Below are 42445 nucleotides of genomic sequence, written 5' to 3' on the forward strand. Positions count from 1 at the left end.
GGGGAAAGCGCGTTAAATTCTGTAGTGACATGGGTTCTCCGGTAACTCAGACAAAATGTAATATTTTTCATTATGCACGCAGACGCGTAAGAAATAAAAAAGGCGCTTTTAAAAGCGCCTTTTTTTAACGTCAAAGACTTATTTGGTGACGTCTGCCCCAAACCACTTCTCAGAAAGCGCTTTCAGGCTGCCGTCTTTTTGCATATCCGCAATGGCGGAGTCGATCGCCTTGACTAGGTCTTCGTTACCTTTACGGACAGCAACCCCGGATTCCTGACGAGAGAACGCATCACCGGCGACCGCCAGGGTGTTGTTGGTTTTCTTCACCAGATCCAGCGCCGCCAGACGGTCAACCAGGATGGCATCGATACGGCCAACGCGGAGATCCTGGTATTTTGTCGGGTCATCATCATAGGTGCGGATATCCACACCCTGAACGTTCTGGCGCAGCCACTCTTCGTAGTTGGTTCCCAGACCGACACCGACTTTTTTACCTTTCAGATCCGCGGCCGTTTTGATTGAGCCTTCGTTGCCTTTCTTCACCAGCGCCTGGATACCGGACACGGTGTACGGCGTGGAGAAGTCATACTTCTTCTTACGCTCGTCAGAAATGGTCACCTGGTTAATCACCACATCAATACGTTTGGAATCCAGCGACGCCAGCATACCGTCCCATTTGGTCGGTTTCAGGGACGCTTTCACCCCAAGGTGTTTCGCCAGTTCTTCTGCAAATTCCACTTCGAAACCGGTCAGTTTACCATCATCACCCTGGAAGCTGAACGGAGGATAGGTTCCTTCCAGCCCGACCAACAGCGTACCGCGCTCTTTCACTTTGTTAAGCAGGTTCTCTGCGGCGAAGGTGTTCACGCTCATTCCCGCGACCAGCGCAACGGCCATAACGCCCATCAGCGCCTGACGACCCAGAAGTGCTAATTTCATAAGTACCCCGATATAGTGGAATTTTTGTGTAGTGTAGAGAAATCGCCTGCAAGGTCAAAGGCGACTGCGCTACATCTTATTCTTTTTTAATATATATCAGAAGTTGTCCCGGCGTGGGCTTTCTGCTTTACCGCCGCCGGCATTTGGACCTTATATTGTGCGTACTTGCGCAGCGCAATACGGTAGTTATTGGTACTGGTCGCAGGCAGCCACGGCTCCAGGTTTTCATCCAGATAGCCGGTCTTGAGCAGATCGCGGGAAATGTTATTCACGGTGAGATGCTGTCCCAGGCGACGCAGGCGAACCACGTATTCGCGAACGGTCCCGTGACTCATCTCGGTCTGTTCAAACAGGAACTGTTTGAAACCGATAATATCGAAGAAGTCGCTTTGCTCTTTGCAGTGGAGATCGCCACAGAAACGGCAAAGCGCCACCCACTCTTTCTGCTCTTCGAGCCACGCGGCTTCGTCCATCAACGTGTCGAGACGAGAAATCGCAATTTTATTGACGATTTCGCCACGACGAACCAGCGTGATACGATCGAGTAACTTGTTACAGTGGGCGCAATGCGTCTGGCTGTGTTTAAAGTCTTTCAGGTAGCGGCTTAAAGGCCGTCTTTTAGATTGCTGCACCGTCATGATAACTCCTGGTTGTCAATACGTTGTGCGGCATTTTTCAGGTGAATCAATCACCTATAACTTACCCAGCTTGGTTCGTAAGCGTTTGATGGCCTGGCTGTGCAGCTGGCTTACCCGCGACTCCCCCACTTCCAGAACAGCGCCAATCTCTTTGAGATTAAGCTCTTCCTGATAATAGAGGGTTAACACCAGCTGTTCGCGCTCTGGCAAAGCTTCAATGGCTTCCATCACGCGCTGGCGTAAATTACCTTCCATTAAATGGTGTAACGGGTTTTCTTGCTGATGCTCATCCGTCACCAGCTCGATGCTATCGCCATGCTCTTCGCGCCACTCGTCATAAGAGAAGAGTTGGCTATTATTGGTATCGAGCAACATCTGACGATACTCTTCAACAGGAATACCAAGCCGTTCCGCCACTTCCGTTTCCGTCGCGTTGCGTCCCAGTTCCTGTTCCAGCTGCCCCATCGCATGCGCCACTTCGCGCGCGTTGCGGCGAACACTGCGCGGCACCCAGTCCCGGCTGCGCAGCTCGTCCAGCATCGCACCACGAATACGCTGAACTGCGTAAGTGGTAAATGCCGTTCCTTGCAGAGCGTCGTATCGGTCAACTGCATTCAATAACCCGATACCGCCCGCCTGTAGCAGATCGTCCAGTTCCACGCTCGCCGGCAAACGCACCTGGAGGCGCAATGCTTCGTGACGCACCAGCGGGACATAACGCTGCCACAGCGAGTGTTTATCCATTACACCTTCAGCGGTATAGAGTGAATTCACGATAAACAGCCCTGCGTTAGTTGAGTTATCGGCATGATTATCCGATTCTGCAGGGCGTTCAATTGGATGAATAGTGGGTAAAATAAGGGGTTATTTGGGGGTTACCGATGCATGTCGGGATAACATGCATCCTGCAGCAGGAATAACGTCAGCCTTTTTTACACAGCAAGAATATGCTTGAACATAAATCAGGGTATTGATGGCCTAACTCGTAGCAGCCCTCAAGATATTGCGTCGAGATGATATCCGTCTGTAAAAGTTTATCCCACTGGAAATTAGCCAGCGCTTTGAAAAAAATACCTGTGCGATAAACCACATTCAGTCCGGCAAGACGGGCATCTCTCTCAAGCGTATCCAGAGAATAAGTGCAACGATGGCCATGGAGAAACTCGGCCTCCGTCACCGCACTATTATGCGAGATTAATCCCATTTTGACCGCAATCTGTCGGGAAGCGGCATGCGCATTGGGACACACCAGAAAAAGGTGTCCGTCATCCGTTAGCCATTCATCATTAATGCGTTTTAAGAGGTTAACGGGATCGTCAATATGCTCCAGCACATGGGTGAGAACAATATTGTCATAACGCTCAGGAAGTTGAACATCCTCAAAGCGGGAATGGACAAACGAGACATTTTTTCCCAGGCGCTTACGGGCGATGGCCATCGCCTCTTCGGAAGCTTCCACGCAGGTGATGGCGTTAAATTTTTCAGCCAGGCGTGCGGTGAAATCACCTTTAAAACTACCCAGTTCAAGTAAATTACCCGGCTTAAAGAACGGTGTGAACGCACGAATCATAAAAGGGTGCATCACATCAAAATCAAAGTTATAGGCGTACTGATGATCGGCAGTATCCTTGATTTCCAGATTGTAATCACGAAGGGTCATGTTGTTTTCTCTCTCTGTAAAGTCATGGTTATCTTTGAACCGTTTGCTATTCCAAAGGTAAAACCATGCTTTAGATATAAACGTTGTGCCGACACGTTATTCTTATCGACTTCAAGATTAATTTCAGTCACACCCTGGGAGTGTAAATGTGCAATGCTTTGAATTAACAGCTGACTACCCATGCCGCAATGCTGAGCGTCCGGCAAAACGGAAACATTGGTAATAAATCCCTGCTGACGCTGCGCGTTATAATAGGCAGCCACCAGTCCGCTGAGGGTGTTGTTTTGCCAGGCTTCGCTTCGCCATGCCCGCGCCACTATTTTTTGGGCATAGTCCTGTAACGCTATTCTTTCGCTGATTGACGCAATAAATAGCGGGTCACACCGGTTAAAATGTTCGACTATATCCTCCCGAGAGGCGCGGTTTTGACAAAACACCCAGCGATTCATAACACCAGTTCCGCAAGGCCGAAGCCCGCTTTGCCAAACGCATTACCGTTATAAAGCAAATAGACTTTTTCATCGCAGCGGAAAAGATGGGGATAGCACTGCATTTCGCTGTCCCAGTCATCCGCGGACGCGAGCGACGCCATCTGGCTATCATCACGATGCCAGTGGTGTAAATCATCAGACCAGGCATAGCCCAGACGATAACCGCGCCCCTGCCCAGTACGGAAATCGAAACACTCCCGGAAGCAAAAGACCATATGATACCGGCCATTGATTTCAATCACCGTCGGCAGCGCCTGGCATTCGTCTTCCCCCAGCACCGAAGGAATGATTTGCTGGCTGTCACGCTGCCAGTTGATGCCATCGTCTGATTCCGCATGGGCAATTTTATAAATGCGATCCGGCACCGATTCCGGCGTGCGCTTTTTCCAGCCCGTGCCAAAGATGTACCACATGTGGAAACGTTCACGGGTATGGATGACAAAGGCATCACCCACTAAGTGTGGCTCGTGCAATGAGGGGCCCATCACCGGCCCGGTACCGACACGGGTGAAGTGTTCGCCATTGTCTGTGCTTACTGCCAGACCAATGGCCGTATCAACCGAGACCGAAACGCGACGGTTCCACCCGGTTGTCCAGGCCATGATTTTGCCGTCGTGACGCAGAACGTTGCAGGGGAAAATACCGTGCTCGTCGAATGTGCCCAGTTCAGCAGGAGCAAGCACCGGCTCGGGACTGATGCGAAGCACCTCCCGCAGAGATTTATCCATATCCACATAGCAGACGCGGCTGATGAACTTTGCTGAGTGCTTTTCTTGCTCACGCGTGGAGAAGTAGATACGGACAAAGTCATCAAACACCAGCGCTTGCGGAGACTGAGCAAACCCCACCCCATTTGCCAGAGGAGGAAACTGTGACGGCGAATAGATAAGTCCGTGCTTACGCCAGTTCAGGGTTAGCATAATTTGCCCTCAAGTTGTGCCAGGCCAAAGCCATAGCGGCCCACCTGATCCCCCAGATAAGCCATGTAAATAGTGCCATCCAGTTCAAATACGTGGGGGTAGCTGATCATCTCGGCATCCCACCCGGAGGCAGACACATCAATGCCAGCTTTACTGTCATCCCGATGCCACGTGATCATATCCAGACTCCACGCGTAGCCGATGCGGTAACCGTTCTGCTTTCCGCGATAATGGGCGCTGTAGCGGTAGCAAAAGAACATATGGTATTTGCCGTTGGCGTAAAAGACATCCGGGCTGGCCTGCGCCTCGTCCTCTTCGATACGGCTGGGGATCAAATCTTTATTCAGCTTCGTCCAGTTGATGCCATCGTCAGAGGTCGCCATGCGGATCTTGTAGACCGGCTCTGCGCGGCCATCCACCCACTTCCATTTGCGCCCGGCGATATAAAAAAGCTGCCACTGGTTATTGAATCTGCGAATTTTTGGCCCACTCATCACAAACGGCTCATCCGGTGAGTAGCCAATTGCCGGTCCCGGGCCCGCTTTAACAAAGGTTTCCCCCTGGTCATGGCTCACCGCCATGCCAATTGCCACGTTAAACGGCACCGATTCGCAGCGGGTCCAGCCTGCATACCAGGCTTTTACCACATCGTTATCGCGCATTACGGAGACGGGATAGGTTCCAAATTCGTCGAACTCTCCGTATCCGCCCAACGGGAGAATCGGTTCGCGGGCGACGCGCAACACGTGGAAGAGATCGTCTCGTGCCAAATCGACCCAGGCGGAGTAGCTGACATATTTTCCCTGTTCATCGGCGGGTGGACGGCAGGAGAAATAGACGCGTACGAAATCATCAAAGATCAGCGTCGCAGGGGCCTGCGCAAACTCTTTAAGCCAGGGGAGATGGGTCACTTCCTGCGGGGTAAAGACCTTACCCAATTTTTTCCATGTAAACATATTAAATTAACTCATAACCATGCTGGAGGCGACGAACCACCTCATTGCGAGGGTTAAACATCATGACGTCAATAATCGACAGCCACGGAATAAACGCCGCGTCAGAATGCGGGTAGTGCCACGGCTGCGGCTGGATAAATTTCAGCTCAAGTCCGCGGTCGACAAAATCCTCCCGGGAATAGAGCGCCATGCCCCCCGGGGGATTAATATACGTACGGGCGTTCATCACCTGACAAATATCGATGACGCGATCCTGAGACTTTAACGCGTGATTCGCCGGTAATGAGGACGAGACAATCAGCTCGCAGGAGAAGCCAAAATAGTCCCGCAGCCGGTTCAGCCCCTGCCACAGATAATTAAACAGGTTTTCGTCCGGGTTCTGAATAATCTCCTCAACAACCGGCATTACCGCAGAAAATGAGGGGGCGTGGCGATACGCCCCGATTATCTGATTGCACAGCTTATTGCGGTCAAATGTGGCTGAGAGCTGCCGCTCCCTGATATCCAGAAAGTCCGAGTCTTTTTTTAGCGGCAGCGAGATTAACGACTCCGCACCGCGAACCTGAATACGGTTACGGTTAATCCACCCTTTTTTCGTGTATTTGATGTTGTCATACACCACGAAAGCATCAACGGCCGCCATGAGCTGAAAATAGCCGCAATACGGGAAAAAATAGGGTTGCATGATCGCCAGCTTCATCGGGTTCCTTTCCTATCCATTGACCACCAGCGCAGGCTCTGCCGCATGAGCAGCATCGATAAACAAGCCCTGAATAATCTCAATAATACGTCGCTGATCGGCCACCGGCAGTCCGGGATAGATAGGCAGGCAGAGCACCGCATGAGAAATTTCATCGGCAACCGGGAGATGTTGTACATTCGCCGTCGGGAAGTGGCGATACATCGGGAAGGCGCTGATAAGCGGGTAGAAATAACGGCGGGCATAGATATTATGCTTACGTAATTCCGCATAAATCGCATCCCGGCTGACCACCGAATCTGCGCGAATAAGTACCGGGAAGTAAGAGTAATTCCATTCAATATTACTGGCCGGTTTAATGTATTCCAGCGCCGGAAGCGCGGCATCGAGCAGTTCAACGTAACGCTGATAAATCACCGCGCGCTCCTGCAGCGCACCGTCAATATACTTTAATTGCAGCAGTCCCATGGCCGCCTGCACTTCATTCATTTTGGCGTTAATACCCGGCGCCATCACGATGGTTTCATCGGCAAAACCAAAGTTTTTAAGATAATCGATGCGCTGTTTGGTTTTGGCGTCGTGGCAAATAATGGCGCCCCCTTCGAAGGTGTTAAATACCTTGGTGGCGTGGAAGCTCAGCACGGAGAGATCGCCATAATTGAGAATGCTGGCGTTATCCTGTTTGACGCCGAAACAGTGGGCCGCATCGTAAATCACCTTCAGCCCATAGGTATCGGCAATCTTCTGGATGCGTTCCATATCGCACGGAATACCGTAGCAGTGGACCGGCATGATGGCCGTTGTTTTAGGCGTAATCAGTTCTTCAATGCGATCCGGATCGATATTAAACGTGACAGGGTCAATATCGGCAAACACCGGCGTTAAATCGTTCCACAGCAGGCTGTGAGAGGTGGCGACAAAGGAGTATGGCGTGGTGATCACTTCGCCCGTAATACGCAATGTCTGCAGCGCCGTCAGCAGCGCGAGCGTGCCGTTAGAGAACAGGCAGACATGCTTTACGCCCAGATAGGCCGCCAGCGCCTCTTCCAGTTGCTGATGGAATTGCCCGCTGTTGGTCAAAATTTTACTTTCCCACAAGGTCTCCAGGTAAGGGATAAACTCCTCAAGTGGCGGAAGAAGTGGACTGGTAACGTAGACATTTTTCATAAGTTAATCCTCAGTACCTGTTACCCGGAAACTGTGAGGTGCTTCGTCAGCACACCATTTACGCCAGGCCTGACGTAGGGCCTGCTGGAAAGGAATCGCCACATTGCTCTGCCCCTGCGTCGGGATCGTGCTCCGCATGCTCTGGCGCAAGGCGTTAAGGATTTCCAGTTGGGTTTGCCAGCGCACGGCTTTATCGAAATAGTCCTGCTGACTTTCCGCAACAAATTCATCCAGCCCGTAGATATGCATAATCTCGAGCCCCTGACGGGCAGGATAGGTCGCCCCTGCCAGGGTGAGCGTCGGGACGCCCATCCAGATGCCATGGCTGGTGGTGGTGCCTCCGTTGTATGGGAAGGAGTCAAGGAGCATGTCCACCTCGTGATGCATCTGCAGGTAGGCCTCCATTCCCGTGGTTTTACGGAAGATGAGCTGTTCATCCGCCACGCCCAGCGCATTGAGCTTTTTGCGGTAGCGGGCGATCATCGCGTCATCATCCATAAAACCAATCAGCAGCCTTGACGTGGCGTTATGCTGGAGAATGCGCGCCCACAGCGCGAAGACCCGATCGTTCAATTTTTTAGGACGGTTAAAGCTACCGTAGGTAAACCAGCCGTTCGTCAGGGCTGGCAGCGTATTGACGTCAGGACTGGACGCATCCGGCTCGAAGAAATTATCAAGCGGGATTGCAATCAGCTTCTCCGTGAACTGCGCGTCTATCGCCGCATTTCTGACAAACCCGGTACTGATAATGCGGTAATCCATCTGCGTCATCCCGGTTGTGCCCGGGTAGCCCAGCCAGGTGATTTGCACTGGCGCAGGCTTAAAGGCAAACGCAGGTAACCGCGTTCCGGTGGTATGGCCCGAGAGGTCAAAAAGAATATCGATCCCGTCACTGTGGATCTGTTTTGCCAGCTCAACGTTATTGAGATCGGTAACGGATAACCACTTCGTCGAGGTGTTACGGAAGTGCTCCGTGACGGCATCATCTTTATCGAGCGTGCTATAGCCGTAGAGGGAGAACTGTTCCCGGTCCATACCATCCCAGAACGGCCGCAGAAAGCGGCTTACCGGGTGGTTGCGGAAATCGCCGGAGACAAAGCCGACGCGCAGCGGCCGCTCAGGATCCTTGTTACCCTGCCACAGCAGCGCCAGGTCGAATTTTTTCGCCCATGCGCTCACCAGCTCGCCATAAGCAAGATGGCGCTCGAAGAGCACCTCCGGCGAGACGGAAAAATCGTGGGTCAGAACAAACAGCAGGCTGGTGAAGCAGTCAAAATCACCCGGCGCAAACTCGAGCGATTTCTCAAGGAAATAGCGTGCTTCCGTCAGTTTCTGGTTATCACTCAGAATGATGCCCATCATCGCGAGATGCAGCGGGTTCGTGGCGTTATAGCGCAAAGACTCTCTGGCACAGCGTTCAGCCATGGCCATGTTGCGGCGCGAGTGATACACCACCGCCAGCGTATTCCAGAATGACGCGTTGTTTTTATTCAACCGCAGCAGCGCCTGGAGGATGCGGGCTGAATAATGCAACTCACCCTTTTTCTGCAGCACGGTGGCCAGGTCGAACCAGATATCCTGCCCGGCAGAGTAGCGGCTCATCAGTTGACCGAGTGCCGACAAGGCCTCATCCCAGTCCCCCATCAGCAGGCTGGCGCGGGAATAGCAGCGAAGCATATGCAGGTTATGGGGATCGTTTTCAATCTGTCCGCGGATATAATCGCGCGCGTCTTTAGCCAGCCCCGCAGCAATCAGGGCGTTGACGTTTTTGTAGATGAGATCGATAGCAGGATCCTGTTCATCCTTCTCCCCTGCCATTATTTGTCCGTCAGCCAGTAAACCACCCTGCTGCGACCCGACGTTAAGCAGCAACAGCGTATCGATGCTACGTTTGAGATAGTCGACATCCCCCGGGCGTAAATAATGCTGCTGTGCTCTGCGCCACGCTTCAGGGGAGCCTTTCAACAGACCTTTCGCTTTCAGTGCTGAAAAAAGTTCGCTGCTTTTGGCCTGATTGACATCCATGCCTGCAAGTGCAAATTCACGCTCTTCCTGACTAAGAGTGACGCGCGCGCCCCACAGATTAAACGTGACGTCGGCGTCATCGCCTGCCTGAAGAGGTGAAATGAAGGCAAGTTCACGTTCCGGTTGAACATTGTATGGCCCCGGTGAACCGGCCCAGTAGAGTCCCGGAATTTGATTGAGAAACAGATCTTTCAGTGACTCAAGTACCTGCTGGGCGACATCCTCCTCCTTTTCAGGAAGACGGGTGTTGAACACCAGCTGTTCAAACGACAGGCTCAGCGGCCATGCGCCGCCAAGCAGATCGAGAATGTGCAGGGTCGTGGTATTAAGCGTTGAGAAAAACTTCCCTTCCGCGTTGGTGTGAGCATTAACAATCTCACCCCGTTCGTTGCGGTAACGCCTGAAATCACCGGCCCAGTGCAGCGCGTTTAAGCGGGTAAAATCCAGCGCCGCCGCGTTGACGGCATCATCACGGGAAAGCAGGCTGACGCGCTCGCGACGGTTGACGGCAAAATCGAGATATTGCTGCGCGGCAATCGACGTCTGTCCGGATGAGACCAGAGCGTGCAGCTGATGAATTTGCTCGCTAACGCTTTCACCCGTTTCGTACTGCGGCAGCGCATCTCCCACGTAGCGTAACCCGCAGGCGGAAAGGCTATCGTTGAAGTGAATAAACTGCCCGGAGGTATGGGTGGCGCTTGCCAGCATCTCACTAAGAGTGGCGTCGTCAACGTGCTCCATCGTGAGCACATGGTGTTTGATCTCACCTTCCGGCTGAGTCATGGCCAGATAGCTGAGCATGCCGCGAGCAAACGCCACCTGCTCTTCTGGCCGGCCCGCCAGACGTGCATGGAAAGCCAGCGCATCCTGGACATATTGCGCCGCGGACTCAGGCGGGGTAAAGGTTTGATGAATGGCAATCATGCCGCGCGCCGCCAAATGACGACGACACCACTGCAACAGCGCGTCACGCTCTGGCATGCCAGCAGGAATAAAGTCCCCGCGGATCAGAATGTAATCGAACTCACCCGGCGACACGCTCAGCACATCGTTAAGACCCGCCGCAACCAGTTCGATATTGGCGATACCCAGACGCTGCGCCTGCCTCTGCCCCGCTGAAACAGCCTCTTCGTTACTATCAATCCCTATCCCGACACAATCCGGCCAGGCCAGCGCAGCGGATAACAACACATCTCCCTGTCCGCAGCCTAAATCCAGGACGCGCGCATTCTCAGGCGCCCCGGCAGGAAACTGATACAGGGCAGCGGCAGCCTGCAGACTGGATAGCGTGAATCGATTATCTGGATACAACATACAGAGAAAGTTCCATGAGTTCAGTGGTTAGCCAAAATAGGTTTGTTGCATCGCAGCTTTATAGTTCTGGTACGCTTCGCCGCCTGATTTTTGCGTGGTCACGGTCCAGCTGAACGTGTCGTCGGTGTAGCGAATGTCGATCAGTTTCTCCAGCGGCTCGCGATGAATGGCCATCTGTTCTATCGCCGGAAGGGCATCCAGAGAGACCGACAGCGCGACCTGATCAAGGAACCACTCCGCATTACCGCGGCGTAAGTTCCAGTCAATAAAGGTGGCGACAAGCGAAAGGTATTTACGCGAAAGCGTGCCAGGGACCGTATAGACAAAGCCCGCAGGCACCTGCTCCCACGGCGGCGCGCCGTTGCTGTAAGAGAGGACAATCTCACTCTTGGGGAGATGTGGCTCAATATCCGACCAGTTCTTACGCACCAGACAATCCGCATCAAGCACCATGATCGGTGACGTGAATACGCTCAGCGCATAGCTAAGGAAGACAAAGCGTCTTGAGGCATACCAGACGTTGATACCAAAAACAGGCGTAATGGTTTCGGCCGTCGCGGATATCACCATGCCCGGAAAACGCTGGTGCAGGGCATTAACGTGCGCCTTTGTCTCATCATCCGGGTTATAAAGATGCAGGTGAACGTTAAGCCCATCGCCGTTGGTGTGGTAGACAGACCCTAACAGCGTCAGGGCATGATCGAAGTAATAACGTTTGTCGCACGCCACCAGAACCGTGGTTTTTCCGTTTTCTTCCGCCGGAAGAAGCCACTCGTAGTGCGAAAAATCAGGCTCATAATCAGGCATTTTCAGGGCGGAAAAATCGATGAACGATTCGGGACAGCCACCCAGCTTATGAATGCCCGTGACGATCATCAGCATCGTTAACGCGTCTTCACCAATATGTTCAGGATTGGCGGTCAGCTGCTGGATAAGCGTCTGCATCTGATTAAAATCATCTTCCATCAGACAAACCAACAACAATATTTTCATCACGGTTGGGGATGGACTCACCGCCGCGTAGTAGTTAGAAATCAGGAATAAGGCGGCGTCAATTTCGTTAATGCGGAAGAAGACCTGAATACCCGCCACCAGTAGATTAATGCTGTTGTCGTGTTGAAGCGCCTCTACCACCCAGCCGGTAATGGTGTCGCTCATCTCTTTTGAAAATGGCGTGGGCTTCCCTTCATTTTTAAAATCAAACGCGGCGTTTGCAGCAGCAATCGCGCACAGCATGCGCTTCACGGCGAGTTCTTTGTCTGCATCCAGATCGGTCATGGCTTCCATGATCTGGGGTTCGAGCGTGGCAATATCGGAATTTTTATAATGCAGGATTTCGGTAACGATATGCGCAGGCAATGCATCCGTTTCCGGCAGGAAAATTAACCGTGAAAATTCGTCACGGTAAAACTGATGCAGCGATCGTGTACGCTCGAACTTGTTCATCCCGATTCTCTTAGTAAGATTGCGATTCTTACCCATCGTACAAGGGAATATCCGGGATAATGGAAGGAACACCCCCGGGAATAATGGCTTATTTCGGAGATTGTCTGACGGGCAAAAAAAAAAGGTTGCTGTTTCCAGCAACCTTTTGTGAAACAGGCGCGGCGATTAACGCAGCAGAGACAGCATTGCCTGTGGAACCTGGTTTGCCTGAGACAGTACAGAAGTACCAGCCTGCTGCAGGATCTGCGCGCGAGACATGTTGGAAACTTCGGTAGCGTAGTCAGCGTCCTGGATACGGGACTGAGCAGCAGACAGGTTGTTGATAGAGTTGTTCAGGTTGTTGATGGTAGATTCGAAACGGTTCTGAATCGCACCCATGTTAGAACGCGCGGTATCGATTTTCGCGATTGCAGCGTCAGCAGCAGAGATAACAGCCTGTGCAGAGGCGTTATCAGAGATTGCAGTGCTCAGGCCAGCGCTCAGGGTACCAGAGGTGGCGTTGATCAGCGCGTTGCTGTCGATGGAGATGGTGTCGTTAGAAGAAGTACCTGCACCAACCTGAATTTTCAGCGCGGTAGATACGGAACCGTCCAGCAGTTTCTTACCGTTGAAGTTAGCTGCGCCCGCGATACGGTCGATTTCAGCCAGACGCTGTTTGATTTCAGTGTTGATAGAAGTCAGGTCAGAAGAACCGTTAGTGTCGGTAGCAGCCTGAACAGACAGCTCACGAATACGCTGTAAGTTGGTGTTGATTTCGTTCAGGTTACCTTCAGCAGTCTGAACCAGGGAGATACCGTCGTTGGCGTTACGCGCCGCCTGGGTCATACCTTTAACCTGGGAGGTCATGCGGTTAGCAATCGCCTGGCCAGCAGCGTCATCTTTCGCGCTGTTGATACGCAGACCAGAGGACAGACGCTCGATAGCAGTGCCCAGAGAAGACTGAGATTTGTTCAGGTTGTTCTGAGTGGTCAGGGACAACAGGTTAGTATTGATAACTGCCATAATTTAATTCCTTCAAAAATGGTTTCTAGGGTCGGTGCCTTAACACTCACGGCGTCTCTCACCGTCATGAAAGTTATCGACGGGTCTGAATAAGACTTTAGAAATTTCGTCAAAAAATTATTAACACATTGATTTTAATGAATTTATAGTTATTAAAGTCTATTCAGAACGCCATCAGAAACGCTATTTTTCAGGAAACGTTTTCACATTTTATTCTTCCCACGTTTTTCTTTTATATATGTCTCTCACGCGCCAATAGTGCTATATGGCCGTAAGGTTGAGCGCTATTCAGCCGATAATTTTTTTACCTGAAACGTAAACTATCTGCATAAGTCGCCGATAACTACCTGAAACTACCATTGGCTAAAGGAAATAAAAAAATGGCGAGTAGCTCAATCACTCTCTCTTCAGGCGCGACTATTACGAGTCTGGGCGTAGGTTCAGGTCTGGATCTGGCAACACTGTATAACAACCTCGAAACGGCTGAAAAAACCAAGCTGAACACCATCACCAATCAGCAGACGTCCTATAATGCCCAACTGAGTGCGTTCAGTAAGCTGCAAAGTGCAATGACGTCGCTGAATACCGCCACTGCAGCCCTGGGAAAAACGGACACCTGGAACGCGGCGTCTATTGGCTCGACCAACACCGCCTTCAGCGCCACGACCACGGCCGGTGCAGCGGTTGGTTCCTATAGCGTACAGGTTAAATCGCTGGCGAAAGCTCAGGTATTAACCTCTGCCGTCCAGACCAGTGCCACCGCGCAGCTGGGAGCGACTACCGGTACCACGCGTACCATCACCATCAGCCAGCCAGGCACCACCAAACCGCTGACCGTCGATCTTGCTGACGGCGACACCAGCCTGAACGGTATTGCCAGCGCGATTAACAAGGCTAACGGCAACGTCACGGCAACGGTAGTGAAGTCGAAGGACAACGAGTACACCCTGATGCTGTCCTCGAAAACCACCGGCACGGCCAATGACATGACGGTGACGGTGACCGGTGACGACACCTTAAAAGGCATTATCAGCTACGACTCATCCACGAATACCGGCGCGATGAATCAGCAAACCGCGTCACAAAATGCGTTGGTTACCATCAACGACATCGACATTGAGCGTTCGACCAACACAATTAATGACGCGCTGCCGGGCGTAACCCTCACCCTGAAGGCAGAAAGCACCAAGAGCGAAAATTTAGATGTTACCCGCTCTACCGATGCCACCAAAAAAGCCGTCACGGATTGGGTTACCGCCTACAACTCCCTGCAGTCGACCATCGCCAGCATCACCAAGTATGTGAAAGTGGAAGCCGGTGCCGATCAGTCCGCCAGCAACGGTGCGCTGCTGGGTGACAACACCGTGCGTTCTGTGCAGTCACAGCTGCGCGATATGTTGACCGTGGTCCAGTCTGGCTCCTACGCGATCATGGCCCAGCTCGGTATCACCCAGGATCCTACCGTGGGCGCTGACGGCTCAATGGGTAACCTGAAAATCGACGATGCCAAACTGACAAAAGCGCTCACCGACAGCCCGGAAGCGGTGCAGGCCTACTTTATTGGCGATGGCAAAACAACCGGTCTGGCCACGCAGATGGGCAATACCCTGACCACCATGCTGAGCACGACCACCGGTAAAGAAGGGATCATCAAAAGCGCGACTGACGGTATCAACAGCACATTGAAAACCCTGGATAAGCGCTACGACGCAATGGAAGCGAGCATCGAAGCCACGATGGCCCGTTATAAAGCACAGTTCAACAGTCTTGATACTATGATGAGTAAACTGAATAACACGGCCACCTACCTGAAACAGCAGTTCAGTTCTTAGTCGTAAGGAACGTATATGTATGCACAAAATGGCGCCCGAGCTTATCAGCAGGTCGGGCTGGAAAGCGCGGTGCTGAGTGCCAGTCCGCATCAACTTGTCGTAATGCTGTTTGACGGGGCACTGAGTGCCCTTGTCCGCGCCCGTCTTTTCCTGGACGAAGGTAAAATCACCGAAAAAGGCAAAGCCTTATCGAAGGCGATCAATATTATCGATAACGGGTTAAAAGCCGGTCTGAATATGGAGATCGACAGTGAACTGCCGGGCAACCTTGCCGCGCTGTACGAGTACATGGTCAGACGTTTGTTGCATGCAAATCTGCGTAACGACGTGGAGGCGATTGTAGAGGTCGAAGCGCTGCTCAATAACATTGCGGATGCGTGGAAACAAATTGGTCCCAATGGTCCTTCTTCTCAGGATATCTATTGATGAATAATCCAGCGTCCGCTCTTGATAACTGGCAGGCCCTCTATAACCTCAGCCTTACCATGTTAAAACATGCTCGTTCCGGTCTCTGGGACGAGCTCATTACCCTTGAGATTTCTTATGTTCAGCTGGTAGAGAATATCTCCAAAAACCCTATTTCGGAGGCACATCCGTCCCAGATTGAGCAGGCACGTTTTCTACTCGAGAAGGTTCTGCAAAACGAGACCGAGCTCAAAATGCTGCTTGCCACACGCATGGACGAATTGCGCAGCCTCATTGATCAAACCGGTAAACAGCAATCCATCACATCAACCTATGGAAAGCTGTCAGGGAATATTCTTTATCCAGAAAGTTTGACCCGCGACACACAATTATGATTTCTTCATCCATACTCCAGAAGTCAGCCAAACGGCTTCTGGAGCACGGACGATGAAAAACCCCACCCTGTTACAATGCTTTCACTGGTATTACCCTGCAGGCGGTGAATTGTGGCGAGAGGTCACGGCATTAGCCCCCAATCTTAACGAAATCGGCATCAATATGATCTGGCTGCCGCCAGCCTATAAAGGCGCATCGGGCGGGTACTCGGTCGGGTATGATTCTTACGATCTGTTTGATCTCGGCGAGTTTGACCAGAAAGGCAGTGTTGCCACCAAATACGGTGATAAAGCCCAGCTTCTGGAAGCCATTGATGCGCTCAAAAGCAATAACATCGCGGTGCTGCTGGACGTGGTGGTTAACCACAAAATGGGCGCCGATGAGAAAGAGCACGTTCGCATTCAGCGCGTGAACGAACAGGACCGCACGCAAATCGATGATGAGATCATCGAGTGCGAAGCCTGGACCCGCTACACCTTCCCTGCCCGCGCCGGACAGTATTCGCAGTTCGTCTGGGATTACAAATGCTTTAGCGGCATCGACCACATCGAAAACCCCGATGAGGATGGCATCTTCAAAATCGTCAATGACTACACCGGCGAAGGCTGGAACGATCAGGTCGATGACGAAATGGGTAATTTCGACTATCTGATGGGCGAAAATATCGATTTCCGTAACCATGCCGTGACGGAGGAGATCAAGTACTGGGCGCGCTGGGTCATGGAACAAACCGGCTGCGACGGATTCCGCCTGGATGCGGTCAAACACATCCCCGCCTGGTTCTATAAGGAGTGGATTGAACACGTCCAGGAAGTGGCAACGCAACCGCTGTTTATCGTCGCGGAATACTGGTCGCACGAGGTGGATAAACTGCAGGCCTATATTAATCAGGTCGAGGGTAAAACAATGCTGTTTGATGCCCCCCTGCAGATGAAATTCCACGAGGCCTCGCGTCAGGGGCGGGACTACGACATGAGCCAGATTTTCACCGGCACGCTGGTGGAGGCCGATCCGTTCCATGCGGTGACGCTGGTTGCCAACCATGACACCCAGCCGTTGCAGGCGCTTGAAGCCCCGGTGGAAGCCTGGTTTAAACCGCTGGCGTATGCGCTGATCCTGCTGCGGGAAAATGGCGTGCCGAGCGTGTTTTATCCCGATCTCTTTGGCGCCAGCTATGACGATACCGGGGGAGACGGTGAAACTTACCACATTGATATGCCGGTGATTGAGCAACTGCACGAGCTGATCCTCGCCCGTCAGCGCTTTGCCCACGGCGTGCAGACACTGTTTTTTGACCACCCTAACTGCATCGCATTCAGCCGCAGTGGCACGGAAGAGGATCCCGGCTGCGTGGTGGTGATGTCCAACGGTGATGATGGCGAGAAGGTAATCTGCCTTGGGGAAAACTACGGGAACAAAACCTGGCGTGATTTTCTCGGCAATCGTGAAGAAACGGTCACCACCGCAGCGGATGGCGAAGGGACATTTACCTGCAAAGGCGGAAGCGTGAGCGTGTGGGTGATTGAGGATGCATTGTAGTATTTGAAGAGTGCGGCCAGATGCCCTCACCCCGGCCCTCTCCCACAGGGAGAGGGTGCAAACACCAAAAACAGCTACGGTAGCTTACTTTCCAGCGGATTTTTGCTCAGATAATCGGCACACTCCACCGTTGGGCGATCGACCTTCTGCAGCTCCATGCCATCATACTCCAGCACCGAGCCATCGCGCTCCAGCGGGTAGATATCCAGCTTGCTGGTCACGTTGTAATAGCTGTCTGAACGCAGCATGATTTTACCCGGCACGGCAATCACACGCTGCCATTGACGGCAGTCCAGCGTATCGCCCTCCTCCGTCACCACCAGCGTGGCAATCGCCTCCGGGCTGACCATTTTGCTCTGCGGCCCTTTTGACTGCCAGTATCCCGCCAGATGTGCCGGAACAGGATGTTTAATCACATCCTTGTAGCTATCTACCTGTACGCACCCGGTGAGTGCCAGCAGCGCGCCAGCAATTGCTATTTTTTTCATCATCTTTCCTGCATTCGAAGAAAAAAATATTGTGGCATTAAAGCGCTAAGGCTGCCAGCGAAGATCGTCCAGGTCTTAGACCTGCATCCCCATCATATGAGCATACATTTTTCATAATCGACAAAGATCGTCCAAGAGCGCACTAAATAACAGATGGTTAGAGTCGTCGAAAACGTCAGTCGTCTAAGTTCACCTTAGAGCGAGTGCTGTTTTGTGTCCCATCCATGCCCCATTACATCACTGGGCAGTCGTCGAACTCACCCGATCGCGCATCATTGATGATGTACGTGATGACTCCGAATATCGGCTTGTCGTCGTCTGATATCTCACCAACCTTGCGCAGCCTCTCACGCCTACCGTTCTCCAGATTCTCAAGATAGGGCTCAGGATGAGTTCTGTATCGCTTAAACTTGAATTCTCCATCTACAGCACATACAAGCAACGAACCATCCCTTGGCTGCAATGCAGCATCAACGATTAGCATAGCGCCCTCTATAATTCCTGCGCGCAGGTATGTAGAGCCGGCTATCATCATGTACGTGGCTGAAGGATGCGCGATAAGGCGCTTGTCGAGCGATATGCGTTCTTCAACGTAGTCTGCTGCTGGCGATGGAAACCCCATAATGCACCTCTGATTTTAACTGTACATGCATACAGTATTATCTATTTACGGTGTCGATCAATAGCGTTTGTGGTGCTACACTTCAGACCTTTCCGAATTCACTGATTTCTATAATGTTAAAGTTATTCGCCAGGTACACATCGATAGGTGTAATCAACACCCTCATTCATTGGGTGGTGTTCGCCATATGCATCTACGTATTTCATACAGGTCAGGCGCTTGGTAACCTCGCCGGTTTCATCGTCGCTGTATCGTTTAGCTTCTTCGCAAATGCCAGATTCACCTTTAAGTCATCAACCACGACCCTGCGCTACATGCTGTATGTCGGCTTTATGGGTACGCTTAGCGCTGCGGTTGGCTGGGCGGCAGACAAATCTGGCCTGGCGCCTCTCATCACGTTAATCGTGTTCTCCGCCATCAGTCTGGTGTGCGGTTTCATCTATTCAAAGTTCATTGTCTTTAGGGATGCGAAATGAAAATTTCTCTGGTCGTTCCGGTATTTAATGAAGAGGAAGCTATTCCAATCTTTTATAAAACCGTGCGCGAATTTGAAGATCTTAAACAACATGAAGTGGAAATAGTTTTCATCAACGACGGCAGCAAAGACGCTACAGAATCCATCATTAACGCGATTGCTATCGCTGATCCGCTCGTGGTTCCACTGTCATTCACTCGCAACTTCGGGAAAGAGCCTGCGCTGTTCGCCGGACTTGACCATGCCACCGGTGAGGCCGTTATCCCGATTGACGTTGACCTGCAAGACCCGATAGAAGTCATCCCTCACCTGATTGAGAAGTGGCAAGCCGGTGCAGATATGGTGCTGGCCAAGCGTTCTGACCGCTCCACAGATAGCCGCCTGAAGCGTAAATCAGCTGAATGGTTCTACAAGCTGCACAATAAGATCAGTAACCCGCAGATCGAGGAGAACGTTGGCGATTTCCGACTTATGTCCCGTGAAGTGGTAGAAAATATCAAGCTCATGCCGGAACGAAATTTGTTCATGAAAGGCGTGCTGAGTTGGGTTGGAGGCCGTACGGATGTTGTCGAATACGCTCGAGCAGAGCGCGTGGCAGGGAGCACAAAATTCAACGGCTGGAAGCTCTGGAATCTTGCTTTAGAAGGTATCACCAGCTTCTCAACATTCCCGCTTCGAGTATGGACGTACATAGGTCTTGGCGTGTCTATGTTTGCATTTATCTATGCTGCATGGATGGTTGTAGATAAGCTGATATGGGGGAATCCCGTTCCGGGTTATCCGTCACTCATGACGGCAATTCTTTTCTTGGGCGGCGTTCAGCTCATTGGTATAGGTGTGCTTGGGGAGTATATTGGAAGGATTTATGTAGAGGTCAAGAACAGACCTAAATATCTGTTAAAAAGGAAAACAAAATGACCACCAATAGAATTGGAGTGTTCATTAAAAACAACCGATTGCCAATTTTCGTTGTCTTTTCCATGTGCATTTTATATGTACTACCAATAATCATGGCCGACAGGCTGTACGTTGACGACATGGGTCGGACTACCACTGGGTATTATGGGTGGAAAGGTAATGGTAGGCCTTTTGCAGAAATGATAATGAAGTTTCTATCATTTGGAGGGCTTAACTTAGACATATCCCCCTTACCTCTGCTGCTAGCGTTAGCCTTGTATTCTGTTACTTCCGTGGCATACGTCAGATCTGTCATTCCAAAGAAAGGTATATTGATAACGGTTATCGCATCATTAGGATTCATAGTTAACCCATTTTATCTTGAGAACCTTTCGTATAAGTATGATTCGTTCCCTATGATGATTAGTGTATGTGTTTTATTGCTTGCTTACATTAATATATCGAACATATACGCTAGAGCTACAATAGCGACTATAGCCGTAATTGCTTCTTTGAGCTCATATCAAGCATCTATTGGTCTTTTTGTATCTTTAGCAGTAATAGAATCAGTTAGTTACATAAACAAAGGAATAGATTTAAAATTTGTCTTTTTGAGAATTGTAGAGAGGGGGTTGTGCTTTGGAATAGGTTACTTATTGTATGACAAGGTAATAAAACCAGCGACAGTTCTGGAAAGCAATGGTTATACTTGGCAGCACTCTCAAACAATCCTTTTAAATAAGGAAGGGTTTGATATATTTGCCCGGAACGTACATATCTATCTTGAAAAGATAATGAAATACGCGACCTCCATACCAAGCATTACTATTGCTTTAGTGGCTTTTTTCATAGTTGCCAGCCTCGGCTCAATTTTATTCGGTATTTTTAATAAACAAAAAAACAAACCTATAGCTATAATCTGCTCAATTATGGTTATGGCATCACCGATCATTGTTTTCGCTTTGACATTTATTCATATGTGCCTATTGGTTTACCCAATTGCATCGCCTCGTGTCTTTGTATCATTTTCAGCTTTCATTTTTTTGATGATGGCTATACTTTTCATGCATGATAGATTCAACAGAGCATCACTGGTTCCTGCAATACTATTTATTGCCTTCTCGTATGTTTACTCATTCTCATACGGAAATGCCTTGAAATTTCAGGACGAATATGAAAATTATGTTGCAGTAAACATTGCAAATGATTTATCAACTATCGATCCACTTGGACAATTGAAAATACAGACTAATGGCTATATGGACTATCCTCAGCAGGTTGCCATTGTTTTAAAAAAATACCCTGCCATGAAGGATGCTATCTTGAGATATTTGAACAATGATTGGTACTGGTCATACTTTCAACTAGGTAAATATGGTGTAACCAATGCTAGAGCTGGATTGTCTCAAAAATATGCATCAGATATATCTAGTGGGAAAGCTCTCCTGGTAAGGCGAGACTATTCTTTCCATAAGAGAGACAATATTTTAGTTATAAGTTTCCACGGAAAATACTGATAGAAATGGGGCGAACGCCCCATTTCTTTTAAGCAAATGCACCAAAGTTACGCCACACAGCAGCAGATCCATTGCCAGCAGTGACGCAAATAGCACCAGCGTAGGCTGTTCCAGAGGCTGGAGGTGTCGTAAACCAGCAAATATCGCCTACGGAATAATTAATTGTTGAGGGTATTCCAGCTACCGTTGTAGCAAAGACTTCTTTTCTCCTGTTTCCTCCGAAATTGATAATGCCATGAGTTCTAGCTGATGAGCCCTCGTTAATCATCGAGATATATCCATTAGCCTGTATGTTATCAACCATTACGTTCGTTGCGCTTGCGTTATTGATAACGAACTGAATCTGAGTTGATGACTGTGAGTTTCGAACATTCAGACCAAGAATCTGAATATTGTTACCACCGCTTATTATTTCCACTGCATTATAAGCTGAGCCACCAAATGCAACACTCATGCTTGGGTTTTTTAACTGAATTGCGTTTAGTACAATGTCTGCACAGTTCTCCATAACAAGGCCATGTTTATATAGCTTACCGAAGGCATTACCAGACACAACGCCGCCTCTCACTCCTGTCATCCATAATGCATAATCAGGGAAGGACTGCGGGTTGGTGCTTGCCGCGTCCGAGGCTATAGTATTGCCTATCAATACAAAATTATCATAGTCAGTATTTGATGATGTAGCGGTATTGTCGATTTTAATCATCACTGATAATGATCCACCACAGCGGAATATGTCATTGCAGGACATGATGCTCCCTCTACCGAAGTGGCCCAGGAAGAATTGGAAGCACCCATTGTCGCATTTGTTATTTTTAATGCTGATATCACCGGCATAATTATCCGCTAACACACCTTGGGCAGTGTTGGTTACAAGTTTTATGCACACAGAATCCGCAAGACTAGTATCGGTAGCTGATCCAAATCCGCCACATGAGTGGAATCTATTGTCGTCTATAACGTGACCACGGAATTGCTGACCAGGCACGTAGTTAAGAGTTATTGGGAAAGCGACATGCGAATAACCATTAAGCCGCTGAGTAAGGTTTCTACCATACCCAACCACACCGTTCTTCAGGCAAAAGAATGTACAGCCGTGCACAGTGCTATCGATGTCTGCAAGCGTGCCCGTTGACGGCTGGAACTTCACGCCGGTACATGTTTCTGTAGCACCAAAGTTAACTGCGGCTTCGAAACCTTCAAAAAGAAGGCCTTCAATACGACAACCACTTCTTGTGAATGTCATCAATGTTGTATTGGCGGCCGCAGCTTTAATTTTAGTTGTGGATGCGCCGTAAGGGTATTCACCTGCACCTTTGATAACCAAAGACGTATTGTTAATAGTTAAACCGGTAGTAAGGTACGTCCCCGCCGGGATACGGACGCTTGTCCTGGTTCCATTAGTATTTAAAAGGGAAAAGAAACCGTTAAGAGCTGCCGTCGAATCAGTAGCGCCTGTCGGATCTACCCCGGCGATCGCACCAACGCTCAACTCCTCATCTAATCTCTTTTTAACCGTATAGGCGCGATAATGGCCGATTGCATTCTGAACAGTCGTTGCATTTCCATCTGAGTCCAGCGCGCCGATCATTCCCGCGCCCGCAGATGTAGCTAGCATTGCTCGCAGGCTCGCATCACCAATACCTACCCACGCGCCTACGCCAACCCCGCCGGAAGATGATGGCGTAGAGCCGGCATCCACATGCTTCGGCAGCGCGCCGTCCCAACGATAATATTCGCCGGTATCTTCGTCACGTAGCGCCTGGTTTGGCAGGGTGATATTAGCGCCGTCCTGGAAGGAGTCAATGAGGATCCATCCATACTGAGCAATAGCCTGTTGAGCCAGCCAGCGCAGCCCCTCGATGGTGTAATGCTCGTTACCAAACCGGTCAACATAGGTGTTAACCAATGAGGTAACGAACTCGTCAATTTTTCCCGCGTTAAACTTCAGATCGCGAGGGGATTCACTTGGGACAGGCAAATTGGTAGGTTGCGTAGCCATATTGATTCCATAAAAAAACCCGGCGCGGTGGCCGGGTTAGGTTGGTCGGGGACGGTTCTTATTGGTAGATGGCGTCGCTGTATTCCGCGACGGTCAGAGATACCGTGTTATCTGTGTTCGGTTTGATGCTGTTGACCGTCCATAGCTGACTGTCCAGCTCCTCCACTGTCGCAATGAGATAGCGCGACGGGAGCTGCACAGTGTCTCCGTTCCATATGTTGAGCTGAATGTTGGGGATAGCCGCGGTGAAGCCGTACTTCGTGTCGCTACGGGCGGTGGCTGGATAACGCAGAGTGGGATTGCCAAGACTGTCGGTTACCAAGACAAACATATCCCCGGAAAAGGTGATCGGTTCGCTGGTATCAAAGTCATTCCCGGTGCGGCCTGTTATGTAACCCTGCTGCTGGTTGCTGTCGTAGATGTCCGGCATCTGAATGACGCTGCCAACCTGGATAATGCCGTCTTCGAACACTTTGGCATTCATCTTCACCCTGGAGTAGATCAGGCGCTTGGTTTCGCGCAGAGCTCGCTCCCGGGCCTGATACTCATTACGGAAGCCGACGATCTCCAGCTTGTTCGGGTTCTCAGCTTCCTGCTCGACGATAGCGCCGTTCACCACGCGGTAGTTGATGTACGTCTTGTTGTTTGTTGTCGGGTGGACGTATGACACCTGCACGCCGTCATAACCGCCTGGCAGCGTGGACTCGTACGTTATTTTGTACTCGTCCGTCTTCATGTTGGCCCGGTTGAATACTGCAGCCGGGTAATCCACTTTCTGGTCACGGGTAAACGTCAGCACGCCGTCATCCCAGTACGCCACAACCGACGCCGCATTGCAGATCGCCTGCACGCGGTCGCCCAGCGAGTCGTTCTCGTCATCAAACGTGTAGTCGAAGTAACCCAGGCGCTCATCAGGCAGGCTTTCAGCAATCGAGTACAGGCCGTACAGGTCAATGCTGCTTACCGGCTGCTCACCCATGATGAGCCAGGTGTGCGCCACTGCATCAGCGAACAAGCGCGACGGACGCAGCGTGTAATCCACCGTCTGCGTGTCCAGGTCGTACGTGATGGTGTGCCGCGTCACCAGAGCGTTATATTTACGCTCTCGGCTGCCAAGGGCGTTCTCTGTCGCCCTCACCTTCACACGTACCAGCGTGTCGGTCGGGTGAACGACGTTTGTCCTGATATTGATGCTGTGGATCTCTTCGACCTTCAACAGGCTTGCATCACTGGAGTTATCTGTGCGCTGGAAGCTGACCGCGTACTTTCCGAATCCCCCGGAAGGTGTGATTTTGTCAGTGCGGTAGAACACCTCACTTGTGGAATCATGCGGGGTCGTCTGCCGGTATGTGAAAGTCTGCTGCGTACCTGGCACCTGGTTGTAATCGTCGTCGATTTTCCAGAGGACGACCTTCCAGTTAGTTTCCTTATTTCCGCCCAGGCTGGACTGTGTATGCAGCCAAAGCTGAGTTGACTCAACCGGGGAGAAGAACGGTCCGACGATCAGAGCCTCGTTGTCATTGAGAATGAACTTCGTGGTGTTGATGGTCGCTGTCGCAGGTATGTCCTGCGGTTCCTGCAGGTCGCTCATCGTAAACGTGTACCAGCGCACCGGGTTAACCACAGCGCCGTCGTTCGTTTCAACGGCGGAGATCAGGGTTCCGGAGAATGTCGCATCGGTAGTAACGCTGCCTGATGCAGTGCTGTATGTCACGTTGATGGTGAAGGTCACAGCGTGCGGCAGAACCAAGCCCATAAAATAGTCAAACTCAGCTTGTTTCACGATTTTCATCGCTATCTGGCCGCCGGAATACGTTCCGCTGACGACGGTATTTGCCGTCGCCGTCTCTATCGGAAAATCACCCGCTTCGTTCTGCCCTGGTACTTCCTGCCCGTCGACGTCATCGAACCCGTAGCCCTCAACGATCTGCGGAATAACTTCGCCTGGCTGGAAGAACTGGAATTCGGCACCAGCCAGTGAGCCGAGGCTTGATTCTGAGTAGCGCACAGACTCGTAATCGTATTTGCCGATCCCGATGCACATCCATTCCGTGACGTACTTCAGGCCGCCGTCGGTGGACGTCTGGTGCACGTATTCGAATACTGACTCCTGAATCAGATCCGGGAACGAACGAATCTGGCCGTATATGTCTGGCTTGGCCTTATACACACGCGCGGTGTTTGTCTGACCGGTCAGACTATTGTTTGGTGAGTCGACGGTATTTCCGCCGTTGTTTGCGATAGCTGGCTTCGGCGCCAGGAACGAAAACACCTGGCCCACCACTTTAAAGATCGGGCTCAGAATGTCGCCGACAATGCCCTTCGGCTGGTCGAATATCTGGATGTGGTCCAGTTCGCTAAGCTCAAACGACAGCTCGTCATCGTCGCCCAACTTCACGCCATTGCGGACGATCAGCAGGTCGCGGTGGAAAGTAGCGTCATTGGCCGCCAGCCAGTCATAAAAAAGGGTGCCATTTGGCACCCTGTAGCGTTCTTTTGGCGTTCCCGGGAAACGCTGGAGTTCAATCAACGCCATACGAAAAATACTCCACCTTTGTAAATGCCCGCTGAATGACCAGCAACGAGTCCATGCGTACGCTTCCGTTCTCGCCGCGCGAGTGCAGCGCCATCCGGTTCAGCACCAGGCCAACGTGTGCCGGTTGCGCTCCGCGGTACCCGACGAATATTCCGCCCTCAACTGGCTTGTCGACCTGGTGCCAGAAAACCACGTCTCCCTGATAGCAGGTGAAGAAGTCCTCACCGGCTTCGTAGTCGGGCGTCTGATGCAGTTCTATGCCGATGACATGGCGGTAATACAGCACCACCAGCCCCCAGCAATCCACCTTCTCGAACGAACAGGCCCGGTTAGCCCACGGTACTCCGATAACCCGCCGGATAAATTCATCTTTAGTCATGCGGATTCCTTATAGGTACTGGAGTCCAGTGTATTCGCGGGGATCGTATAATTTTCCAATATTATTATTGAGCGGGTTGGTCACAGACAGAGTGACCGATGCGGCGTCGGCATCAATATCTACCGTCTTGACGTATAACTGCCAGGACTTAATCGGCACAGACACGTCTCCGCTGTCGAATATCTGCCGCGTGGCCGTGATGGCTGTCAGCCTGGTCGCCCCCCTCCACTCCTTCATCAGCGCTTTGATGTCCGACGACAGCCGTCCTAATTTCACCGTCGCGTCGATCACCGGCGTGCCGCTTTGCTGGCTCTCTTCGATTTCAAATCGCGCTGGCTTGTACGTCTGGCCGCCAAGTGTCTTCGGGAAGAACTGCTTATCGACAAGGCGGACGTAGCCAAATGATGGGTGATAGAACGTGATGGTGTCGTACAGTCCGCGCGTCGGACGTTGCTGCTTATATTGGCGAAAAGATGGCATCAGGGGATCCTTCCATGATTTTTATGGTAACCCATGTTTACCTCTGCTATTACCCTGGCATTGAAGGCGTCAATAATGGAATCGAAGTACCCAAGATGTTTTTCAACACAATTCATCCAGATTACTGATTTCCATTTTGATTTTCTTGTATTCCAAGATACGCCAGATATCCCGCTGGTATTATTGATATTTAATTTCATGTTTTTGGCATTTGTCTGCCGCGAGACCACTCTTAAATTTTCGTACCTATTGTCGGTTCTGATCCCATTGATATGGTCCACTTCGTCAGTAGGCATCACGCCTGTCTCCAAGGCTATAACTATTCTGTGGTTTAGAATCTCCTTGCCACTAATAGCAATTCTGAAATAACCGCGATTATTTGCTCTTCCAGCTTTTTTCCCGGCAAACTGCCCATTGAAAGTTTGCTGACCTTTTAAGCTGTTGAAATGGTGAATAGGTCGAGCTTTCCAGAATAGCTCCCCTGTATTTTTGTTATAGTCAAAACACTCAGAAAGATATTGAGGAGTAATAAAGTTCATATAAACCTCGTAGAAGGTTTCGTAGATGGATGGTTGCGCCAGAGCGGTCTACGTTCCGCCTTTTCGGGAGCTACCCTAGGCGCTTATTAATTATACCATTTGCAACTTATGGATGAAAATCAAACAACTCGAGGCAGACTTTCCGGATCGCGTCCGTCCGGATAGCCAGTCACCACGATATCAAGCACTGAAGGCCACGGCGGCGGCAGCTCAACAATGATGTCGTCAAACTCGTCGTCAGCGTTGTACAGATGGTTGGCAATAACGGTTCCTGTCCATGTCACCACCCCGCCGTCGATACTGGTTTGCACCGGCATCTGCGTGAAGTGAAGCTCCTGCAACTGGAGGCCACTGCCGCCCAGATTGATGTTCATCCGGAACCAGTTCAGGCCTCGGTTGAGATAGTTCGGGCTGCGTAGCCACTGCTGGAAAGTGCGTTCCTGCGCCAGAGTGAAGATCCACGTCAGTGACCAGGTCACTTTCAGGTCGTCGGTTTGATTCTCGAAGATAGCCGGGCCGACCGCTGGCTGATCGGCCTGAAACCCGGTATCGAGAGTCATGTTTTTGCTGGCCTTCTGCGCCAGCGGCAGCCAGTCGGGATAGTCGATAATTGGCATCAGCCCTGACCCCTTGGCGTGCGTTTGGCAGTAGTATTTCCTGTGATTGCCTGACTCATAATGCCCCCATTGTTCATATCGGCAACGAACGCCTCGACAGTCAGAGTATTTCCAGCTTGCGTGGCTCTGGCGTCATACATATGCTGTCCTGATGACATATCATTGAATATGACGCTAACCTGAATTCCACCGCCTCCGGCAGTCATGTCCTTATTGCTGATCACCCTGCCATTGTCGCCCGGTATCATGTACTGCTTACCGGTGCTGGCCTGGTAAATCTCCGGCATTCCGCCTTCGCCGACCTGGTACATGCTGCCAGCAGATACAGGTCCACCGTTCTTCCTTGCGCCAGCAACCGCCAGCGTCTTCGACAACCCTACGGTTGAAGCTATCCCGGCCATTGCGGGAACAGAGTTCGCACCGAATGATGCCAGACTCGCAAGGGCAGCTGCTGGAGCCCAGGCCGAAGCGAGAATCGCCGCCTGAGATGCTCCAGCAGCAGTAGCTGCTGCGCCCAATGTCTGACCGATAATGAAGTTTTTGAGAGCCTCAACTCCAACCTGGACTAGCGCATTGACCACGCTATTCAGCATCGTGTTACCGAGTGAGCGCATAGCATCCTGCGCTGACATCGTTCCGGTGATCAGCCCGGTTAACGCATTAGATGCATTACCTGAAAACGCATCCACCGCGCTTGTCAGCATTTCATAACCAAGACCTTGTTGACTGAGCAATTGCCACTGAGCGGCTGTCATCTGCTCATTGAACTGGTTTTCCTGCGCAGTCTTTAAGGCAAGGTACTGGGCATCGGTAGCTGCCTTTGCAGCAACGAACTGATCGTAATTTATTTTCCCTTTTTGGTAACTTTGCTGGAGTATCGCCTGTTCCTGCTGCTGATATTGCTGCATCAGGGCTAACTTCTGGTTATTTTCGTTCACCAGTTGCTGTACCGGGTCAACTTCGGCTCGGGCAGAAGCTACCGGATTGACTGTGGCCTGGGCGTTAATCTTGGCGAGGTTATTCTGGTGCTCGAGCGCCATTTTCTCCGTGGCAGCGTTATACTCCTTGAGATCTATTTTCCCAGCGTTCAGTGCGGCCTTCAGATTTTGCATGGATTCGGCGTAGGATTTATTCTCCGCCTGCAAAGGCATTGCCTTAAGTGCTTCTGTTACCCCTTTTGCTGCTGCTGATGCATCCCATGCTTTTGCTGCATATTCACCGGCCTTTTTGATTTGCTCCTGGGTTGCAGAATTACCCAGTGACTGCTGAGCACGTAATATGGCCTGCTCTCTGCTTAGCTCCTCCGTTGAATCAGCTGCCAATTCTGATTGCTGTTTCAGGTTCGCCAGCTTCTGAGCTATAGACTCAGCCTGGGAGGCCCCCTTCTTCTGCTCGGACTGGAGAGTCTTCTGCGCCTGCGTGTTTTTATACGTAGCGGCAGCGTCATCCTCCATCTGTTTGGCGTGCGGATCATCCTTAGCGAATCCGGCATCTTCGGCAGCATATTGAGCCTGCAACCGTGCGCGAGCCTCACCCTGGAGCTTCGATAGTGCCAGGTTACGCTCAGACTGTTTGATCAGGTTCTTCTGTCCGGCGGTAAGGTTATCCGTGGAATTATTCAGGCTGTCTACGTTGATCTTCGCGTTGGCTGCCTCTCTTGCCAGATCAACAAGCTTACCTGCCAGTTCAGCAATAGCTGACTGCCCATCTTTGGATGAGGACTGCATTTCCTGGAGTTTTTTCGCCAGTTCCTGAAGTGCTTCCGGAGACGGGTTATTGCTCAGATCTGATAGTTCTCTTGCCAGATCAAACGCTGATTGCTTGCTGATGCCGAGGCGTGATGAAAGGGTGCTCACCGTTGCAGAAAGCGAGTTAACAATACCTGAGGCATATTGTCCCTGGCTGTTGGCCTGTTGAATGGCCTGACTCCAGTCAGTGGTGGTTACGCCAAGAGCTGACAGCTCATCGTTGAATTTCTTGATGCTTGGCGAAGCACCGCCCACCGCCGCCAGTGCGCGATCACCTAAAGTGATGAAAGCATCAGACGCGTCACTAATGGCCTTCGGAATCTTTGAGATGGCCTGGTTATACTCGAGCAGCGCCTGATTTCTCAGCAAAGTAGCTACGTCGGCATTTACGCGCGCCAGGGCGGCATATTTGTCTGAAAGTGCGGCCACACCTTGCGATGAAATGGTGATCACCTTATCCATCGCTTCAGCTGCGTCTTTCAGCGCATCCATGGCGTTCTTACCGCCATTCAGCGAAGTAATCAGCACGCCTGCCAGTACCGAACCAAGCGCGATTATGGCGCCAACCACCGCGCCGCCAGGTCCGAATGCGCCAGCTAGTTGCGAGCCCTGTTGAGCAAACGCCACCAGCGCAGACTGCCCGCCCTGCACCTGTACGATGAAGTCCTGAACCTGGTACCCGGCCTGCTGCATGCTGGTTTTCCAGTTTCCAGTGCCCTTCGCGCCATTTTCAACGCCAGTCTTCATGTCATACAGGCGACCAGTAAGCTCGCCGATCTTCTGTTTTTCTTCGTCGGTGGCTTTCGACCCTGCACGCAACTGTGCAGCCAGGACTGCGGCACTACGCGCGCCATTCTCCTGCGCTTCGTCCAGCACAGCCAACTGGTTACCCAGCGCCTCGATGATGGATTCGGCACGGCTGAATTCACTGCTAGCACCGCCGGTACCGCTGCGGGCCTCTTCCATTGCGCGGGCGATTCCGCTCACGTTGGTGTTCAGCTTGCGCAGCTGGTTGTCCATGGAGTTGGCGTAACCAGCAAGCTCAGTAAACGCGGACCCTGTTTGAGACGTGCTGTTATCAAGCCCATCGAGTTCTTGGCCAGTCTTTTTTGATGAACTGTCTATCTGACTCAGCGCGTTCTGCACATCCTTGGCACCGTCAAGAAGTTGAGCGGTATCCAATGCGATGGTGATATCAATACCACCTAAATTTTCCGACATTGCTGTTCTCCATGGATATGTTAGCTACTACTTCATTGACCGTTCTTGCTGTTCGCGCATCATTTTTTCTTGCCAGCGACGCTCGTCATCATCCATTACTGCGTCGTATTCCTCTCGAGTCAGCCCTTTCTGGTCTGGATATTTCGCGTTCAGAAGCAGCGCAAACTCCGTCATCGTCAGGTGCGCGGCATCTTCACGCGTCATTTCGAAATGAGTGCGGGCAGCATTGATATACTCAATGGCGTTGAATGCTGTTGTTGTCGAGTTGGTTTCATGCCGCTGCAACTTCCTGACCTTGGCTTTACCTATAACGCCATGGGACATTAGGTGTTGGGCGATGACAATAATGTCATTACGGCTTAGCGCGCCGGGCCGGTAAACTATGTATCTTGACCACCCTTTCCACTCCCCTATGATCGGGGTTAAATCATCTTCACAGCACGCCTGAACCACCTGCATGGAAACAGAAAGGATCTTTTCAGCCATGCGATAAAGTTGTGGTGATAGCCACTCAGGAAGACGCCCAAGATTAGAAGCGCATGCTGCAATCAGGTTTTGCACATCACTGCCATGGATGGTTGCGTATGCCGCAACGATCTCTTCCGGCGAACCGATTCTGGTCATTGCAGCGAATGATGGCCTTAGAAGGTACTCTTTCTCGCCATCCTTTCGGCTTGAAAGGACAACCTCACCAATGTCTGTTAACGGGATCATGCTCTTGCCTTAATGATTATTATCAAGGGCAGCACGCTGCCCTTTGGAATAGCCATTAGCTGACAGTGACAGCGCAGGCGTTTGAAGTGATTTTTACTGGCGTGCCAGCAGAGTCGGTAACTTCACAGGTATATGAACCAGCATCACCCGAGACTGCGCTCGCCTTGTTGAACGTCGCTGTAGTCTGACCGCTCACTGCTGAGCCATCTTTTTTCCAGACATACGTATACGGAGCTGTACCGCCTGTAACAGCTACGCTGATGTTGAGCGCCGATCCAGTCGCAACGGTTTTCGTTGAAGGAAGGTTGGTTGTGAAGGCGAGCGCATCTCCAGCGATCTCAAACACAACCGTGTCGGCATCGTAGACTTTCCACTCACCGGAGAAAGTTGAAATATCACTGGTTCCGAAGTCACCTGACCACGAGGTGGTGTTGAAATACCCCATGATATAAGTGCCAGCGTCTTCCCCGGCAAAATCAAAACGAACCCAGACGGTTGGCTGACGGCCAGCCTGCACTTCATCGAAAATGTATTTCGACATGTGGATCGCGCCAATCTCTACAGACTTATCGTTCTTGCGGAACTCGCCGTCACCGGAGACTGTAAAGTCCATGTTGTTGACCAGGTTTTCAACCAGACCCTTTGAATCATCAGCCTCAGAGCTGACTGTATTCATTGAGTAATCGAAACCTTTCGTGGTCATCGCGCCGAGACGCTTCCATTCAGAAAGCGATGGCACTGCGTCGGGGCAGCCAAAGGCCATGCGTAGCACAGCTACTTTCCCGATCAGCTTGCCAAAATCATTAGCACAGCCTTGCATGTGTACCTCTCAAATAAAAAAGGCCACCGGATGGCAGCCTGATGGTTGTGGATAGGGTTATTCGCCGTATACGCAGCGGAAGCGCAGCGAAAATACCGCCCGCCCCTCTGCTGTTAGCATTGGTTGAGGCATACCGTAGGACTCGATGTATCCGATGCAGGGGTCCGCAATAGGATTAGCCTGTACGTAATCAATAATGCTCATAGCTGCGGTATTCGCTTTGCGGTCCTCATTAATGGCACTGATCACATCCAGTTGAACCATGTATGTTCCACCTTCATCCTGACGGAGTATGCCCCCTCCAGCTGGCTTAAAGACCATGAATGCCTCAGACTTATTGCCACTGTCATCCCAGAAAAAACTCTGACAGGTAAAGGCCGTCGTAAGTCCGGCAGAAACCAGCATTGAACGTACTCGGTCGGCCATTGGTGGGGTCATTTCTTCATGCCTTTTGCAATAATTTCAGGGATTCGTGGCTTAACCTGTTCAAAAGCTTTTTTCAGGAATTGCGGCTCGCCCCCAGGCCCCCAATAAACGCCTTGCTCTGTCCCACCACCAAACTGCTTGCCTGATCTGGTGGTGCCGAAGTGCGCCCTTGGTTGGCCCTTCAACTTGCCTGGTGCATCATGAACATAGGCTGCATACGAGGCTGAAAACCCAACCTTTGCCGTAATTCGATTGCCGCTTGAATCAAAATCGATAAACCGAGAGTTAACGAGGGTTGATGTGTCTATTGGCGTTATCACAGCAGCTGACTCAAGAACCTGTTCGGATGCCAGGTACAAAGCCCGGATGATGCGTACGCTTTTAACGTCACCAATCATGCGGTTCAACTTAGCAATGGTCTGATCGATACCTTTAACTTTGATACCCATGGCTAGATGCCTGTCAAAATTGCATAGTCATCCGCTAGTCGCTCGAACGTGTCGGCGTAGCGGATAACCTGCCGCACCTCGTCGGCACCAGCGACAACCGGGTCCGCTTCGGTCGATTCGCCAATCAGCAGATAATCACCGGCGGACGCCAGCGCGAACTCTGTCCAGACGGTGTTCTTAACGACGATTTCAGCGCCAAGGCTGCCGATACGCTTTGACAAACCGCCTTCGTAATCGCACATGATTACTTCAGGTGCGGCGTACCCATTAACTGGATCGCCGTATTCGTCGGTCACACCGTTCTGTTTGCGCCAGACGGTTGCAGTGGCTGTATAGCTCCACGAAGCAATGCTCGACATCAGCCCTCCTTCCAGCGCAGGACAACCGTTACGTTTCCTCCCTGGCCTTTAAGTTGCTCACTGCGCTTAATGGCGGTCGGTGGGATGCAAGAGTCCATAACGACTTCGCCAACACGATAAAGTCTGCTGTTTTTCAGTAACCCGCCTCGCTTCATTCTTTCCACCTCATCACCTTGGCGCCAGTCGCCCGGATGCGCGGGCAGTTGATATGCCACTCGCCGTCCGATTTCACGTAGCCGGTAGTCTCCCGCCCGGTATCGGTCATCACCCAGACGCGGGTGAATGAGCGTGGCAGGCCGTGCTTAACTGATTTCCAGTTCATGAATTGCGCCCAATAAAAAACCGCCCGGAGGCGGTTGGTCGTTTGAAGTCTTGTTATCTGCCATGGTTTCGGTGATAACCGAACCTCACCTCTGCTGATTTTCTTGCCGCAGCGGCATCAAGAAGGTTATCGAATGAGCCAAGAGACACATCCTCTCCTTCATCGCCAATGGTGCTTTTCCAGGTTCCATATCGCTTATCCCACCTAACGCCGATAATCCCAGATGAATTTGACGAAGGAGTTTTACGATTTCTGGCATTACCCTCAGCATCGACGAGACGCAGATTGGATATCCTGTTATCCCGCTTATCACCGTTAATGTGGTCGATAAAGATTTCTGGGTGCTCATTGTAGTGAATCGCCCAGACAACACGATGAAGCCTGTAGCATCGCTTATTAAGCTTGAATACCAGGTATCCCCTGCGATTCTGAACCCCTACAACAGTGCCAGCATAGCGAGTGTTCCAAATTTTAGAATCTCGCTCGCTTTTGAAATGCTCTAAAGCGCGGGGCTTCCATTTAACAACGCCAGTAAGTGCATCGTAATCAAGCAGCTTTCGCAGGTAGTCCACAGGAAGATTTTTTTCTGTGCAGATATCCATGTAACCCTCGTAGCAAGGTCGCGTAGATTGAGGTTGCGGCAACAGAGTCTACGATCTCTGCTTTCGGTGATCAGCCTAGCCGCGTGGATATTTTATCAGCACTAACACCCACCAACAACGAGAAACAACCCTACTTTCTGACCGACATCAATGGGTAATCCTGATGTACAGCCAGACGTATCCAGCGCCAGCAGCGCGTCACGCATGTTGAGCACGCTCTCGCCGTAGTCAAACGAGCGAGAGGCACCGGACGGAGCGCCCTGCGACTTAATCCGCTGCGTGTACGCCGTCAGAGCCATCAAGGTGACTGCGTACACTTGGATGAGCATCAGATCGCAATCGTCGTAACCGGCGGCAATCAGGCAGGGTTCTATCTTCGCCAGCTTGCACAGGTAGGCGTCGATCATGAAGTCAGGAACGGTGGTATAGCCAAGCGCAGACAACTGCTGTTTAACCTGCGCCGCCGTTATCTGCACTACAGCCATGTTTTATACCCTCCTGAGTAACCCAATTCACCGAGGAACGCCTGCACGTCTGCCGCTGTGATTGGGTCAGCCATGGTTATTTCGCCTTCTTGATTGCTTCCGCCAGTGCTGCTTCGGCATCGTCGGCGCGTTTTGTTTCTACTGCCAGTGCGTCAGCATGAGCCTTGTCTTTAGCTTCACCATCGGCGATTAGCTTTTGGTTCTGCTCCAGTGCGTCGGCGAGTTGCTTTTGAATGGCCGTCAGATCTGTCGCAGGAGCTGAAGGAGTAGCCACTTCGAAGGTAAGCTTCTCGCCTTTCTTCTTGTCGGTCTCCTTCGCCTTGCCAGTGCTGATCCAGCGCTCAGCTGTTGCATCGTCCACATCCACCACTGAACCAACCTCCAGCTTGCGGAGGTTGGCACCGGCGTGCAGGTTGCTTGCCACGATTTCTACCAGTGCCATGATTTATCCTTAGCTTGATGCGTGAATTACGGAGTATTTGTTGTTGATGTCCTGCTTGACCATCAACCCCATTGCACCCCAGGTGCGCCAGATGTAGTCGCTGTTGTACTCAGGACGCGGAGATGCAACGGTACCGATAGCCTGGCCGACGATTGGAGCAATGACGCCAGCAGACAGCGGAACGATGACGATTTCGTTACCTGACAGTTGGCTGTCTTCTTTAATCGCCGCAACGCCGGTCAGCTTCAGGATTTCATCCATGATCGTTCCGGACTGGAAGTTGTCGGAGAAGTAGCGTTCCAGGTTGGAGATGATTTCTCCGGATACGTACCAGGTTTGCTCTGCATACTGGTTGTTTACGCGACGCATCTGATCACGCAGTGCGATTGCCCCGGCGCGGATAGCCTGAGACGTTGCGGTACCAGAGGTGAAGTCGATGTTAAGGCCGGAAGCGCCAAGGTCGATCTGCGCTACACGCTCATCGTCACGCAGCCCTTTCCAGGTCAGGCCGTCGAATACTGCGAAGTTGCCAGCCTTATCGCGGAAGCCGTTGAAGATGTAGTCAACGTAACGACGCTGAACGTCTTCAACCGAACCACGCTGCGCATCAGCCTGCGACTGCAATGCCTGCGGGCTGTTGAAGATTGGATCACGCCATTCGAACTTAAAGCCCGAGTCGTGGATAGGCACCATGGTGCCATCGAAGGAATAGCTACGAGCATCGAGTGCCGCGCCGACCTGTCCGGACATGGAAGTGTGAGCCCAGCCGCGTCCACCGGTACGAGCGTAGTCGTAACGAGACTGTTCGATTCGAACGGAGCGAGAAAGCGGCATTAGATCGTTCAGCAGAGTGAACTCGGTATTCGGCTCGAACTGCTGAAGAACAGTTGTGTCGAAAGCGCGATACAGGCGACGAATATCGTCAACTGCGTTCACCGCATCAAGATAAGGAGCGTTTTCTGCATCGCCACGGAACTGAGTGCGCGCCAGAAAATCAGCTGCTGCCTGAGCACTGGCGTTTCGCTCAAGTTCGAGAGCGCGCCATTGCGCCTGGTTTACCGCGAGGTTACCGGTCTTCTCGCCGATAGACTTGGAGAATACAAACATTCAGTGCTCCTTATTTGAACACAACGCGAATCAGATCGCCCGCCACCGCAGTGACTGCTTTATCTTCTTCGACATAAGCGAATACGGCGGCATCATCTACAACCGCAGTGATCTGACCGTTGGCTACTGCAACCGGCTGGCCTTTGGTGTAAGTGCCCGCTGCTGCTCGCACATTTAGGAACATGCCAGGCAGCGGATGAATACCAACAACCAATTCATTGGCTGGGATTGCGTCATCAACACTCAGGCAGCGCAGGTAGTATTTGTTTGCCACATACTTGATGGCGGATTCTGCCCCGACCACAGAGGCCGTGAACTTGTCAGCAGTACTGAAGAAGCCAACAGTACCAGGCAGAGTCGATGCAGCCGCCCCGCCTTCGCGGTTAAGCAGCGGATTAGGGAACACGCCGCCGGCGTGGATAATATGCTTTCCGTCTTTAGCCATTTTTTACTCCGGCATTTCGCTGACTGATTGGGTGTTAGTAGCCTGGCGGAACGCACCGTTCAGGCCGAAGGAGGTCTGGCACTTGGCATACATGGCGTCGAGTGCCTTGCCGTCCAGATCTGCGACTTCTTCATCGCTCATGTTCATCGCCAACTTCACAGCCGCGCGCTTTTCGCCTTTCTCTTTGTCGGCGTTCGCGTTCAGGCTGTTGAAAACGACGTCCACGCGATCGGCGAGTGTTTTCGCCCACGCTGGCATCTCTTCGTTATTGGTGGCCTGCTCTTTTTTCTTGGGCTTACCGGTTTCCGGGTCGATTTCTTCATCGCCTTTTTTCTTGGCGGTGGCTTCTTCGGCCTTCATCTGGTTGTATGCGTCCATCAGCTCGGCGTCGGACTTGCCTTCAGTCGGCTTACCAGCGGCTTGCAGCGCATTGATAATCAGTTCTTTCATCGGATCGTTCTCTCCGTTGGTTTTAATCTCGTACTCAGTGGGTTTGCGCACGACTTCTACAGGTTCGCCGACGAACACGGCCTTGCCGTCGTCATCGATGAGGTACTTTTGCTTCAGGTATTTGGTGTCATTGCGGTAGATAAAGCTGTCCGGCCACACCGTTTCAGGCCAAAGCCACTTATCTTCGGTATCACCCTCGCGCAGCTTGTCGCTGATAGCGCGGGAGATATCGTCGAATGAGAAGTTAGAGGCGTTGGTGAAGAAAAATTTTGTCTTGTTGAGCAGGCCGTCTCGGGTGCAGTCGATGCCATCAGCCAGGCGGGCAACTTCAATCTGCTGCTCATCACCTTCTGAGTTAACGAAAATGCCCACGCCCTCTTCCGGCGTACCGGCGCCAGGCTCATCGAGCAGCACCGCCACATGGTCAAACATCATGTTGGTGGCGATCTCGTTGTACTTCTTGCCCTTCGATTCGCCGTTGGCGGCGACACCGGAATAGAGCAGTCCTGTGGAGATGTGAATCGGGTCAGAGTTGGTGCCGGCCAGCATCTCATCCAGGCGGTTGATCAGGCGCTTGCCCTTGTCGCTCGACTCGGCGTACTGGCGGTTAACGTACATGTCGCCCATCACCTTCCCGTCTTTGTGGCTGACGTTCTGTAGCCAGGCCCCGACGTGATACTCGTTCACCGCCCGGACATCGCGCGCCGATACATGCTTGCCGTCCACTTTCGGGTGGCCCAGCGGCATCGGGTTACACTCGAGCGTGTTGTAGGCCTTTTCGATTTCTGCTGCCGGGTACAACTTCCGGTTCATCACGATATCGTCCACGACAGGCGTGATGCCGCGAACCACGATGTGTGGCTTTCCGTCGATGGTTTCAGTGGTGATGTTTGAAGCGGAGTTGACGACGGTCAGCACGTTAACGCGGTTGCGTTTCATGCTGGGTCCTCGTTATTGGATATCTGGCAATAAAAAAGGCCGCCGTAGCGACCTTCAGGGGTTCTGAGGTTATTTAAATTTAAGTTCTTTTTCAGCGTCCAAGACAATGGCATCAATAAGTTGCTGGGTCGCAATCGTCATATCATTGTATGCCACAAAATCTGGGTAACCCTCTTCGTAAACACTATGATCGGAATCAGCGTCCTGCTTGAAGAAATTATTGAGCAAATCACTTGTATTATTGCTTAGAGAGATTGGTGCGAGCACATAAAACCGATGGAGTTGCGCTTTTATTTGATGGAATGTATTCCAATCAACAGACCCTTTCGGCGGCGGCCTATCATACATACCAGCATTGTATTCAGCCTCGTAAAAATCTGAGGCATGGGAATAAATTGCTTTGATTTCAAATAATTTATCAATTAATTGATTGTACGCAGCATGTTTCTTCTCCCACCATTTTTCTTTGTAAAATCGATTCAGAGCGAAAAATGCAGTAAATCCTGCTGCCACAACCCCAGTGGTGATTGGAACAACCAGAGATAAAAAGAATGAACCGACTTCTGCCGGAGTTACACTGCTCATTGCTCACCTTTAAGCAACTTTATCATTTACATGATGATATCACTCCGACTCGGATTTCCAAGCTTTCCTCTCTTTCTTCAGCTTATCAGCCAGCCCTTCGTTGAAGATGCTGCCGTCGTCGTTGAGCAGCACTGGAATCTGGCTGCAGTAGCAGTTGTACCGGTTGCCGTTCTCGGCGTAGAAGTCTCGCACCTCTTCCGTGGTGTAGACCTTACCGTGACGGCTGGCATGCCAGGTTCGCGTAGTTGGCTTGAGCGCTGACAGCCACAGCAATCCGGTATTCAGCCCCAGCCGGTCAGCGGCCCAGTCCGTTTCATTCCATTGTGCCTGCCGCAGTGCGCCGACCTGCTCAGTCTGAGCGATGTTCTTTGCCTTCGACATCGACACATCGAGGCGCTTGCTGATGACGCTGGCCGTCTCGCGAGGATTCACCCCGCGCGCTACCGCATCGGTGATGATGTTGGCCAGGTCGCCACGGGCAGTGTCGCTGATTACCTTCCAGTCACTGAACGTTGTCAGTCTTGCCGCCGCTATCTGGTTCAGGTAGCCGAGGCTGCTTAAAAGCTGCTGGATCGTCGTCTGACTGGCGTACGCCTGCGACTGCACCGCCAGGTTGGTGAAGGCGTTTAGCGTGCCGCGGTCATATTCTGCAATGACGTAGTCCATCGCCCACAGGTTCTGACTGCCGCCTTCAAGAAGCTCATCATCCAGAATCGACTGCACCACCTGGAGCAGGTCGGCCAGTTCAGCAGCTGTCATGTCATAGATGAACTTACCGGCATTGACCTGATACAGCGAAGGCTCTGCACCTTCGTTGTTGCACATCATCCATGACCACTGTGCGTTCGCCTCTCGCTGCTGTCCTGTCAGCCTTTGGTCAAAGAGTGCCTTCAGCCTGCGCTTAATGTTCAGATACCGATCTTCGATAACGTTGAACATCCGACTGACCTGCCGCGATGATTGCGTCGGGTCAGCTTTATTGCGCGGTACGATTGGCGTCCCGATTCTGGTTTGCGCTGTCATCATCATCTGTCAGCGGATCCTTATCGGTTTGCTTTACATCAGGGTTAGGTGGCGACACAACCTTGCGAGGCTCCAGCTCACCGACTGCGCGGATTTCGTTTTCATCCACCGCCGGAGTGCCGTATGCCTGCTGTGTGTCTTTCGCCACGACGGCCATTGCCTGCATGTTGGCAATCTTCTCTTTTTCGCTCGGCGCGAGCAGATCAGACCATGCCAGCGTGACCTCTCCTGATGATGGCGGGTCAATTACTCCTACGGTCCAAAAGCGCTCAAGCACGCTCTCGATCACCGTCGACTGGAATCCCCAGCGGCGGCCGTTACAGCGCTTCGCCCAGTCTGTTTTGTCCTCATCGGAAGCAAGTCGCCCCGTCTGCTGACCAAACAGTATGGTGAACGGGCACTGGATCGAAGATGCAAACTCGTTGGCTGCCACTGTCCAAGTCGGGGATGGGTCTGCCGCCGCAACGGAGAGAACAGACGGCGTGCCGGCCTGCATAACCAGGGCCGCATCCGTGCCACGGTTCATCTTGGCGACTTTGTCGTTAAGCGCCTCGCCCAGGTCTTTGTAGCCAGATTCTATGGCTTGCTTTGACAGGTTCGCAATGTTGGTTTCTTTGTCGAACGCAATCCCGAGCTGGCGACTTGCATTCTTCAGGAAACCTTCGGCACTACCACCAGATACCTTTTCGAGGTCGAGAAGTTTGTTGTAACCAGCGCGCAGGAAAGGCACGCCAGAGAGCATGTTCTCGTCTTCTGAGCCTTCGCAGAGAATGATGATTCTCTCTGGGTGCACGGTAACGCCGCGCACCGGGCCATACGTGCCATCATCACCAACTGGCTGCTCGTTGAAGTTGTACGAGACTGGCTGGCCGTACGTTTCTGAAAGCGTGTCGGTATCGAAGTTGCCTGGCTTGATCTGCGATTCCCACGCGGGGATTAGCTTAACGATAGGTCCGCTACCGATATTTCGCAGGGATTTAACCTTCGCCCGATCTACCGGCTCATGCCATTCCCTGCCGTCGCGGAACTGAATGAGCAATGCCGAGTACCGGCCAACAAGATTGCGGCGATCCGCATCCTTAATTTTCGGCCAGTGCTTCTTCAGCAGCTTAGTGGCTGACTTTTCCCAGTCCGTTGTCTCGGTTGACTCCTTTCCGCCGTCGCCGTCGATGATCGTCGGGTTATCAACCCAGCACGAATCGAGAAGCTTATGGACTGCGGCAAACGCCACCGCGTTGCGCTCGTAGGCCCGGTAGTAGCGGTCGAACTCGAGACTGTTTGGATAGCCAAACTCATCCCACAACTTCGTGCGTTTGGTATTTCCCGGCTGGCCTGCGTACAGCATGCGCTGCCGCCCGATAGCATCAGCAAGGGCATTAACGAGGAATGAAACCTCGCTTTGTTGTTCACTCACTGATGAGCTCCTTAGAAGAATACTGCGCCGACCTGCTTGTGATTGTTCTTCGCTACTGCAAAGTAACGGAAGCCGTCAGCACCGTGTGATGTGAAGTCATGAAGCGGTTTATCTTTCCAGCACCCGCGCTTGTCGTCCCACTCCTTGCGGTAGCCCTCGAGGTGAGATATGCCCTCGGCACACTTCTCCTCATCGAATACACAGGACGGAAGGATTTCGCGCACCGACTCAATGCCAGTGTCTATTCCCACTCTCGGAACCACCTGAAACGTCATGCTGTAAACCTGCCCGTCGATTTCATACCCTTCACGGGCAAGTTCTCTGCGGGATTTGGCGTCAGCACCGAATTCACGGTTATCGATGTCGTGCGGGCCCCAGTGCTCACCGTACTCATAACCCCTATCCTTCAGCACCTTCATGTAGTGCCTCAGGCCCTCACCGGAGTTTTCGTAGTAGTCGATGATGTGGAACTCATTGCCTACCTCGCGAACGAACCAGATCGCCGTTGAGTCTCCCACACCGATATCCCAGAACGTGTGGACCGGCAGGTGTGAGTTATCAGGGATTTGGCCGATCCGCTTGTTGGTGTAGAGCCAGCGGAATTGCTTGGCGTAGTACGCGCCCTCGACCGACTGCTGGAACGCCTCAGCCGGAATGGTCGGGTATTCGCGCTTCATGTCATCGCCGAGTGTTTTCTCTTTGGCGTAATACCATGCTTTCTGGCGCTCATTGACAACTACGCCGTGCTTCGCTTCCATCTCAGCGAAGTATTCAATCAGGCGCACCGGCAGAGACTCTACCGGGTCGATTGCGTACTGCGGGTTCTTCCACCAGGAGAAGAAGAAAAACTTCCAGTCCAGCGCGGATAAGGGTTTGCCCTGTAGCAACGCTGTCTCTGCCGTCTGGCAGTAA

Annotated in this window: 44 protein-coding genes and 1 pseudogene (1 of these 45 running past the window's edge); 7 read left to right on the forward strand and 38 right to left on the reverse strand. The window is 51.7% G+C overall.

Annotation, left to right across the window (positions count from 1 at the left end):
* The 13 genes from dcyD to APU11_RS21385 form a co-directional block, all read right to left on the reverse strand.
* Positions 1-31 carry the 5' end (the start) of a D-cysteine desulfhydrase gene (dcyD, locus tag APU11_RS21325; RefSeq protein WP_020687612.1) on the reverse strand. The gene continues 956 nt to the left of window position 1, outside the view, so the window shows 31 of its 987 coding nt (coding positions 1-31); it begins with the start codon at positions 29-31; the stop codon falls past the left edge of the window.
* A 107-nt stretch (positions 32-138) separates the two neighbouring features.
* On the reverse strand, positions 139-939 hold the full coding sequence (gene tcyJ / locus APU11_RS21330) for a cystine ABC transporter substrate-binding protein (RefSeq protein ID WP_048972056.1): 801 nt from the start codon (positions 937-939) through the stop codon (positions 139-141).
* Positions 940-1025: 86 nt separating this feature from the next.
* Positions 1026-1577, reverse strand: a complete 552-nt coding sequence (gene fliZ, locus APU11_RS21335) for a flagella biosynthesis regulatory protein FliZ (RefSeq protein WP_013096019.1) — start codon at positions 1575-1577, stop codon at positions 1026-1028.
* Positions 1578-1631: 54 nt separating this feature from the next.
* The gene (locus APU11_RS21340) at positions 1632-2351 is read right to left on the reverse strand and encodes an RNA polymerase sigma factor FliA (protein WP_013096018.1); all 720 of its coding nucleotides are present in this window, start codon (positions 2349-2351) and stop codon (positions 1632-1634) included.
* A gap of 148 nt (positions 2352-2499) precedes the next feature.
* Positions 2500-3237: a class I SAM-dependent methyltransferase gene (locus APU11_RS21345; RefSeq protein WP_058650822.1), complete on the reverse strand. Its 738-nt coding sequence runs from the start codon at positions 3235-3237 to the stop codon at positions 2500-2502.
* Positions 3234-3686 (reverse strand): GNAT family N-acetyltransferase, encoded by a 453-nt coding sequence (locus APU11_RS21350; RefSeq protein ID WP_058650824.1) that lies wholly within the window; start codon positions 3684-3686, stop codon positions 3234-3236. Before APU11_RS21350 ends, APU11_RS21345 begins: the two co-directional genes overlap by 4 nt.
* A complete protein-coding gene (locus APU11_RS21355) occupies positions 3683-4648 on the reverse strand; it encodes a hypothetical protein (RefSeq protein ID WP_058650826.1) in 966 nt (321 codons plus the stop codon). Before APU11_RS21355 ends, APU11_RS21350 begins: the two co-directional genes overlap by 4 nt.
* Positions 4642-5604 carry a glycosylase gene (locus APU11_RS21360; RefSeq protein ID WP_028028148.1) on the reverse strand — a complete coding sequence of 321 codons (963 nt, stop codon included), beginning with the start codon at positions 5602-5604 and terminating at the stop codon, positions 4642-4644. Before APU11_RS21360 ends, APU11_RS21355 begins: the two co-directional genes overlap by 7 nt.
* A 1-nt stretch (position 5605) precedes the next feature.
* Positions 5606-6304 (reverse strand): WbqC family protein, encoded by a 699-nt coding sequence (locus APU11_RS21365; protein WP_013096013.1) that lies wholly within the window; start codon positions 6302-6304, stop codon positions 5606-5608.
* A 12-nt stretch (positions 6305-6316) separates the two neighbouring features.
* Positions 6317-7471: a DegT/DnrJ/EryC1/StrS family aminotransferase gene (locus APU11_RS21370; protein ID WP_058650828.1), complete on the reverse strand. Its 1155-nt coding sequence runs from the start codon at positions 7469-7471 to the stop codon at positions 6317-6319.
* Positions 7472-7474: 3 nt separating this feature from the next.
* The gene (locus APU11_RS21375; protein ID WP_058650830.1) at positions 7475-10810 is read right to left on the reverse strand and encodes a methyltransferase domain-containing protein; all 3336 of its coding nucleotides are present in this window, start codon (positions 10808-10810) and stop codon (positions 7475-7477) included.
* A 27-nt stretch (positions 10811-10837) separates the two neighbouring features.
* Entirely contained in the window at positions 10838-12256 is a 1419-nt protein-coding gene (locus APU11_RS21380; RefSeq protein WP_058650832.1) for a hypothetical protein, read from the reverse strand.
* Positions 12257-12421: 165 nt separating this feature from the next.
* On the reverse strand, positions 12422-13258 hold the full coding sequence (locus APU11_RS21385) for a flagellin FliC (RefSeq protein ID WP_013096009.1): 837 nt from the start codon (positions 13256-13258) through the stop codon (positions 12422-12424).
* A gap of 380 nt (positions 13259-13638) precedes the next feature.
* Between APU11_RS21385 and fliD the strand changes: the two genes are divergently transcribed.
* From fliD to amyA, 4 genes are read left to right on the forward strand one after another with little or no spacing between them, the layout of a single operon-like run.
* Positions 13639-15090 carry a flagellar filament capping protein FliD gene (gene fliD, locus APU11_RS21390; RefSeq protein ID WP_058650834.1) on the forward strand — a complete coding sequence of 484 codons (1452 nt, stop codon included), beginning with the start codon at positions 13639-13641 and terminating at the stop codon, positions 15088-15090.
* A gap of 15 nt (positions 15091-15105) precedes the next feature.
* Positions 15106-15516, forward strand: coding sequence for a flagellar export chaperone FliS (gene fliS, locus APU11_RS21395; RefSeq protein ID WP_060578716.1), 411 nt, complete (start codon positions 15106-15108; stop codon positions 15514-15516).
* Positions 15516-15890: a flagella biosynthesis regulatory protein FliT gene (gene fliT / locus APU11_RS21400; protein ID WP_013096006.1), complete on the forward strand. Its 375-nt coding sequence runs from the start codon at positions 15516-15518 to the stop codon at positions 15888-15890. Before fliS ends, fliT begins: the two co-directional genes overlap by 1 nt.
* A gap of 52 nt (positions 15891-15942) precedes the next feature.
* Positions 15943-17430, forward strand: a complete 1488-nt coding sequence (gene amyA, locus APU11_RS21405) for an alpha-amylase (RefSeq protein ID WP_058650837.1) — start codon at positions 15943-15945, stop codon at positions 17428-17430.
* 74 nt (positions 17431-17504) lie between these two features.
* Here the strand turns inward: amyA and yedD are convergent, their stop codons facing one another.
* Together yedD and APU11_RS21415 are read right to left on the reverse strand one after the other, a co-directional pair.
* On the reverse strand, positions 17505-17918 hold the full coding sequence (yedD, locus tag APU11_RS21410) for a lipoprotein YedD (RefSeq protein ID WP_013096004.1): 414 nt from the start codon (positions 17916-17918) through the stop codon (positions 17505-17507).
* 232 nt (positions 17919-18150) lie between these two features.
* Positions 18151-18540, reverse strand: coding sequence for a S24 family peptidase (locus APU11_RS21415; protein WP_058650839.1), 390 nt, complete (start codon positions 18538-18540; stop codon positions 18151-18153).
* Positions 18541-18653: 113 nt separating this feature from the next.
* Between APU11_RS21415 and APU11_RS21420 the strand changes: the two genes are divergently transcribed.
* The 3 genes from APU11_RS21420 to APU11_RS21430 are packed head-to-tail and all read left to right on the forward strand — an operon-like array spanning position 18654 to position 21429.
* Positions 18654-19016, forward strand: coding sequence for a GtrA family protein (locus APU11_RS21420; RefSeq protein ID WP_058650840.1), 363 nt, complete (start codon positions 18654-18656; stop codon positions 19014-19016).
* On the forward strand, positions 19013-19933 hold the full coding sequence (locus APU11_RS21425) for a glycosyltransferase family 2 protein (RefSeq protein ID WP_013097703.1): 921 nt from the start codon (positions 19013-19015) through the stop codon (positions 19931-19933). Before APU11_RS21420 ends, APU11_RS21425 begins: the two co-directional genes overlap by 4 nt.
* Complete coding sequence (locus APU11_RS21430; protein ID WP_013097704.1) at positions 19930-21429, forward strand: glucosyltransferase domain-containing protein; 1500 nt, start codon at positions 19930-19932, stop codon at positions 21427-21429. Before APU11_RS21425 ends, APU11_RS21430 begins: the two co-directional genes overlap by 4 nt.
* 28 nt (positions 21430-21457) lie before the next feature.
* On the opposite strand, the gene APU11_RS21435 is transcribed toward APU11_RS21430, so the two are convergent.
* The 23 genes and pseudogenes from APU11_RS21435 to APU11_RS21545 form a co-directional block, all read right to left on the reverse strand.
* Entirely contained in the window at positions 21458-23431 is a 1974-nt protein-coding gene (locus APU11_RS21435; protein ID WP_060578717.1) for a glycosyl hydrolase family 28-related protein, read from the reverse strand.
* A gap of 58 nt (positions 23432-23489) precedes the next feature.
* The gene (locus APU11_RS21440) at positions 23490-25967 is read right to left on the reverse strand and encodes a host specificity factor TipJ family phage tail protein (RefSeq protein WP_058650848.1); all 2478 of its coding nucleotides are present in this window, start codon (positions 25965-25967) and stop codon (positions 23490-23492) included.
* Positions 25954-26346 carry an NlpC/P60 family protein gene (locus APU11_RS21445; protein ID WP_058650850.1) on the reverse strand — a complete coding sequence of 131 codons (393 nt, stop codon included), beginning with the start codon at positions 26344-26346 and terminating at the stop codon, positions 25954-25956. Before APU11_RS21445 ends, APU11_RS21440 begins: the two co-directional genes overlap by 14 nt.
* A 9-nt stretch (positions 26347-26355) precedes the next feature.
* Positions 26356-26826 (reverse strand): hypothetical protein, encoded by a 471-nt coding sequence (locus APU11_RS21450; protein WP_058650852.1) that lies wholly within the window; start codon positions 26824-26826, stop codon positions 26356-26358.
* Entirely contained in the window at positions 26826-27365 is a 540-nt protein-coding gene (locus tag APU11_RS21455; protein ID WP_058650854.1) for an HNH endonuclease, read from the reverse strand. The genes APU11_RS21450 and APU11_RS21455 overlap by 1 nt, the downstream gene beginning before the upstream one ends.
* A 119-nt stretch (positions 27366-27484) precedes the next feature.
* Positions 27485-27982: a hypothetical protein gene (locus tag APU11_RS21460; protein WP_058650856.1), complete on the reverse strand. Its 498-nt coding sequence runs from the start codon at positions 27980-27982 to the stop codon at positions 27485-27487.
* Positions 27982-30951 (reverse strand): hypothetical protein, encoded by a 2970-nt coding sequence (locus tag APU11_RS21465; protein ID WP_058650858.1) that lies wholly within the window; start codon positions 30949-30951, stop codon positions 27982-27984. Before APU11_RS21465 ends, APU11_RS21460 begins: the two co-directional genes overlap by 1 nt.
* Positions 30952-30978: 27 nt before the next feature.
* A complete protein-coding gene (locus tag APU11_RS21470; RefSeq protein WP_045889156.1) occupies positions 30979-31665 on the reverse strand; it encodes a DUF6246 family protein in 687 nt (228 codons plus the stop codon).
* 55 nt (positions 31666-31720) lie between these two features.
* Positions 31721-32485, reverse strand: coding sequence for an immunoglobulin domain-containing protein (locus APU11_RS21475; RefSeq protein ID WP_045889157.1), 765 nt, complete (start codon positions 32483-32485; stop codon positions 31721-31723).
* Between the two features lie 57 nt (positions 32486-32542).
* Positions 32543-32923 (reverse strand): hypothetical protein, encoded by a 381-nt coding sequence (locus tag APU11_RS21480; protein ID WP_045889158.1) that lies wholly within the window; start codon positions 32921-32923, stop codon positions 32543-32545.
* A complete protein-coding gene (locus APU11_RS21485; protein ID WP_045889159.1) occupies positions 32920-33360 on the reverse strand; it encodes a hypothetical protein in 441 nt (146 codons plus the stop codon). The genes APU11_RS21480 and APU11_RS21485 overlap by 4 nt, the downstream gene beginning before the upstream one ends.
* 2 nt (positions 33361-33362) lie before the next feature.
* Positions 33363-33719, reverse strand: a complete 357-nt coding sequence (locus APU11_RS21490) for a hypothetical protein (RefSeq protein WP_045889160.1) — start codon at positions 33717-33719, stop codon at positions 33363-33365.
* 151 nt (positions 33720-33870) lie between these two features.
* Positions 33871-34041, reverse strand: a complete 171-nt coding sequence (locus APU11_RS21495; protein ID WP_045889161.1) for a hypothetical protein — start codon at positions 34039-34041, stop codon at positions 33871-33873.
* Positions 34042-34094: 53 nt separating this feature from the next.
* On the reverse strand, positions 34095-34643 hold the full coding sequence (locus APU11_RS21500) for an HNH endonuclease (protein WP_023306304.1): 549 nt from the start codon (positions 34641-34643) through the stop codon (positions 34095-34097).
* A 101-nt stretch (positions 34644-34744) separates the two neighbouring features.
* Entirely contained in the window at positions 34745-35128 is a 384-nt protein-coding gene (locus APU11_RS21505; RefSeq protein ID WP_023306305.1) for a hypothetical protein, read from the reverse strand.
* 76 nt (positions 35129-35204) lie between these two features.
* Positions 35205-35570, reverse strand: a complete 366-nt coding sequence (locus APU11_RS21510) for a hypothetical protein (protein ID WP_058650859.1) — start codon at positions 35568-35570, stop codon at positions 35205-35207.
* Positions 35571-35579: 9 nt separating this feature from the next.
* A complete protein-coding gene (locus APU11_RS21515; RefSeq protein WP_058650861.1) occupies positions 35580-36677 on the reverse strand; it encodes a major capsid protein in 1098 nt (365 codons plus the stop codon).
* Between the two features lie 10 nt (positions 36678-36687).
* Positions 36688-37122 carry a hypothetical protein gene (locus APU11_RS21520; RefSeq protein ID WP_058650863.1) on the reverse strand — a complete coding sequence of 145 codons (435 nt, stop codon included), beginning with the start codon at positions 37120-37122 and terminating at the stop codon, positions 36688-36690.
* 3 nt (positions 37123-37125) lie between these two features.
* Positions 37126-38511, reverse strand: a complete 1386-nt coding sequence (locus APU11_RS21525; protein ID WP_058650865.1) for a hypothetical protein — start codon at positions 38509-38511, stop codon at positions 37126-37128.
* 69 nt (positions 38512-38580) lie between these two features.
* Entirely contained in the window at positions 38581-39096 is a 516-nt protein-coding gene (locus APU11_RS21530) for a hypothetical protein (RefSeq protein WP_058650867.1), read from the reverse strand.
* 39 nt (positions 39097-39135) lie between these two features.
* Positions 39136-40119 carry a phage minor head protein gene (locus APU11_RS21535; RefSeq protein WP_170955167.1) on the reverse strand — a complete coding sequence of 328 codons (984 nt, stop codon included), beginning with the start codon at positions 40117-40119 and terminating at the stop codon, positions 39136-39138.
* Positions 40073-41533 carry a phage portal protein gene (locus tag APU11_RS21540; RefSeq protein ID WP_006808959.1) on the reverse strand — a complete coding sequence of 487 codons (1461 nt, stop codon included), beginning with the start codon at positions 41531-41533 and terminating at the stop codon, positions 40073-40075. The genes APU11_RS21535 and APU11_RS21540 overlap by 47 nt, the downstream gene beginning before the upstream one ends.
* 11 nt (positions 41534-41544) lie before the next feature.
* Positions 41545-42445, reverse strand: a pseudogene (locus APU11_RS21545) (terminase); the annotation flags it as partial.

Origin of the sequence: Enterobacter sp. 50793107 (genome assembly GCF_001463365.1) — a bacterium.
Lineage (GTDB): Bacteria > Pseudomonadota > Gammaproteobacteria > Enterobacterales > Enterobacteriaceae > Enterobacter > Enterobacter cloacae.

Bases quoted from the DNA above. Each gene is read 5' to 3' on its own strand.
- yedD (WP_013096004.1), bottom strand. From the start codon at position 17,918: ATGAAAAAAATAGCAATTGCTGGCGCGCTGCTGGCACTCACCGGGTGC.
- APU11_RS21385 (WP_013096009.1), bottom strand. From the start codon at position 13,258: ATGGCAGTTATCAATACTAACCTGTTGTCCCTGACCACTCAGAACAAC.
- APU11_RS21460 (WP_058650856.1), bottom strand. From the start codon at position 27,982: ATGCCAATTATCGACTATCCCGACTGGCTGCCGCTGGCGCAGAAGGCC.
- tcyJ (WP_048972056.1), bottom strand. From the start codon at position 939: ATGAAATTAGCACTTCTGGGTCGTCAGGCGCTGATGGGCGTTATGGCC.
- APU11_RS21370 (WP_058650828.1), bottom strand. From the start codon at position 7,471: ATGAAAAATGTCTACGTTACCAGTCCACTTCTTCCGCCACTTGAGGAG.
- APU11_RS21515 (WP_058650861.1), bottom strand. From the start codon at position 36,677: ATGTTTGTATTCTCCAAGTCTATCGGCGAGAAGACCGGTAACCTCGCG.
- APU11_RS21510 (WP_058650859.1), bottom strand. From the start codon at position 35,570: ATGGCACTGGTAGAAATCGTGGCAAGCAACCTGCACGCCGGTGCCAAC.
- APU11_RS21350 (WP_058650824.1), bottom strand. From the start codon at position 3,686: ATGAATCGCTGGGTGTTTTGTCAAAACCGCGCCTCTCGGGAGGATATA.
- APU11_RS21435 (WP_060578717.1), bottom strand. From the start codon at position 23,431: ATGGCTACGCAACCTACCAATTTGCCTGTCCCAAGTGAATCCCCTCGC.
- APU11_RS21500 (WP_023306304.1), bottom strand. From the start codon at position 34,643: ATGGATATCTGCACAGAAAAAAATCTTCCTGTGGACTACCTGCGAAAG.
- APU11_RS21425 (WP_013097703.1), top strand. From the start codon at position 19,013: ATGAAAATTTCTCTGGTCGTTCCGGTATTTAATGAAGAGGAAGCTATT.
- fliZ (WP_013096019.1), bottom strand. From the start codon at position 1,577: ATGACGGTGCAGCAATCTAAAAGACGGCCTTTAAGCCGCTACCTGAAA.
- APU11_RS21440 (WP_058650848.1), bottom strand. From the start codon at position 25,967: ATGGCGTTGATTGAACTCCAGCGTTTCCCGGGAACGCCAAAAGAACGC.
- APU11_RS21505 (WP_023306305.1), bottom strand. From the start codon at position 35,128: ATGGCTGTAGTGCAGATAACGGCGGCGCAGGTTAAACAGCAGTTGTCT.
- fliT (WP_013096006.1), top strand. From the start codon at position 15,516: ATGAATAATCCAGCGTCCGCTCTTGATAACTGGCAGGCCCTCTATAAC.
- APU11_RS21490 (WP_045889160.1), bottom strand. From the start codon at position 33,719: ATGTCGAGCATTGCTTCGTGGAGCTATACAGCCACTGCAACCGTCTGG.
- APU11_RS21420 (WP_058650840.1), top strand. From the start codon at position 18,654: ATGTTAAAGTTATTCGCCAGGTACACATCGATAGGTGTAATCAACACC.
- APU11_RS21380 (WP_058650832.1), bottom strand. From the start codon at position 12,256: ATGAACAAGTTCGAGCGTACACGATCGCTGCATCAGTTTTACCGTGAC.
- APU11_RS21495 (WP_045889161.1), bottom strand. From the start codon at position 34,041: ATGAACTGGAAATCAGTTAAGCACGGCCTGCCACGCTCATTCACCCGC.
- APU11_RS21345 (WP_058650822.1), bottom strand. From the start codon at position 3,237: ATGACCCTTCGTGATTACAATCTGGAAATCAAGGATACTGCCGATCAT.
- APU11_RS21360 (WP_028028148.1), bottom strand. From the start codon at position 5,604: ATGTTTACATGGAAAAAATTGGGTAAGGTCTTTACCCCGCAGGAAGTG.
- APU11_RS21415 (WP_058650839.1), bottom strand. From the start codon at position 18,540: ATGGGGTTTCCATCGCCAGCAGCAGACTACGTTGAAGAACGCATATCG.
- fliD (WP_058650834.1), top strand. From the start codon at position 13,639: ATGGCGAGTAGCTCAATCACTCTCTCTTCAGGCGCGACTATTACGAGT.
- APU11_RS21530 (WP_058650867.1), bottom strand. From the start codon at position 39,096: ATGAGCAGTGTAACTCCGGCAGAAGTCGGTTCATTCTTTTTATCTCTG.
- amyA (WP_058650837.1), top strand. From the start codon at position 15,943: ATGAAAAACCCCACCCTGTTACAATGCTTTCACTGGTATTACCCTGCA.
- APU11_RS21480 (WP_045889158.1), bottom strand. From the start codon at position 32,923: ATGACCCCACCAATGGCCGACCGAGTACGTTCAATGCTGGTTTCTGCC.
- APU11_RS21375 (WP_058650830.1), bottom strand. From the start codon at position 10,810: ATGTTGTATCCAGATAATCGATTCACGCTATCCAGTCTGCAGGCTGCC.
- APU11_RS21465 (WP_058650858.1), bottom strand. From the start codon at position 30,951: ATGTCGGAAAATTTAGGTGGTATTGATATCACCATCGCATTGGATACC.
- APU11_RS21475 (WP_045889157.1), bottom strand. From the start codon at position 32,485: ATGCAAGGCTGTGCTAATGATTTTGGCAAGCTGATCGGGAAAGTAGCT.
- APU11_RS21535 (WP_170955167.1), bottom strand. From the start codon at position 40,119: ATGACAGCGCAAACCAGAATCGGGACGCCAATCGTACCGCGCAATAAA.
- APU11_RS21485 (WP_045889159.1), bottom strand. From the start codon at position 33,360: ATGGGTATCAAAGTTAAAGGTATCGATCAGACCATTGCTAAGTTGAAC.
- APU11_RS21520 (WP_058650863.1), bottom strand. From the start codon at position 37,122: ATGGCTAAAGACGGAAAGCATATTATCCACGCCGGCGGCGTGTTCCCT.
- APU11_RS21525 (WP_058650865.1), bottom strand. From the start codon at position 38,511: ATGAAACGCAACCGCGTTAACGTGCTGACCGTCGTCAACTCCGCTTCA.
- APU11_RS21455 (WP_058650854.1), bottom strand. From the start codon at position 27,365: ATGAACTTTATTACTCCTCAATATCTTTCTGAGTGTTTTGACTATAAC.
- APU11_RS21450 (WP_058650852.1), bottom strand. From the start codon at position 26,826: ATGCCATCTTTTCGCCAATATAAGCAGCAACGTCCGACGCGCGGACTG.
- APU11_RS21445 (WP_058650850.1), bottom strand. From the start codon at position 26,346: ATGACTAAAGATGAATTTATCCGGCGGGTTATCGGAGTACCGTGGGCT.
- APU11_RS21355 (WP_058650826.1), bottom strand. From the start codon at position 4,648: ATGCTAACCCTGAACTGGCGTAAGCACGGACTTATCTATTCGCCGTCA.
- APU11_RS21470 (WP_045889156.1), bottom strand. From the start codon at position 31,665: ATGATCCCGTTAACAGACATTGGTGAGGTTGTCCTTTCAAGCCGAAAG.
- fliS (WP_060578716.1), top strand. From the start codon at position 15,106: ATGTATGCACAAAATGGCGCCCGAGCTTATCAGCAGGTCGGGCTGGAA.
- APU11_RS21365 (WP_013096013.1), bottom strand. From the start codon at position 6,304: ATGAAGCTGGCGATCATGCAACCCTATTTTTTCCCGTATTGCGGCTAT.
- APU11_RS21430 (WP_013097704.1), top strand. From the start codon at position 19,930: ATGACCACCAATAGAATTGGAGTGTTCATTAAAAACAACCGATTGCCA.